The sequence below is a fragment of the Acinetobacter sp. 802_lipA genome, from assembly GCF_058242885.1.
The window spans coordinates 3,111,623-3,169,293 of the sequence record NZ_JBZAYP010000001.1; the positions used below are offsets into that span (position 1 = coordinate 3,111,623).

At 40.9% G+C, this 57,671-nt stretch carries 50 protein-coding genes and 1 pseudogene (2 of these 51 running past the window's edge); 22 read left to right on the top strand and 29 right to left on the bottom strand.

The features are described 5' to 3' along the window. A protein-coding gene (locus AC4CU3_RS15400; protein WP_004696401.1) for a hypothetical protein crosses the window boundary here: on the bottom strand, positions 1-70 show its start. The gene continues 281 nt to the left of window position 1, outside the view; only the first 70 of its 351 coding nucleotides appear in the window; it begins with the start codon at positions 68-70; its stop codon lies off the left edge, out of view. 253 nt (positions 71-323) lie between these two features. Here AC4CU3_RS15400 and mnmG point away from each other — a divergent pair, with 253 nt between their 5' ends. Continuing rightward, complete coding sequence (gene mnmG, locus AC4CU3_RS15405; RefSeq protein ID WP_236770566.1) at positions 324-2,204, top strand: tRNA uridine-5-carboxymethylaminomethyl(34) synthesis enzyme MnmG; 1,881 nt, start codon at positions 324-326, stop codon at positions 2,202-2,204. 44 nt (positions 2,205-2,248) lie between these two features. Here the strand turns inward: mnmG and AC4CU3_RS15410 are convergent, their stop codons facing one another. Both AC4CU3_RS15410 and AC4CU3_RS15415 read right to left on the bottom strand, forming a co-directional pair. Then, the gene (locus AC4CU3_RS15410; protein WP_490738376.1) at positions 2,249-4,324 is read right to left on the bottom strand and encodes a TPR end-of-group domain-containing protein; all 2,076 of its coding nucleotides are present in this window, start codon (positions 4,322-4,324) and stop codon (positions 2,249-2,251) included. A 491-nt stretch (positions 4,325-4,815) separates the two neighbouring features. Next, a complete protein-coding gene (locus AC4CU3_RS15415) occupies positions 4,816-5,817 on the bottom strand; it encodes a helix-turn-helix transcriptional regulator (RefSeq protein ID WP_126037086.1) in 1,002 nt (333 codons plus the stop codon). A 239-nt stretch (positions 5,818-6,056) separates the two neighbouring features. Between AC4CU3_RS15415 and AC4CU3_RS15420 the strand changes: the two genes are divergently transcribed. Genes AC4CU3_RS15420 through AC4CU3_RS15440 form a run of 5 tightly spaced genes read left to right on the top strand, consistent with a single transcriptional unit; the run spans position 6,057 to position 10,243 of the window. After that, on the top strand, positions 6,057-7,607 hold the full coding sequence (locus AC4CU3_RS15420; protein ID WP_126037084.1) for a circularly permuted type 2 ATP-grasp protein: 1,551 nt from the start codon (positions 6,057-6,059) through the stop codon (positions 7,605-7,607). Positions 7,608-7,632: 25 nt separating this feature from the next. Continuing rightward, positions 7,633-8,235, top strand: a complete 603-nt coding sequence (locus AC4CU3_RS15425) for an alpha-E domain-containing protein (RefSeq protein ID WP_004982053.1) — start codon at positions 7,633-7,635, stop codon at positions 8,233-8,235. Continuing rightward, the gene (locus tag AC4CU3_RS15430) at positions 8,232-9,011 is read left to right on the top strand and encodes a transglutaminase family protein (RefSeq protein WP_126037082.1); all 780 of its coding nucleotides are present in this window, start codon (positions 8,232-8,234) and stop codon (positions 9,009-9,011) included. Before AC4CU3_RS15425 ends, AC4CU3_RS15430 begins: the two co-directional genes overlap by 4 nt. Before the next feature lie 24 nt (positions 9,012-9,035). Next, complete coding sequence (locus AC4CU3_RS15435) at positions 9,036-9,770, top strand: proteasome-type protease (RefSeq protein WP_004696423.1); 735 nt, start codon at positions 9,036-9,038, stop codon at positions 9,768-9,770. A 47-nt stretch (positions 9,771-9,817) separates the two neighbouring features. Continuing rightward, on the top strand, positions 9,818-10,243 hold the full coding sequence (locus AC4CU3_RS15440; protein WP_279043072.1) for a BLUF domain-containing protein: 426 nt from the start codon (positions 9,818-9,820) through the stop codon (positions 10,241-10,243). 32 nt (positions 10,244-10,275) lie between these two features. On the opposite strand, the gene alr is transcribed toward AC4CU3_RS15440, so the two are convergent. From alr to AC4CU3_RS15475, 7 genes are all read right to left on the bottom strand, one after another. Further along, complete coding sequence (gene alr / locus AC4CU3_RS15445; protein ID WP_279043074.1) at positions 10,276-11,346, bottom strand: alanine racemase; 1,071 nt, start codon at positions 11,344-11,346, stop codon at positions 10,276-10,278. A gap of 47 nt (positions 11,347-11,393) precedes the next feature. Continuing rightward, a complete protein-coding gene (dnaB, locus tag AC4CU3_RS15450) occupies positions 11,394-12,839 on the bottom strand; it encodes a replicative DNA helicase (RefSeq protein WP_279043076.1) in 1,446 nt (481 codons plus the stop codon). Between the two features lie 272 nt (positions 12,840-13,111). Next, on the bottom strand, positions 13,112-13,558 hold the full coding sequence (gene rplI, locus AC4CU3_RS15455) for a 50S ribosomal protein L9 (protein ID WP_004696433.1): 447 nt from the start codon (positions 13,556-13,558) through the stop codon (positions 13,112-13,114). Between the two features lie 9 nt (positions 13,559-13,567). Further along, complete coding sequence (gene rpsR, locus AC4CU3_RS15460) at positions 13,568-13,795, bottom strand: 30S ribosomal protein S18 (protein WP_004278792.1); 228 nt, start codon at positions 13,793-13,795, stop codon at positions 13,568-13,570. A gap of 11 nt (positions 13,796-13,806) precedes the next feature. Beyond that, complete coding sequence (rpsF, locus tag AC4CU3_RS15465) at positions 13,807-14,193, bottom strand: 30S ribosomal protein S6 (protein WP_004696436.1); 387 nt, start codon at positions 14,191-14,193, stop codon at positions 13,807-13,809. A gap of 144 nt (positions 14,194-14,337) precedes the next feature. Then, positions 14,338-15,093 carry a DUF3142 domain-containing protein gene (locus AC4CU3_RS15470; protein WP_279043079.1) on the bottom strand — a complete coding sequence of 252 codons (756 nt, stop codon included), beginning with the start codon at positions 15,091-15,093 and terminating at the stop codon, positions 14,338-14,340. Between the two features lie 7 nt (positions 15,094-15,100). Further along, on the bottom strand, positions 15,101-17,188 hold the full coding sequence (locus AC4CU3_RS15475; protein WP_279043081.1) for a PA5441 family protein: 2,088 nt from the start codon (positions 17,186-17,188) through the stop codon (positions 15,101-15,103). Positions 17,189-17,251: 63 nt separating this feature from the next. Here AC4CU3_RS15475 and AC4CU3_RS15480 point away from each other — a divergent pair, with 63 nt between their 5' ends. Beyond that, on the top strand, positions 17,252-18,016 hold the full coding sequence (locus AC4CU3_RS15480; protein WP_078426309.1) for an IS5 family transposase: 765 nt from the start codon (positions 17,252-17,254) through the stop codon (positions 18,014-18,016). 163 nt (positions 18,017-18,179) lie between these two features. Here AC4CU3_RS15480 and cyoE read toward each other — a convergent pair whose 3' ends face one another. The 7 genes from cyoE to ppsA form a co-directional block, all read right to left on the bottom strand. After that, positions 18,180-19,058, bottom strand: a complete 879-nt coding sequence (gene cyoE, locus AC4CU3_RS15485; RefSeq protein WP_004982036.1) for a heme o synthase — start codon at positions 19,056-19,058, stop codon at positions 18,180-18,182. Positions 19,059-19,068: 10 nt separating this feature from the next. Then, entirely contained in the window at positions 19,069-19,398 is a 330-nt protein-coding gene (locus AC4CU3_RS15490; RefSeq protein ID WP_026056475.1) for a cytochrome o ubiquinol oxidase subunit IV, read from the bottom strand. Continuing rightward, on the bottom strand, positions 19,395-20,015 hold the full coding sequence (gene cyoC, locus AC4CU3_RS15495; RefSeq protein WP_004696446.1) for a cytochrome o ubiquinol oxidase subunit III: 621 nt from the start codon (positions 20,013-20,015) through the stop codon (positions 19,395-19,397). Before cyoC ends, AC4CU3_RS15490 begins: the two co-directional genes overlap by 4 nt. Positions 20,016-20,019: 4 nt before the next feature. Then, positions 20,020-22,008 carry a cytochrome o ubiquinol oxidase subunit I gene (gene cyoB, locus AC4CU3_RS15500; RefSeq protein ID WP_004982033.1) on the bottom strand — a complete coding sequence of 663 codons (1,989 nt, stop codon included), beginning with the start codon at positions 22,006-22,008 and terminating at the stop codon, positions 20,020-20,022. 3 nt (positions 22,009-22,011) lie between these two features. Beyond that, positions 22,012-23,085 carry a ubiquinol oxidase subunit II gene (cyoA, locus tag AC4CU3_RS15505; protein ID WP_125280496.1) on the bottom strand — a complete coding sequence of 358 codons (1,074 nt, stop codon included), beginning with the start codon at positions 23,083-23,085 and terminating at the stop codon, positions 22,012-22,014. Between the two features lie 300 nt (positions 23,086-23,385). After that, positions 23,386-24,153, bottom strand: coding sequence for an RDD family protein (locus AC4CU3_RS15510; protein WP_236770226.1), 768 nt, complete (start codon positions 24,151-24,153; stop codon positions 23,386-23,388). 343 nt (positions 24,154-24,496) lie between these two features. Then, positions 24,497-26,875 carry a phosphoenolpyruvate synthase gene (gene ppsA / locus AC4CU3_RS15515; protein ID WP_062033001.1) on the bottom strand — a complete coding sequence of 793 codons (2,379 nt, stop codon included), beginning with the start codon at positions 26,873-26,875 and terminating at the stop codon, positions 24,497-24,499. Positions 26,876-27,031: 156 nt separating this feature from the next. Between ppsA and ppsR the strand changes: the two genes are divergently transcribed. Together ppsR and AC4CU3_RS15525 are read left to right on the top strand one after the other, a co-directional pair. Continuing rightward, entirely contained in the window at positions 27,032-27,868 is an 837-nt protein-coding gene (gene ppsR / locus AC4CU3_RS15520) for a posphoenolpyruvate synthetase regulatory kinase/phosphorylase PpsR (RefSeq protein ID WP_236770227.1), read from the top strand. Between the two features lie 132 nt (positions 27,869-28,000). Next, positions 28,001-28,633: a hypothetical protein gene (locus AC4CU3_RS15525; RefSeq protein ID WP_236770228.1), complete on the top strand. Its 633-nt coding sequence runs from the start codon at positions 28,001-28,003 to the stop codon at positions 28,631-28,633. A gap of 76 nt (positions 28,634-28,709) precedes the next feature. Here the strand turns inward: AC4CU3_RS15525 and AC4CU3_RS15530 are convergent, their stop codons facing one another. The 4 genes from AC4CU3_RS15530 to AC4CU3_RS15545 form a co-directional block, all read right to left on the bottom strand. Beyond that, positions 28,710-29,273, bottom strand: a complete 564-nt coding sequence (locus AC4CU3_RS15530; protein ID WP_010327032.1) for an NAD(P)/FAD-dependent oxidoreductase — start codon at positions 29,271-29,273, stop codon at positions 28,710-28,712. Between the two features lie 242 nt (positions 29,274-29,515). Continuing rightward, positions 29,516-30,517: an LLM class flavin-dependent oxidoreductase gene (locus AC4CU3_RS15535; protein WP_236770229.1), complete on the bottom strand. Its 1,002-nt coding sequence runs from the start codon at positions 30,515-30,517 to the stop codon at positions 29,516-29,518. A 288-nt stretch (positions 30,518-30,805) separates the two neighbouring features. Next, a complete protein-coding gene (locus AC4CU3_RS15540) occupies positions 30,806-31,333 on the bottom strand; it encodes a YMGG-like glycine zipper-containing protein (RefSeq protein ID WP_010327030.1) in 528 nt (175 codons plus the stop codon). 224 nt (positions 31,334-31,557) lie between these two features. Then, positions 31,558-31,983 carry a glycine zipper domain-containing protein gene (locus tag AC4CU3_RS15545; RefSeq protein ID WP_004696467.1) on the bottom strand — a complete coding sequence of 142 codons (426 nt, stop codon included), beginning with the start codon at positions 31,981-31,983 and terminating at the stop codon, positions 31,558-31,560. Positions 31,984-32,444: 461 nt separating this feature from the next. Between AC4CU3_RS15545 and prfA the strand changes: the two genes are divergently transcribed. Next, positions 32,445-33,533, top strand: coding sequence for a peptide chain release factor 1 (gene prfA / locus AC4CU3_RS15550; RefSeq protein ID WP_004982013.1), 1,089 nt, complete (start codon positions 32,445-32,447; stop codon positions 33,531-33,533). Beyond that, on the top strand, positions 33,533-34,351 hold the full coding sequence (gene prmC / locus AC4CU3_RS15555) for a peptide chain release factor N(5)-glutamine methyltransferase (protein WP_148825823.1): 819 nt from the start codon (positions 33,533-33,535) through the stop codon (positions 34,349-34,351). Before prfA ends, prmC begins: the two co-directional genes overlap by 1 nt. A gap of 56 nt (positions 34,352-34,407) precedes the next feature. On the opposite strand, the gene AC4CU3_RS15560 is transcribed toward prmC, so the two are convergent. After that, positions 34,408-35,229, bottom strand: coding sequence for an ABC transporter permease (locus tag AC4CU3_RS15560; RefSeq protein ID WP_236770230.1), 822 nt, complete (start codon positions 35,227-35,229; stop codon positions 34,408-34,410). Continuing rightward, a pseudogene (locus tag AC4CU3_RS15565) lies at positions 35,229-36,197 on the bottom strand (aliphatic sulfonate ABC transporter substrate-binding protein). Before AC4CU3_RS15565 ends, AC4CU3_RS15560 begins: the two are co-directional and overlap by 1 nt. Before the next feature lie 247 nt (positions 36,198-36,444). Here AC4CU3_RS15565 and AC4CU3_RS15570 point away from each other — a divergent pair. Continuing rightward, positions 36,445-37,589 (top strand): IS3 family transposase gene (locus AC4CU3_RS15570; protein WP_126624276.1). Its coding sequence is split into 2 segments (ribosomal slippage): positions 36,445-36,709 and positions 36,709-37,589, totalling 1,146 coding nucleotides; the frame shifts between segments, so codons are not numbered across the junction. 180 nt (positions 37,590-37,769) lie between these two features. Here the strand turns inward: AC4CU3_RS15570 and AC4CU3_RS15575 are convergent. The 4 genes from AC4CU3_RS15575 to AC4CU3_RS15590 all read right to left on the bottom strand — a co-directional run bounded on the left by AC4CU3_RS15575 (position 37,770) and on the right by AC4CU3_RS15590 (position 42,249). Further along, a complete protein-coding gene (locus AC4CU3_RS15575) occupies positions 37,770-38,123 on the bottom strand; it encodes a hypothetical protein (protein ID WP_029575052.1) in 354 nt (117 codons plus the stop codon). 479 nt (positions 38,124-38,602) lie between these two features. Beyond that, positions 38,603-39,562 (bottom strand): hypothetical protein, encoded by a 960-nt coding sequence (locus AC4CU3_RS15580; RefSeq protein WP_236770321.1) that lies wholly within the window; start codon positions 39,560-39,562, stop codon positions 38,603-38,605. A gap of 9 nt (positions 39,563-39,571) precedes the next feature. Next, on the bottom strand, positions 39,572-40,894 hold the full coding sequence (locus AC4CU3_RS15585) for a sphingomyelin phosphodiesterase (protein WP_279043092.1): 1,323 nt from the start codon (positions 40,892-40,894) through the stop codon (positions 39,572-39,574). A 329-nt stretch (positions 40,895-41,223) separates the two neighbouring features. Beyond that, complete coding sequence (locus tag AC4CU3_RS15590; protein WP_058869854.1) at positions 41,224-42,249, bottom strand: AraC family transcriptional regulator; 1,026 nt, start codon at positions 42,247-42,249, stop codon at positions 41,224-41,226. A 134-nt stretch (positions 42,250-42,383) separates the two neighbouring features. Here AC4CU3_RS15590 and AC4CU3_RS15595 point away from each other — a divergent pair, with 134 nt between their 5' ends. From AC4CU3_RS15595 to AC4CU3_RS15630, 8 genes are all read left to right on the top strand, one after another. Beyond that, the gene (locus AC4CU3_RS15595) at positions 42,384-43,154 is read left to right on the top strand and encodes an SDR family NAD(P)-dependent oxidoreductase (RefSeq protein WP_058869853.1); all 771 of its coding nucleotides are present in this window, start codon (positions 42,384-42,386) and stop codon (positions 43,152-43,154) included. A gap of 262 nt (positions 43,155-43,416) precedes the next feature. Next, a complete protein-coding gene (locus tag AC4CU3_RS15600; protein ID WP_279043095.1) occupies positions 43,417-44,553 on the top strand; it encodes an acyl-CoA dehydrogenase family protein in 1,137 nt (378 codons plus the stop codon). A 258-nt stretch (positions 44,554-44,811) separates the two neighbouring features. Further along, positions 44,812-46,458, top strand: coding sequence for an AMP-binding protein (locus AC4CU3_RS15605; protein WP_279043097.1), 1,647 nt, complete (start codon positions 44,812-44,814; stop codon positions 46,456-46,458). Between the two features lie 295 nt (positions 46,459-46,753). Continuing rightward, positions 46,754-47,524: a HesA/MoeB/ThiF family protein gene (locus AC4CU3_RS15610; protein WP_279043099.1), complete on the top strand. Its 771-nt coding sequence runs from the start codon at positions 46,754-46,756 to the stop codon at positions 47,522-47,524. A 57-nt stretch (positions 47,525-47,581) separates the two neighbouring features. Beyond that, complete coding sequence (locus tag AC4CU3_RS15615) at positions 47,582-48,880, top strand: ABC1 kinase family protein (protein WP_279043101.1); 1,299 nt, start codon at positions 47,582-47,584, stop codon at positions 48,878-48,880. A gap of 145 nt (positions 48,881-49,025) precedes the next feature. Further along, a complete protein-coding gene (gene folB / locus AC4CU3_RS15620; protein WP_010327015.1) occupies positions 49,026-49,406 on the top strand; it encodes a dihydroneopterin aldolase in 381 nt (126 codons plus the stop codon). Further along, positions 49,363-49,806: a 2-amino-4-hydroxy-6-hydroxymethyldihydropteridine diphosphokinase gene (locus tag AC4CU3_RS15625; protein WP_279043103.1), complete on the top strand. Its 444-nt coding sequence runs from the start codon at positions 49,363-49,365 to the stop codon at positions 49,804-49,806. The genes folB and AC4CU3_RS15625 overlap by 44 nt, the downstream gene beginning before the upstream one ends. Positions 49,807-49,879: 73 nt before the next feature. After that, a complete protein-coding gene (locus tag AC4CU3_RS15630; RefSeq protein WP_279043104.1) occupies positions 49,880-50,413 on the top strand; it encodes a COG3650 family protein in 534 nt (177 codons plus the stop codon). Between the two features lie 70 nt (positions 50,414-50,483). Here AC4CU3_RS15630 and coq7 read toward each other — a convergent pair whose 3' ends face one another. Further along, complete coding sequence (coq7, locus tag AC4CU3_RS15635; protein ID WP_004696505.1) at positions 50,484-51,119, bottom strand: 2-polyprenyl-3-methyl-6-methoxy-1,4-benzoquinone monooxygenase; 636 nt, start codon at positions 51,117-51,119, stop codon at positions 50,484-50,486. Between the two features lie 4 nt (positions 51,120-51,123). Then, positions 51,124-52,443 (bottom strand): MFS transporter, encoded by a 1,320-nt coding sequence (locus AC4CU3_RS15640; protein ID WP_279043106.1) that lies wholly within the window; start codon positions 52,441-52,443, stop codon positions 51,124-51,126. A 176-nt stretch (positions 52,444-52,619) separates the two neighbouring features. Between AC4CU3_RS15640 and AC4CU3_RS15645 the strand changes: the two genes are divergently transcribed. Both AC4CU3_RS15645 and AC4CU3_RS15650 read left to right on the top strand, forming a co-directional pair. Continuing rightward, a complete protein-coding gene (locus AC4CU3_RS15645) occupies positions 52,620-55,373 on the top strand; it encodes a BamA/TamA family outer membrane protein (RefSeq protein WP_279043108.1) in 2,754 nt (917 codons plus the stop codon). A gap of 25 nt (positions 55,374-55,398) precedes the next feature. Further along, positions 55,399-57,671, top strand: the 5' portion of a protein-coding gene (locus AC4CU3_RS15650; protein ID WP_279043110.1) for a translocation/assembly module TamB domain-containing protein. It continues 2,245 nt past the right edge of the window; only the first 2,273 of its 4,518 coding nucleotides appear in the window; it begins with the start codon at positions 55,399-55,401; its stop codon lies beyond the right edge, outside the window.

The window sequence follows — 57,671 nt, forward strand, 5'->3', positions numbered from 1 at the left end:
CGTTGGCTGATACAAAAGGCGAAAAAAATAAACCGCAGAGAATGGATGAAAAAAGAATTTTCTTATTCATAATGCTTACCTTTGGTTGTTGTTTGATCAACCTATAGGATAAAAAATGATCAAATTAATACAAGGCTTTTCAGGTAACAAAACGCATCCTTTGTTGAGTTTTTGCTACTGCTCTGCAAGTAAAATTACATAAATCTAGCGCTGGCGCAGTAAGCACAGCACCGCATATACAATAAATTCCACGGAATCTGTCAACTTACAATCGAAAATTTGCTATAATCTTTCGTTATCATTTTTTAATCTCCTTTACCACTATGCATTATCCTAAAGTTTACGATGTCATTGTTATCGGCGGCGGTCACGCAGGTACAGAAGCAGCATTGGCTGCGGCACGTATGGGGCGACAGACTTTACTCTTAACTCATAATATTGAGACTTTAGGGCAGATGAGCTGTAATCCAGCAATTGGTGGTATTGGTAAATCGCATTTGGTGCGTGAAATTGATGCCTTGGGCGGTGCAATGGCATTGGCTGCCGATAAAGGCGGTATTCAGTTCCGTATCCTAAACTCACGTAAAGGTGCAGCCGTTCGTGCAACACGTGCACAGGCAGACCGTATTCGCTATAAAGCCGCGATTCGTGACACTTTAGAAAACCAAGCAAATCTCGATATTTTCCAACAAGCCGCAGACGACTTGATTGTTGAGGGTGATACTGTAAAGGGCGTTGTAACTCAAACAGGTATCCGCTTTGATGCGAAAACAGTCGTGCTCACCGCAGGAACGTTCTTGGGTGGTGTAATCCACGTAGGGCTTGAAAAATCAAGCGGTGGCCGTGCAGGTGATCCACCTTCAATTTCACTGGCGCACCGTTTACGTGAATTGAATTTGCCTGTGGGTCGTTTAAAGACAGGTACGCCACCACGTATTGATGCGCGTTCAGTTGATTTTTCTGTGATGATTCCACAGCCGGGTGACTTCCCATCACCGACGATGTCATTCATGGGTGATGCATCTATGCACCCTGAACAAGTGAATTGTTATATCACACACACCAATGAAAAAACCCATGACATCATCCGCGGCGGTTTAGACCGTTCACCGATGTACACTGGTGTCATTGAAGGCGTGGGCCCACGTTACTGCCCATCCATTGAAGACAAAATTCACCGCTTTGCCGATAAAGACTCACACCAAGTGTTCTTAGAGCCTGAAGGTTTAGATACACATGAGCTTTATCCAAATGGTATTTCAACTTCACTTCCGTTTGATGTGCAGTTTGAGCTGGTTCGTTCAATTCGCGGGATGGAAAATGCGCACATTTTACGTCCGGGCTATGCTATTGAATACGATTATTTCAACCCGCAAGCGTTGAAGTTTACTTTAGAAACCAAAGCTATTAATAACTTGTACTTTGCTGGTCAAATCAATGGTACGACAGGGTATGAAGAAGCGGGTGCGCAAGGTCTACTAGCAGGCTTAAATGCTGCGCGTCGTGCGTGGGATCAAGAGCAATGGACACCAAAACGTGATGAAGCCTATATGGGTGTATTGGTTGATGACTTGATCACGCTAGGCACGAAAGAACCGTACCGTATGTTTACTTCACGTGCCGAATATCGTTTGATGTTGCGTGAAGACAATGCGGATCAACGCTTAACACCAGTGGGTCGTGAAATGGGCTTGGTGGATGATGTGCGTTGGGCAGCTTACTGTGAAAAAATGGAAGCCGTTGAACAAGAAACTGGTCGCTTACAACACCTTTGGGCTGCACCAAATAACCCGATGGGTAAAAAGTTTGTCGAAATGACAGGTGCGGATTTATCGAAAGAGTGTTCTGCAATTGATTTGTTAAAACGTCCGAATATTTCATTTGCTCAAATTGCGGAACTCACAGGTTCTGAAGTCTCTACACAAGTGGGCGATCAAATTGAAATCGCGGTGAAATATGCAGGTTATATTAACCGTCAGCATGAAGACGTTGCGCAAATGAAGCGTTTGGAAGAAACCAAAATTCCTGCTGATTTTAATTATGATGTTGTTTCAGGCTTATCTCGTGAAATTACTTTAAAATTGAAAGATGTGCGTCCTGAGACATTAGCTCAAGCAAATCGTATTCCGGGGGTAACACCTGCAGCAGTGCAATTAATCATGATTACGATCCGTAAGAATGCACAAGCGAAAAAATCTGCTTAATATTTTGAAGTGATAAAAAAACCCGCTCAGTGCGGGTTTTTTATTTATGCTACTTTTTCAGCTTCTTCTTTTGCTTTTAAGCGCTCTAATAGTTCAGTGAACCATGGTTCGTTTCGGACATTATCTAAATCTGTATCTTCCTTTAGATATTTGAGTGAGTTTTTAGGCAAGGTATCATGTTTTTCCGCATGTAGTAGATTGAATTTGGATTTTTCGCTATCTCTTATCAAGGCATAGTAGCAAGCTAAATTGTAAGTTTTATTGGGTTGGATTTTTAAAGCACTTTCATGTTGTACGAAAGCTTTTTCAAACAGAGATTCATCTTGTTTAATTTTGGCAAGATCAGAGCCGTAATTTCCAAGGTGATCCGCATGGTCCGGCTGGATTATCAAAGCACTTTCATATTGTACGAAAGCTTTTTCAAACAGAGATTCATCTTGTTTAATTTTGGCAAGATCAGAAAGAGCAGAGCCGTAATTTCCAAGGTGATCCGCATGGTCCGGCTGGATTATCAAAGCACTTTCATATTGTACGAAAGCTTTTTCAAACAGAGATTCATCTTGTTTAATTTTTGCAAGCTCAGAAAGAGCGGTGCCGTAATTTCCACGGTGATCCGGATCGTCAGGCTGGATTTTTAAAGCATTTTCATATTGTACGAAAGCTTTTTCAAACAGAGATTCATCTTGTTTAATTTTACCTAAGCCTAGAAGAGCATTGCCGTAATTTCCACGGTGATCCGGATCGTCAGGCTGGATTTTTAAAGCATTTTCATATTGTACTAAAGCTTTTTCAAAAAGAGATTTATCTTCTCTGATTCGAGCTAATTTACTGAGCGCAATAGCGTAGTGACCGATAATTGTATCATCTTTAATTTTAGGGTTGATAGTAAAACAATTTTCAAAAAAATCTTTTGCTTTTATTAAAGCATCAATTTTATTGCTACTAATTAATTTAGTCCCAACGTCAGCATATGCTTGATAAAAGTCAGGTTTTAATGAAATTGCTTTATCAAAGTGGATTTGAAATTGACTTTCATCCTTTGTTAAAAATATTAGTGCTTTGCCTAAATACGCTGAAGCAACAATTTTAGAGATAGGCTTAATCTTTAGGTCGAGATTTTTGACCTGATTAATAATGGTTTCAAATTTTTTGGCATGTAAAAGTTCAGCGAGCTTTATAGTTGTAATCGCAGGTTTCGTTTTATCGGCAATCTCTAGGGTCTTTTTCGTGTCTTCTAACACATCAATTTCACTTTCTGATGTATTTAAAGGAAAATTATTTACATACTCGCAAATTTCTTTCAGGTGTTTGATAGGGTCTTTAAAAAGTTCTGTTGGAAAACATTTAAGTTCAATTGCGAGTTCTAATAAAAACTTATCGGCATCTTGTTCACCAATAAAATTACGATGATTTGGATTCACTTCAATAAATTTTTTTACATTGGAATTCGGCTCTTTTCCATAATCAATCCAATATAAACGGTGCTGACCGATAAAGTTTTCTTCAACTAATTGAAAAAAGGCATCTGCTCCACCGCTATAGCCAATGAATAAAGTTGGTGATGTATTAATTGTATTTTTAATATAGTTTTTTAATTTGTTAGCTTGAGATGAGGTATCAGCATCTGAGTTCGCTAGTTGAAATCCGCTCCATTGACCATGTAGATGAACAATAGATTGATTAGGAATAGCTGTAAAGTATTCTTCAGATAGCACTTTTAAGTCATAAATAGGTGGAAAGAAATTATCTAAACTGCAAGCACGATTTAGAATATTGTCAAAATTAAAAGTAAGTACTTTTCCTAAATAACCATTTTTTAAAAGGCTACCCAAAGCAATGTGTGCCCAATTAATTTTGGCTTTAGTGATGTGTTTTTCGATTAGAGTTTTTTGCTCATGTGGAGTGAGCTTACTCATACATAGACCATAATCTTTTTTTTCTTGGTCTGACAGGCTTTTGAGATTACCTTTGTGTTTCCTGTTGATTTCAGCAATCAGTTCGCTTGCTAAAGGCATGCCTGCGCTCTTGGAGCAACCAGCACCTGTAAATACAATTACTGGTGTTCCTTGTTTTTTGCTGTCTTTTATTGTTTTTGCAATATCTTTAACTGTGAAGCTCATTTTATAACTTATTAAAAAATATATATTTTTATTATATGAAATTTAAATCAAATTAACACTGATTTTCTCTTAGTAAAAGCCCGCGAAATGCGGACTTTTTATCGTTTAATTTTAAACTATTGGTTTTGACTATGGTTTGATCATAAGGCTGGCTTTTTGTTTTGGCAGATAAACAAAGCAAAATAGTTGTTTAAGATAAAAACAGATAAAAATAGCCAATCATGTTATTTCACAAAAGTATCGCCATCTTTTAAATTGATTTTACGTTCTTAACATGAGGTCAACACCATGACGATGAAATCGATCCGTTTTAACAGTGGAGAACTTGCATGCCAATGCTAGTTTGTATCAATCACCAAAAACAGCGCACTTATCTTGGTTTAGGGGAGGCATTAAACCAAGATGAGCAATGAAAACGACAAACCCAAGCAATTCAAATATCTAATACCAAAAAGACTGTAAAGCCCCTAATATTTGGGGCTTTTTTTATTTTAGTCGGTGATGGTCTGATTAACTGCATCACGAACTTCTTTGGGTTCAATGTGACTAATTTTATGCCCAAAACTACGTAACCACCACACCAGTTGATTGGTAAAAGGGACGGTCGCATGAACCAAGATTTGCCCATTTCCAAGCGGTTCTAAAACCTGATTGGTACTGAGTTTGGTTTCTTCCAAATACAGTGCATCTATTTCAGTCATAGTCAGGGTAAGTGCAACGGTTTCTGTAGGTTTTGAAAAGTCTACACGGAAACCTAATGCACCCGATTCGATATATTCATCGATATCAAAATTGACGGGATGTAAGGCACGAGTGTTTAAAACTGTCGCAGATTTGAAACGGTGCAGTGCAAAGGTTTGAATATCAGTTTTGTCGTGGCGCGTACAAATTAGATAAATAATTGCACCTTTTTGAACCAATGCGAGTGGATTGAGCGTATAGGTTTTTGCTTCAGCCGTTTGGTTTAAACCTTGATAAACGCATTCCAGTTGTTTGTCTTGGAGCAGTCCTTCATAGATGGCTTGCTGTGCTGTTTTCTCCACAATTGGGGGAATCAGCGGTTGTGTCGCAGGCACAATGCGTACGCGGTTAATCCATTGGCGCACATTGTTTTGGGTCGATAGGCTACGACGTGCTAAGTCAAACCATGGATTCATTTCTTCAATTAAGCTGGGTGGAAGAAGATGTTTAAGGTGTTCTTCAACCATCATAAATGTCACCGCTTGAGAGCTGGTCATGTGCGGTAAGCTTTGAATCGGGGCATCAGAACGCCAACGCCAGCCTTGAGGCACAGCCCCATTGTTTTCAATCGGAAAGCGTTGAGAGATTTGGTTTAAATCACGTTGAATGGTCCGTAAAGTAATATCGATGCCTTCACGTTGTAAAATCTCTTGCAGCTCTCGAGTGCCCATCCATTTTCCAGAGGAAAGGCGAGACAAAATTTGCCATTGGCGATAGAGACTATTGGACGTTTCTTTTTCTTGTATAGACATAGTTTAATAAAATATAGGAGTCGAAATTACTTACTTGAATGTGAACACAATAAGAAAACTCATTCGTTTAAGCAAGCTTTGCTTGAAATTTTTCAGTTATATTTTTTGACACAACTTAATGCGAAATAGAATTGAAGCAATGCGTTTTTTATCGATTAATAAACAAAGCATCTTTAGAAATCCATGGCATAGATATTGCTACGTATGGGTTACATATCGATAACAATTGAGAGGTTTGTATGTTTAAAGAAGATAAAGATACAAATGTAAATACGATGTTGGACGGATATAAGCTTAACTCTCCTGTATTAAATCCGATTCACTCTCATGATCGTCTATCGAGCCAGTCTGTTGGATTGTTTCATCAAATGACCTCGAATTTCTTTAATGAAATGACAGATGACCAAGCGATGTCGGGTGAGGCTTGTGCGCGTATTGAGCACTGGTTGTCACAGCATAGTGTAGAAGAACTCGAAGAACTAAACCAAATTGCCAAACAGCATTTTTTATATGAAGGTATTACGTTTACTGTATATGGTGAATCTGAGGGCATTGAGCGCACCATTCCTTATGATTTAATTCCACGTGTGATCGCTAAACAACAATGGAATAAAATCTCACTTGGCTCTGCTCAACGTGTGCGAGCTTTAAATCTATTTTTACATGATATTTACCATCAACAAGACATTCTTAAAGCGAAAATTATTCCAGAACTGCAAGTGTTGACGCATGAGGCTTATCAACCAAATATGTATGAGCACCGTTTAAAAGGTCAGATTTATAGCCAAATTAGTGGAATTGATATTATCCGTGATGGGCAGGGTGAGTTTTATGTGCTCGAAGATAATTTAAGAACGCCATCAGGCGTGTCTTATATGCTTGAAAGTCGTAAGATTAGTGAAAAACTCATGCCAGATTTGATGCAGAAGAACCATATTTTAGGCATAGAACAATACCCACAATTACTTAAGCAAATCTTGGCTGAAAATGCGTATGTCGATCAGCCTTTCATCGTGGTGTTGACACCGGGACGTTTTAATAGTGCCTATTATGAACATGCTTTTTTAGCCCGTGAAATGGATGTGCCTTTGGTGACATCGCGCGATTTGTTTGTGGAGCATGATAAAGTCTATGTCAAAACCATTCGTGGCCGTCAACGAGTAGATGTGATTTACCGCCGTTTGGATGATGCATACCTTGACCCACTGTGCTTTATGCCGAATAGCACTTTAGGTGTCGCAGGGTTGATGTCGGCTTATTTGAGTCATAACGTGGTTATTGCGAATGCACCAGGCACAGGGGTTGCGGATGATAAGTCGATTTATCCTTATGTTGATAAAATGATTCAGTTTTATTTAGGTGAAAAACCTATCTTAAAAAATGTTCCGACATATCAATGCCGTAACAAGCAAGATTTGGCTTATGTACTGGAGAACCTTGAGCGGTTAGTGGTCAAAGAGGCGCAAGGTTCGGGTGGGTATGGTATGCTGATTGGACCGCAAGCCTGTAAAAGCCAAATTGAGCAATTTAGAGATAAGCTCATGGCGACGCCGCATTTATATATTGCCCAGCCTACTTTAGAGCTTTCTGTCAGTCCAACCATGACTGAATCGGGTGTGTCTGAGCGTCATATTGACCTTAGACCGTTTGTGCTCAGTTCACCGTATCGTACCGAAATTGTCCCTGGCGGTTTAACACGTGTTGCGATGAAAGAAGGTTCGTTAGTGGTCAACTCATCCCAAGGAGGAGGAATTAAAGACACTTGGGTCGTGGAAAACTTACATTCATAAAATAAACAAATATGAGGGTAGAACTATGATTTTATTAAGTACCAATGCTGAAAATATTTTTTGGTTAGGGCGTTATTTAACACGTACTCAATATTTGTGTGCTCAGTTTCCTTTTACCCAAGACCAGCCTGCAATGGATTATGCGCATGCATTTTGTTTGCCTGCTTTTGATGCGTGCTCACTGAATGAGCTGATTTTAAACCCAAACAACCCTGCTTCATTTAACCAGCAATTTCAAAGCGCCAAGAGTAATGTTCAAGACTTGCGTGGGATTCTATCTGCAAAGGCCTATGCAGAACTGAATCAATTTATCAAAAATGCCACTGAAAACACCGCCTATATTTGTGATGTGGTTGGAGAGTGTCAGGATGTACTTGAGTCTGAAGCCAGTGATGTCTTTTTATTCTTTAGTTTGGGGCAAATGATTGAGCAGCTTGACCGTCAAATTCGCCTGAAACAAGATGCACAAAATACTTTAGTTGAAATAGAAAACATCGTCATGTTGTTAAAAGAAATGGGCTGGCTAAATCTGGCACAGGCTTGGCTAGAGCTCAAATCGCAACCTGATGCGATGAATTTTTATCATTTTAGTGATTATATTCAACAATTGTTTGAGGTTGATGTATGAAACTTATGATCAATCACCAAACGCATTATCAATATAGTGAATTGGCACTGAATAGTATTCAATATATCAAAATGACACCCACGAATAATTCACACCAAAAGGTATGTCATTGGCATGTGAGTGTGCCAGGAGAGCGTGAAGAAAAACGGGATGCCTTCCAAAATATTTGGATTACCAGTTCGCAACGTGAAGCGTATCAACAGCTGACCATAATGGCACAGGGCATTGTTGAAATTAATAGCTTGGCAGAACATGGCATCCAAGATCGTCTGAATCCCAATTTATTTTTACAACCGACGCCCAATACTCAGTGCAATGCCGAAATGAAGGCATTTGCACATCAGTATGTGCCTGAGCTGAATCGGGAAAATTTGATGAAACTGTCAGAAGCAGTTTTAGCGCATATTCCTTATGTACCTGCTGAAACCTCGGTACTCACTTCGGCAATCGATGCATTCAATGGGCAGCAAGGCGTATGTCAGGACCATAGTCATGTTTTTATTGCCATGTGTAAGCATCTTGGCTTACCGGTACGTTATGTATCGGGGTATTTGCATGTGCCTGAAACTTCACACCTCGCCAGTCACGCGTGGGCCGAGGTGTATATTGATGATGCATGGTATTGTTTTGATACCAGTAATCAATTGTTCAAACCACAGTCACATATCTATGTAGCTATTGGGCGTGATTATTGGGATGTGGCTCCCGTTCGTGGCGTACGTGAAAAAGGTGGGGTGGAATCGATGCATTCCATGGTACAAGTTTTAAGTTGTTAAGGTTTAGCTGAAAAAGGATGTTCTATGACCTATTGTTGTGCACTTCGTCTGCAAGATGGTTTGGTTTTTATAAGTGATACACGTACGAACGCAGGTGTAGACCATATATCCGTGTTTAGGAAACTATATACCTTTGGTGTGGAGGGTGAACGCTTTATTGCGATTCAAACCTCAGGAAACTTAGCAACGACCCAAGCGGTGATTGGGCATTTAAAAAATCATCTGGAGTTAAGCCAAGAACCCAATTTATATAGTGTCAATACCATGTTCGAAGCGGCTGAGTTGGTCGGGCATACTTTGAAAAAAGTCTTGGCGGATATGGCACCAGACACGCAAGAACAAAGTAATTACTACTGCAGCTTATTGGTCGGTGGGCAAATTAAAGGGGCAGAAATGCAACTTTATAATATTTATCCGCAGGGGAATTTTATTTGTGCGACCAAAGATACGCCGTATTTTCAAATTGGTGAAAGTAAATATGGCAAGCCGATTCTAGATCGTGCATTACGGTATGACATGCCCTTAGATGAAGCGGTGAAGTGTAGTTTAATTTCTTTTGATTCAACTTTACGTTCCAATGTTTCTGTAGGTTTGCCCTTAGATGCTTTGGTGTACACAAGAGATAGTTTACATATTCCAGTGGGTAAGCGGATTGACGAAGAGGATCCGTATTTTTCAAGTATCAGTAAGCAATGGTCGGATACCTTAAGAAAAGGATTACAAGAATTGGCAAAGCCGACGGATGACTATTTAGTATAAATGTGTTAGATGCTAAAAATAATGAAATCAATCAATTGGGGAAGTCTATGCGGCAAATTTGCTATGCAAGTACTTCAACTTCGGATCAGGTGCAGCTTCTTCAAGATGTTCGGGACACTTTAAGCGAAGCACGTGATTTTAATGCAATACATAATATTTCAGGCGTTCTTTATTATGCAGATCAGCATTATTTCCAGTGCTTAGAAGGGGATGACGCTACTTTAGAACTATTAATGTCGAAATTATTGAAAGACCATAGACATAAAGATATCAAAGTCTTTGAGGCGAAAACCATTCACGCGGCACATTTTAAAGCTTGGGGCATGAAGTATGTGCAACGTATGAGTAGTGTACATACCAAAATGCGTGAAATGGGTTTTGCAAAATTTGAACCACAGAGCATGAATCAACAACAAATTGATCAGCTATTGCAAGACCTTTACGATGCCCAGCCCGATGAGAGTTTGTGTTGAAAAAAGCCCAAGTAGAACTTGGGCTTTTTTTGTTAGATTTGCTTACGTATAGGGCGATTGCTTAACCGGCAAAGTAGCTCATAACCAATGGTTCCATTGGCTTCCGCAACATCGTCAACTAAGCGGTTTTCACCCCAGAGCTCAACTTTGGTGCCCAGTCCAGCGTTTAAACCCGTCACATCGATCGCAATCATATCCATTGCTACTCGGCCCACAACAGCTACTGCCTGACCATTTATAGCAACATAGTTTTGTTTTGGAAAAGCACGTGGGTAGCCATCGCCATAACCAATCGAAACAATGGCTAGTTCAGTTTCTTGGTTTGCGACAAAATGCGAGCCATAGCCGACACCTTCACCTGCTTGAATGGTATTTAATGCAATAATTTCCGCCGTGAAGGTCATAACTGGCTTTAAGTCTAAGTCGTGTGCATTTTTATCGGCAAAAGGTGACGCACCGTAAAGCATGATGCCAGGACGAACAAAATCAAAATTAAGTTCAGGCCATTTAAAAATAGCAGCTGAGTTACAACATGAGGCTAGAATCGGTGAGCACGCTTCTTTGATGTGTAGAAATTGCGCACGTTGCTGCTCATTGAGTGGGTGATCCGCATCGGCATTGGCAAAGTGCATTGCCAGTACACATGTAAAGCCTTCTGTTTTTAAAGTGTTGATGACATCAATGATTTCAGCAACTTTAAAGCCTAAACGGTTCATACCGCTATTAAGTTTGACCCACACTTTGAGCTTTTGAGTGATATACGCTGCTTTGTGTGCGATCAACCAATCGACTTGTTGTTGCTGATGAACCACACACTCGATATTTTGCTCAATGACGGTTTGCATTTCATCGGCCGAGAAAACCCCTTCAATTAGGGTAATCGGTTGCTCAAAACCGAGTGCACGAATTTCCAGTGCTTCTTCTAAACAGGCGACGCCAAAGGCATCGGTTTCACTTAAGGCTGCTAAACAGTCTTTGACTCCGTGTCCATAAGCATTGGCTTTGACCATGCTGACGATTTTCGCGTTTGGGGCAAGTTGTTTGACACGGTTTAAATTATATTGCAGCGCTTGGCTATCAATATAAACTGTTGCTTGACGCACCCTAATTACTCCTACAGGGTCATGGAAAGGCGACGATGAGGCTTTAATTATTCCTCATCATCGTACTGAGCATAAAACTCAGGGGATAAGTTGCTAAAGCGGGTGTATTGGCCTTCAAAAGCAAGTCGAACGGTACCAATAGGGCCGTTACGTTGTTTACCAATAATAATTTCGGCAGTGCCCGCTTCTTTGGACTCTTTGTTATAGACTTCGTCACGGTAAATAAACATGATTAAGTCGGCGTCCTGCTCGATCGCACCGGATTCACGTAAGTCTGACATCACGGGACGTTTATTTGGACGATTTTCGAGGGAACGGTTAAGCTGAGACAATGCAATGACGGGACAACTCATTTCTTTGGCTAGTGCTTTTAAACTTCGTGAAATTTCACCAATTTCACCGACACGGTTATCCCCCATGCCTGGTACTTTCATTAGCTGTAAATAGTCGACCATAATACAACCCAGTTTTCCACCATGTTGCTTTGCAATCCGGCGCGCACGTGCACGTAATTCTGTAGGTGGAAGCGCAGAAGAATCATCAATATATAGATGCTTATCTTGAAGTTGTAGAATAGTACCCGTGACTTTAGACCATTCATCACCATCCATTTTACCTGAGCGTAAATGTCCTTGATGTACGCGCCCCCAAGAAGAAATTAAACGCATAGCAATTGAATCGGCGGGCATCTCCATGGAAAAAACAAGAGCGGGTAGGTTATTGTTAAATAAGACACTTTCAACTAAATTCATTGCAAGTGTAGTTTTACCCATTGATGGACGGGCAGCGACAATAATCATGTCACCCGCTTGCATGCCTGATGTTTTATTGTCGAGTTCAAGGAAACCTGTAGTTAAACCTGTGATGCTACCTTCCATTTGCGATAGCTCATCAAGTTTAGTGATTAGGTCTGCAGTCACACTCGCAATCGGTTTTGGGCCTTGTGCTTTGGCATTATTATTATGTTGTTCTGCAATCGAGAAAATATTAGTTTCTGCTAAATCTAAAATTTCACTGACACTACGACCTTTGGTGTCATAGGCATTTTGTAAAATTTCAGAGCTGACTTTAATCATGCTGCGTAAAGTCGAAAATTCTTTGATTTTAGTGGCATAAGTTTCCATGTTATAGAAACTAGACGGGGAGTCTGCCATCAATTGCATCAGGTACTCTTCACCACCAACCGCATCGAGTAGGTTTTGTGTGGTGAGCCAGTCATTGACTAAAACCGCATCATAGGGTGAGCTGTCTTTGGAGAGTTGCGCAATGGCGCGAAAAATATATTTATGACGCGTCGCATAAAAGTCATTTTCAGTCAGTACATCGCCAACTTGTTCAAAGGATTCAGCAACCGTCATTAAAGCGGCAAGTACGGCTTGTTCCAATGCTAAGTTATGCGGAGGTGTACGGAATTCTTTCAGTTGCCCTGACTCATTCGGTTTATTGTCTTGTTTCGATGAGCTCTTTTGAGCAGTGGCATTCGCCTGTGACATATAACGCCCTGATTTTTAATACAGTAAGAGGGATAACTTAAGATAAATTTCACTGTAAATTTGGAAAAAATTACAGCCATTTAACTCTATGCACTTTATCAAAAAATGCAGCTGCTGTGTGCTGAATTCAAGGCTTATGGATAAAACCCATAATATTCAAATTTGGCATTTTACGGGGCAGACTGATGATGTTTTAAGCTGAGGGATGAAACTACTTTTTCATAGAGATAAAAAAAGAGCATGCAAAAGCATGCTCTTTTTTTTGCAAGAAATTACTCAGATACGATAGTAACGAGAACTTCAGCAACAACATCATGGTGCAATTGGATTGCGATGTTGAATTCGCCAGTGTGACGAAGTGCACCGTTCGGTAAACGAACTTCTGCACGGTCAACTTCAAGACCAGCATTTGTTAACGCGTCAGCGATATCACGAGTACCGATAGAACCGAATAGTTTACCTTCGTCACCAGCTTTCGCAGTGATTACGATGTTAACTTCGTCTAATTGGCTAGCACGTGCTTGAGCAGCAGCTAAAACATCAGCTTCAGCTTTCTCAAGTTCAGCGCGACGAGCTTCAAAAGCAGCAGTGTTAGCTTCAGTAGCTGCTACTGCTTGACCTTGAGGGATAAGGTAGTTGCGGCCGTAACCAGCTTTAACTGAAACTTTATCGCCTAATTTACCAAGGTTTTTAATGCGTTGTAATAAGATAATATCCACAGCTCAACCTCACTTATGATTGTCAGTGTAAGGGATCAAAGACAAGTAGCGAGCTTGTTTAATAGCAAGCGCTAATTGACGTTGGTAACGAGCTTTAGTACCTGTAATACGGCTAGGAACAATCTTGCCGTTTTCAGTGATGTACTGTTTTAAAGTGTCGATATCTTTGTAGTCGATGTACGTAACGTTCTCAGCTGTAAAGCGGCAGAACTTGCGACGACGGTAAAAACGTGCCATTGATGTTCTCCTTATGCTTCAGCAGAGTCTTGAGCTTGTTGTGCTTCTTCACGTTGAGCTTTACGCGCACGTTTTTCTTCAGCACTCTTAGCCAATAGTGACTCTTCAGTGATAGCGTTCTCACGACGGATGATAAGGCTACGAATAATTGCATCGTTGTAACGGAACAATTCTTCTAACTCATCAAGAGTAGTTTGACCACACTCAACATTCATAAGAATGTAGTGAGCTTTGTGGATCTTGTTGATTGGGTAAGCCAATTGACGACGGCCCCAGTCTTCAAGACGGTGAATTTGACCTTCAGCTTCTTTGATGTGAGTTAGGTAGCGTTCTACCATACCAACGACTTGATCGCTTTGATCAGGGTGTACTAAAAGTACGATTTCGTAATGACGCATTGTCAGCTCCTTACGGTTTAAACAGCCCCTAACAAAAAAGTTGTTAGAAGCAAGGAGTCACAACCTAGGTTGTGTCGCATTAGATGCGAAGGGGGAATTCTAGAGACTTTGCTCGCCAAATTCAAGAACTTCTCTTAAAAAGCCCTAATTATTTTGAGGTTTTGAGCGTAAAAGGAAGACGACATAGCCTTTAAAGTTCGGATCATTTTCAAGCTTGGGCGGTCTATGCCACTCACCATATTGAACAATGCCAATTTTATAAGGCAGTTTTAGTGCTGAAACTTTTTTTAGATAAGCTGCATAGTTGGGTATGGTGGTTGAACCTTGATAGGTTTGAATGACCAACTCATCGATGGTGTTATTCAGGAGGTTTAAAGTCTCTTGGTTTGTCACATTGGTCCAGTCCATTAAACCCGTGATACTGAGTTGATAGTGCTGCGGTAATTGTTTTCTTAATTGACTTAAGAATAGGGCATATTGGTGGATATGTCTGGTTTTGGCATCGAAATCAATTTGTATGCCTTGAATATGATTCCCTGCATTTTCCCATTGCTGAACGCGTTTTAAAATTTGTGTAAGCTCTTGGCCTTGCCAGTCTAAATGATAATTACGAAAAACCAGCCACACCTTTTGCTGAGGAATTGTTAAGACGCTTACGCCTTGCGGTATGAGCTTAGAGTGATGTGTTTGGGAATCTAAACGGATTTCACCTTGTAAAATATAAAGTTCTTTAGCCGCATTTAGGTAAGGGGCAGATGAAATATTGCCCCAAATCCAAAATGCATCATAGTCTTCGGCATTTACCTGACCAGATGTTGAAGCTGACTGACTCGGCTGACAAGCCATGATGCTGAGCATACAGATCAGCGTCATAACAACGGAAAAAATCTGCTTCAACATATATGTCTTACCAGTAATACTTTAAAGATTGTGCCCAAGAGGTACTTGGATAGTCGCGTTTAATGTGGTCGAACCATTGTTTTCGGGTGGATTTTTCAACTTCTGCATCCTGACAGTCATTCATCCCGCTTGGTGAATAACACATGATTGAGCGATAAAGCGCATAAGCTTTTAAATCGGGTACAGAACTGGATTTGATGATGTCTTTATACACTTGACCACGGGCAAAAATTGCACCTTGAAAGCTGGAAGTTTCTTTTTCTAAAGCGGTGACATAGCTTATGTTGTAGCCTTGAGTCGAGCGTGCATATTCGCCCAAACAAAGTCGGAGCTTTAAATCTTGAGATGAATTTTCAAGTTTTTGAGTCAGGCTGAATAAATCGGGGCATTGAATCTGTGGCGTGATTTTTGTTCCTACCCAAATGAAATCACTGAAAGGCGGTTGGTTTTTATAATTTTTATATGTTTCTGAGTCATATTTATACTTCGCGACATCTTGTGGTAGCAGTACAAAGGCTTGATTAAACAGTTTAAAGTTCTGATGCACCAATGATTTTTGCAAAGTTTTATATAAGGCTAAATTTTTTTGATCTGTATTTGATGCTTTGCTCTGTACAATTTGCATTAAGCTTTTTTCATTGGCTTCATTTTCAATAAAGCTTTTTTGCAATGAAGCTTGCTTGATTTTAGCATCTGAACCGATGAATAGGTTCGCACTTTGCTGTTGGGCATAATGTGGATATAACATCAGCTCAAATAAGCCACGTTGTTCAACTTCTTTCGATTGACTAAGCCAACCTTCCCAATATTGTTGCGCATTTTGAGTTTGTCCGAGTTTCTCTAAAATACGACCTTTTAACAATATTTGACTGAGTTGAAGGTAACTCTTGATTGCATTAGAGGAATGTTCTGTCAAATATTTTAAAGCTTCGGCTGGTTTGTTCTGCACAAAGAATAAGTGATTGGCTTGTAGGTATTGGAACAGTTCTGGCTGACTCTTAAATAGTGTTTTTTGGTTGTTGAGTTCAGACCAGCTTAAGACTTTATCTTCTGCCGATGTTGCCTGACGCATTTGCATTAAATCTGAAATAGCCAGAAAGAAGGGATCTTTTAGATTTTTTGCATTGAATGAGCGGCTTTGAAATACATGGCGATCCATTTCAAAGACTAGATTATCGAGCTCTAAATTATAGTATTTGGAATCAGGATGATTGATTTGCCATGCGAGTTCGTTGGTCAGGAGTTCGGTATTTCCACTCAGCCAATAACAACGACGTAGTAAACCGCGTGCACTTGCCGCATATTTTCCCTCAGGAAAGCGTTTGAAGTAGGTAGTGATATGCTCATAGGTGTTTTTGAGTAAAGTCTGATCTACTTTATCGATTTTTAAGTCGCCATATTTACCGACACCCGACTGATAGCTGTCATTGAGGCTGCTACGGATCAACATATATTGCGATGTTTCTTTGATCCAAGGCTGATCAACCGTAGTTAATACTGAGTAAATTTTAGTAGCTGTGGAAAAGTTACTGTTGTAAAAGGCAATGGTTGCATTTAAATAAGACGCATACTGACGTGCTTGTATAGACCAGTTTGGATTGACTTGAATGAGTGCAAGATCACGGTCACAGGCCGAGATATTCTGTCTTTCTTGAATCAGTAAATCTTTTTCCGCTTTGCTGAGATTTTTGTCGGCTTTCACCTGCTGGGTAAATTGATCCGCACCATTGTCTAGGCTACTACAATGTTCTTGGTAAGGCGTCTTTTCATTGTTTGGTTTTAATCGGGCATTCGGTCGTTTATTGGTTACGCTTTCAAACAATGTTTTAGCCGCAAATGGTACGTTGCTATATTCAGTTTCCCAAAGCGGATTATTTGGCTGATTGAAATTCAATTTGGCCAAACCCATGTCGCTCAGAAGTAAGAGCATATTGGTTTGATTGTCATTGGCGGGTGTGAGTGCAGGCAAATTGTCACAAGCTGTATAGGCATTGGTTTGAATGTTGGTCGATGGATAGCAAGAAACATCGAAACCAGAAAAACTGTGCGTGCTATAAACAAGGCTAATAGGGAACAGACTAGGGCCTGTTGACATTTTCTGTTCAAAAAAATAGCGAGAAAGTAAAATTTAATCGCCAAACCAAATTTACTTCTCGCTATGCCTCGTACAATGCTGAATGATCAACACTGGTCTAAGTTACTTTCTATTTTCCGAAATTTTGATATCTATTTCAAATCTAATTTGAGAAATTTTGTCGAAGCAATACTTTATAGAATAAGAACAGGCTGCCCATGGCGTGATTTGCCTAAAGAATTTGGTTCGTATAACTCAATCTTTAAAAAATATAATCGTTGGTGTAAAAATGATAAGTTAATGAAAATATTTAAATTAATTTCTTCAAATGCTGATATGGAATGGGTTTTTATTGATGCTAGTCATGTTCGGGCACACCAACATTCTGCTGGAATAAAAGATCAGGATATTTCTAAAAGCATTGGTGGAAATAGTTCTAAAATACACTTAGCTGTTGATGCGGATGGCAATCCAATCGAAATTATTATCTCCGATGGAACGATACATGATGTCAAGATTGCTCCCAAAATGATTGAAAAACTTGATTTGAGTGAAACGGAAGTATGTTGTGCAGACAAAGGATATGACTCTGAATCATTAAGAGAACAAATATCTGTGAAAAAAACTAAAGCGAATATTCCAAGAAAATCAAATACTCAGTCAAATAATGATCATATGGATTGGTATTTATATAAAATCAGACACTTAGTTGAGAATGCATTTTGTAGGTTAAAGCAGTTCAGAGGAATAGCAACACGATATGATAAGCTAAAGTGTAGCTATGAGGGGGCAGTTGCATTAGCTTGTATATTTATTTGGCTACCTTTATCGGGTAAATTCTATACTTGAAATGTCAACAGACCCTAATAAAAATAGATTTTTTAAAAAATTGTGATGGCATTTTCATTGCAGAGCATGAGTTATTGTTGTGTCTGCTATGGTAACAATTTAAAGACTAGACTTAAATATTGAATAAGTTGAAATAAAAAAGATAGAGAGAACTCTATCTTTTTTAAAACAGCGGCAAATGTGGCGCAGGTGAGACGTAGCTAAAACTAAAACTAAAACTTAATGCAGTAATTAAAATCACTGAATATAAGAAATAGCGTTTTGCCCAAACCTGATCATTTTCAGCTTTAAAACCAATGATTGATAAATATACCCAATAAGCACAGAGTGCGTTAAAGGTGATAAGAAAAAACATATTGGTATAGCCAAAACAATACAAACCATTTAACACCGCAGCAAACAGCAAGACATAAATCAAGCTTTCAACTTTCGTGCGGAAAATTGAACGTGCTACAGGTAAAATTGGAATGCCTGCATTTTTATAGTCGTCAAAGCGGTATACCGCAATTCCCCATGAATGAGGCATTTGCCAAAGTGCATATGCTAAGAAAAGCAACAATGCGGCAACATCAAATTCATTGGTCACAGCTGTATAGCCGATCACTGGTGGACTAGCACCAGAAATACTTCCAATCACAGTTTGGTGAATGGATGTGCGTTTGCTCCATAGACTATAAAAAATCACATAAACCACAAAACCAAGTACAGCAAAGCCAAAGGCATAAGCATTAACAAAGAACCAGAGCAGGGCGAAACCTAATATTCCGAGCGCAGCAGAAAATGCCAAAGCTACGGAAGGACTGATGGTTTTTTTAACTAATGCACGGTTCATCGTCCGTTCCATCTTTTGATCAATATCTTGATCAATGACGTTATTGACGACACAGCCAGAAGCAACAACCAGTGTTGTACCAAGTAGGGTGATGAGAAGAAGGAGGAAATCTACAGACCCCTGAGCGGCTAAAAAGAAGCCGCCCAGAGTGGTAACGAAGTTACCAAAGAGAATTCCTGGTTTAGTCAGGAATAAATACTTTTTCAACATGACGATCAGTTTAGATCATCATGTTGTAGTGTAAGTAGTTCATAATCCATACAGAGCCGACTAGAAGTACAGCAATACAAAGTACTGTATAGATAAATGCAATCACGTTCCAACGTTGCTCTGAAGATGAGTTCATGTGCAAGAAGTAAACTAATTGAACTAGAACCTGAGCAACCGCTGTAATTGCGATAACCGCCATAACAATACCGCGACCAAAACCACCAGCCATTACCATACCGAATGGAATTACGGTCAGGATAACTGAAAGGATAAAGCCGATCGTGTATTGCTTGGTGTTACCGTGTGAAGCACCAGCTGAGTTATGATCGTGACTCATTATAGAACTCCCATCAAGTAAACTACGCTGAATACACAGATCCAAACGATGTCAAGGAAGTGCCAGAACAAGCTTAGGCAAGCAAGACGACGAGTGTTTGGAAGAGTCAAACCATTTTTCTTGATCTGAATCATCAAAATGATCATCCATACCAAACCTGAAGTTACGTGAATACCGTGCGTACCTACTAAAGTAAAGAACGACGATAAAAACGCACTTACGCTTGGACCGTGGCCAGCATGAACTAAGTGATTAAACTCATATAGTTCCATGCCGATGAATGAAGCACCGAATAACCAAGTGATCGCTAACCAAGTTAAAACTTGGTTGACGTTCTTTTTGTATGCAGCAAGAACCGCAAAACCAAAAGTTACAGAAGAGATCAAGAGAGCGAAAGTTTCAGTTAAAACGAAACCTAAAGACTCACCGAATAATTCTTTTGCACTTGGTGTGCCCATAGGCACATGGCTACTTAAAACAGCGAATGCAATGAAGAGTGTACCGAATAGAATCAAGTCACTCATCAAATAAGTCCAAAAACCAAAGACGGTGATGTCAGTATCATCGTGGTGATGATGCTCATCGTGTCCGTGGTTTTCGTGATGAAGTACGTCAGCCATTGTCTTAGTCCTTCTTCAAATGTTTTTCAAGAATCGCGTAACGTTCATTTTCAATACGCTCAACTTCAGCAGCAGGAACATAGTAGTCCACTTTCTTCGTAAACGAAGATGCGATGAAGCTGATAATAGCAGCGATGAACATCACAACAACTAACCACCAGATATGCCAGATTAAACCAAAGCCCATAACAGTAATGAACATGGCAATCACAACACCAGCAGCACGATTCGTTGGCATATGAATGTCTTCGTATGAAGTAGGTTTCGCATACGCTACGCCATTCTCTTTGTCATTCCAGAACGTATCAATACCATTGATTGTTGGAAGGTGAGCAAAGTTGTAGAACGGAGCAGGAGAAGAGGTCGCCCATTCAAGTGTACGACCATCCCATGGATCGCCTGTAAGGTCGAGGTTGTCGTTGCGTTGTAAGTAACCAACAACAATCTGCATAACGAAACATGCAATACCAATCGCGACTAACACAGAACCGAAGAATGCAATAGCAATGTACGGATCCCATTCAGGGTTGTCATATGTATTCAAACGACGAGTCATACCCATGAAACCAAGGATATAAAGTGGCATGAATGCAAAGTAGAAACCGAAGAACCAGAACCAGAACGCAGCTTTACCCCATGCTTCATTGAGCTTCCAACCAAACATTTTCGGCCAGTAGAAAATGATGCCGGCAAACATACCAAACACCACACCACCGATAATTACGTTATGGAAGTGAGCAATCAAGAACAATGAGTTGTGTACAAGGAAGTCCGCAGGTGGAACCGCCATTAATACACCAGTTAAACCGCCAATACCGAATGTTACAAGGAAGCCAAGCGTCCATAACATAGGAGTAGTGAAGGTGATACGACCCTTATACATTGTGAATAACCAAGAGAAGATTTTCACACCAGTAGGAATCGCAATAACCATGGTCATGATACCGAAGAACGCATTCACGTTCGCACCAGCACCCATGGTGAAGAAGTGGTGAAGCCATACTACGAACGCAAGTACTGTGATCGCAATTGTTGCATACACCATTGATTTGTAACCGAACAACGTTTTACGAGAGAACGTTGATACAACTTCAGAGTAAATACCAAATGCTGGTAATACTAAGATGTAAACTTCTGGGTGACCCCATGTCCAAATCAAGTTTACATACAACATTGGGCTACCACCCATGTCATTTGTAAAGAAGTGGAAACCGAAGTAACGGTCAAGCGTTAACATCGCAATTGTTGCTGTTAACACTGGGAATGAAGCAATGATCAATACAGCTGTACACAAAGATGTCCAAGTAAAGATCGGCATGTCCATAAGTGACATACCAGGCGCGCGCATTTTAATGATGGTAACGAAGAAGTTAACACCCGTTAATAGCGTACCTAAACCTGAAATCTGAAGTGCCCAGATATAGTAGTCCACACCCACGCCTGGAGAGTATTCGATACCTGAAAGAGGAGGATAAGCCATCCAACCTGTTGCAGCGAATTCACCAATTGCAAGAGATGCCATCATTAAGCCTGCAGCACCAGCAAATAACCAGAAGCTTAGAGAGTTTAATAATGGGAAGGCAACGTCACGTGCACCAATTTGAAGTGGTACAGAGATGTTCATTAAGCCAACAACTAGACCCATTGCTACGAAGAAGATCATGATTACACCGTGTGCGGTGAAGATCTGATCGTAGTGTTCTGGGTGTAAATAACCTTCACCGCCACCTTTTGCAAGGAACAGTTGAAGACGCATCATAATCGCATCGGCGAAACCACGCAAAAGCATGATGATCGATACGAAAAGATACATGATACCAATTTTTTTATGGTCGACTGATGTGAACCATTCGTTCCACAAGTAGCCCCATTTTTTAAAGTAGGTAATACCAGCAACAACTGCGATACCACCTAAGATCATCATTGCAACTGTGACCAGTACAATTGGATCGTGCGGAATAACGTCCGGACCTAACTTACCTAAGAAGCTCATGTCTTATTCCCCTACAACTGATGAAGCAGGTTCAACAGCGGCATGTGCTTCAGATGAAGCAGCCCCGTGAGCACCCGCAGTCGCTGAGTGATCAGCACCGTGATAGTTGCTCATATATTTGCTGATGACTGACTTAAACAAGCCTTCCTCTACAGAAGAGTAGTAAGTCACAGGGTGTGGCTTAGTTGGATAAGGCTTCATTGCCTCAGCAGCAGCCTTCTCTTCAGGAGTTTTTGCTTTTGAAATCAAAACTTCAATTTGGTGTTTACCACGGTTACCGTCACGTAAAGACTCAAATTCAGCTTGATCTAAAATTGTTTTTTGTACAGCTTTAGGATTAATGCTTGTACCGTTACCTGCTTTAACTGCAGCAACCCATTCAGCGAATTGAGCGTCAGTTACAGAGTGAGTACGGAAGCGCATTTGCGAGAAGCCGTAGCCTGAATAGTTCGAAGAGAAACCGCGGTAGCCTTCAGCAGGGCTAGTTCCATCTGCTAACAAATTCAAGTGCGTTTGCATGCCTGCCATTGCATAAATTTGACCACCTAACGCAGGGATGAAGAACGAGTTCATCGTGAAGTTAGAGGTAATTTTAAGTGCAACTGGAGTTTTTTCAGGGAAACGAATTTCGTTAACCGTCGCAATGTTAAGATCAGGGTAAATGAAGATCCATTTAAACTGTTCTGCAATGACTTGAATATTTACAGGTGCTTTATCAGATTCGAGTGGGCGGTAAGGGTCATACTTGTGTGAACCCCACCAAGTTAACCAAGCCAGAATACCAATAATAATGACAGGAATACCCCAAACCACAATTTCAATTGCAGTAGAGTGTGCCCATGTAGGTTTATAGTCTGCATCTTTATTCGACGCGCGATATTTCCAACCAAACCATAATGCCATTACGACTGATGGAATAACCACCAATAGCATTAAATAGATCGCAGTCATCATTAAGTCAGATTGACCTTGTGCAACTGGACCTTTTGAGTTTAGAAGTACCATATCACCACCACACCCAGTTAAGAGCGCGGCGATCGCAGATAAAGACAATACAGCTAAAATCGTTTGTCTCATTTTACAACCTCGGTGAAGAGTCCCATTCCCTAATAAAATTGGGATAGCGAATAAAGTGTCGCATGATTGAAAAGTTTCTTTTTAAGTCTAAAAACACTTCTCAATCATAAGACACCGCTACGTTGTAGGGCATTATGCCTCATATCGACAAACTAAGCTATACGTAAAGATGCTTTAAATGACTGTTATAAAAACCGATTTTTCACTCGGAATTTTATAATTTATTTATGGATTTATTTTGAATATCAATAAACTGCGGAAAACTGAGGTGCGCCAAACCTCAGCTTAAATATGGTCAAATTACTGCTTAATGACCTTGGTTTTCGCCAGCTTATCGTGCAAAGTTTGACGCTTTGAAGTTAAACCAAAGACGTGATCGATGATGGTAATAAACGGCATGAACAGCATATTGAGCACAATAAAGACAACACTGCGCAATGTGAATACACGCAAAAGGCTGACTTTTTCGTTGGTTTCTACGTCTACAATTTTAATTTTGGTAATTTTTTTGCCAATACTTTGACCACTTTTTGCTAAGAAAAAGGCCTGGATACCGAGCATAATCAGCAGGTAAATTCCCATGGTGGTCCATGCTTCAGTAGGAATCAAACTGAACAGTTGTGCTTGTAGTTCACTGGCCTGAGTTGCTGTAGTGGCCGCTTGCATTTTTTGCTGAATTTCAGTGAGTTCACCAAATTTGTCTGCTTGTAAAAAGAACGAGGGAATCGCAGCGGCAGGGAGCCAAAGAAGTAAATCAATGACTTTGGCTAAGACGCGTGTGCCTATTGATGCCAGTTCAGGTTGAGCAACTTTCGCCGCAGTACGGTTTGGTTGTGAAAATTGATTTGGCGTATGCATTGGCTCAGGAATAGGGGGCTGAGGTTGATAACCTACAGGTTCATAAGCCAGTTTTCCTTGGGTGAGTTCACCTAAAGCTTTCCATTCAGGCATACCCTGATGCCAAACTAAATCTGTCAATAAAACTTGTTGGCTTGCGAGCATCTGATTCAACTGCTCTAAGGTATATGGACCGGCTTGTTGATTATTTCGTGCCAAGTAAATCTGCATATAAACTTAATCTCAAAATATAAATTGGGATATTTAAATAATAAATGTATTTGTTTTCAGATTAAAAACAAATAAAAAATCTATGATAAAACATGCGGATAGTCTAGAGAATTTCAAGCTGAAATTAACCAAAACTACACAAAATGCAGGACAGTGTAGCAAGGATTATGCTGCTTCTTCTAGCTTTATCGCAATGCGATCTCTTCTCAATCAAAATGTTGCTGCATGAGTGCCAAACTTAGTCTAAGTTTTTGTATCAATATGCTTGTTTTAGTACGGATACGTTGAAAGAGTGGACATAAAAAAGACCCATGAAAGGGTCTTTTTTTATCACATCAAAAAGTTAAGCTTTTTGAACTTTTTCTTCTGCAAGGAAGAACCAAGTGTCTAATACTGAGTCAGGGTTAAGTGATACAGATTCGATACCTTGTTCCATAAGCCATTGCGCAAGATCTGGGTGATCTGATGGGCCTTGACCACAAATACCCACATATTTACCTGCTTTACGGCATGCATGAATTGCCATAGAAAGAAGTGCTTTTACTGCTGGATCACGCTCATCAAATAGGTGAGATACAATACCTGAGTCACGGTCTAGACCAAGCGTTAACTGAGTTAAGTCGTTTGAGCCAATAGAGAAGCCATCGAAGTGTTCAAGGAACTGTTCAGCCAATAATGCGTTCGTTGGTAACTCACACATCATGATCACTTTCAGACCATTTTCACCACGTTTCAAACCATTTAACGCCAATAATTCAATTACACGTTTCGCTTCATGTACAGTACGTACGAAAGGAATCATGATTTGAATATTGGTTAAGCCCATTTCGTCACGTGCTTTTTTCAACGCGCGGCATTCTAATTCGAAGCAGTCACGGAAGTTGTCAGAGACATAACGGCTGGCACCACGGAAACCCAACATTGGGTTTTCTTCTTCAGGCTCGTATAATTTACCACCGATCAAGTTTGCATATTCATTTGACTTAAAGTCAGACATACGAACAATCACAGGTTTGTCTGCAAATGCTGCAGCAAGGGTAGAAATACCTTCAACCAGTTTTTCAACATAGAATTCGATTGGAGATGCATAACCCGCAGTACGTGCCATGACCGCAGCACGTGTTTCACGTGGCAAGCTGTCAATGTTCAACAATGCTTTAGGGTGAACACCGATCATACGGTTAATGATGAACTCAAGACGCGCAAGACCAATCCCTTCATTTGGAATTTGTGCAAAGTCAAATGCGCGGTCAGGGTTACCGACGTTCATCATTACTTTGAACGGAAGCTCTGGCATCGATTCGATTGAATTGGTTTGAATCTCGAAATCTAAAGAACCTTCGTAGATGAAACCTGTATCACCTTCCGCACATGAAACAGTCACTTCCTGACCGTCTACTAGAACTTCAGTTGCATTACCACAACCAACGATTGCTGGAACACCCAATTCACGTGCAATAATCGCTGCGTGGCAAGTACGACCACCACGGTTAGTCACAATTGCAGCCGCACGTTTCATTACTGGTTCCCAGTCTGGGTCAGTCATGTCAGATACAAGTACGTCACCGTCTTGTACTTTGTCCATTTCTTTAATAGACGTAACAATACGGACTTTACCAGAACCAATACGTTGACCGATTGAACGACCTTCACAAATCACAGTGCCTTTTTGTTTTAAAAGATAGCGCTCCATAGTGCCGACGTTTTCACGGCTCTTCACAGTTTCAGGGCGCGCTTGAACGATATAAATTTGACCGTCATCGCCATCTTTTGCCCACTCGATGTCCATTGGAGAACCATAGTGGTTTTCAATGATCAGCGCTTGTTTTGCAAGTTCTTGTAGTTCGTGGTCGTTTAATGCGAATTGTTGACGCTCTTGTTTTTCAACATCAACCACAACAACTGATTTACCTGCAGAAGCTTCTTCGCCATAAATCATTTTTTGGTGTTTAGAACCCAGATTACGACGGAGGACAGCGTGCTTGCCTGCATTTAAAAGGGGTTTAGAGAGGTAGAATTCGTCAGGGTTTACTGCACCTTGAACAACCATTTCCCCCAAACCATAAGATGCAGTGATGAAAACTACGTCACGGAAACCTGATTCAGTGTCGAGTGTAAACATTACACCCGCTGCACCAGTTTCAGAGCGGACCATACGCTGAACACCAGCAGATAAAGCCACAACATCATGCGCAAAATTTTGGTGTACGCGGTAAGAAATTGCACGGTCGTTATACAGTGATGCAAATACTTCTTTGATCGCGATCAATACGTTGTCGATACCGCGAATGTTTAAGAAGGTTTCTTGTTGACCTGCAAAAGAAGCATCTGGTAAATCTTCTGCTGTCGCTGAAGAACGAACGGCAACCGCGATATCTGGGTTGCCGTTTGAAAGCTCTGCAAATGCTTTACGAACTTCTTGTTCGAGTTCTGCCGTAAGTGGGGTATCTACAATCCATTGGCGAATTTTCGCGCCTGTTTCAGCAAGAGCATTTACATCATCAACATTGAGGACTTTTAACTCTGCATTGATTTTAGCGTTTAGGCCACTTTGCTCGAGAAATTCACGATATGCTTGAGCTGTAGTAGCAAAGCCACCTGGTACAGATACACCTGCATTTGATAGGTGGCTGATCATTTCACCTAAAGATGAGTTTTTCCCACCTACAAGTTCAACGTCGTGTTTCCCTAATTTTTCTAGACCAATTACGCGCGCTTCCAAAGTTGTTACTCCACTTTTGCAGTATTTAATCACTATCTTGGCATCAGATTATAACAAATCTACTTAGCTTTTTGATTTTACTAAGCGACAGTCATGTAAGATCGGTTTACTATAAAGATTATATAGCACTAAGACAAATTTTTGAGGAGAATTTTAATGTCAGGAAGTAAACAATTTAAGCGGAGTGTTTTTTTTGTATCTGATGGTACTGCAATTACTGCTGAAACCCTTGGGCACTCGCTATTGGCGCAGTTTCCAAATGTTGACTTTGACATTCATATTATTCCTTATATTAGCTCTGAAGAAGCTGCTACAAATGTGGTTGCTGAGATCAATTTAATGGCACAACAAGACGGACAAAAGCCACTGGTTTTTGACACTTTAGTTGACCCGTACGTGCGTGACATTATTAATACTGCAAATGCTATAAATCTTGATGTATTTGAAGGGCTTATTAGTAAATTGTCTGAGGAGCTGGGAACACCGCCTACAACTTTAGTCGGACAGACCCATGCGGTGACTGATTCGGAGTCTTATAAAGCACGTATTGATGCGGTGCATTTTGCTTTAGATAACGATGACGGTGCACGTACACGCCACTATGACAAGGCCGATCTGATTCTGATTGGGGTGTCACGTTCGGGTAAAACACCGACGTCAATTTATTTGTCATTACAGTTTGGTATTCGTGTTGCAAACTATCCATTGACTGAAGAAGACTTGGATGACAACCGTTTACCTGCGGTACTTCGCGCGCATAAACAGAAGCTTTTTGGTTTGATGATTGATGCTGAACGTCTTGTTGCTATTCGCTCTGAACGTAAAGCCAATAGCCGTTATGCAAGCTTCAGCCAGTGCCAAATGGAGCTTCGCGCAATTGAAGGGATTTATATCTCTGAAGGGATTAAATACTTAAATGTCTCGGAAATGTCGATTGAAGAAATTTCAACTCGTGTACTCCAAATGACGGGTTTAAAACGTCGCATTGGTTGATATTGTCATTACATTATAAAGCGTCATATTGATGATGCTTTATAATATTGATCAATATAAAAATACAGATTAGATCAAATGAAAATAATATCAAAATGCCTATTAGGTGTATTTTGTTGTGCTCATTTTAATATGGCTTTATATGCGCGAAATATATCAATTCAACAGGCTGAGCAGGCGATTGATCAAAAATATGCAGCGCTAGATTTTTATGCGGTGAATCAACAGATCGAAAATGATGTGATTGATTTAATCCGTGAAAATGCAGAAAGTTATGCTTATTCTTTCCCCAAATTGACTGAAAATCTTAGACTAAAGATTAATGCCTCACCGGACCAACTGCTTAAATTCTATACCTTTGATGTAGGCGGTGGCGGTACTATGGGTGAATTTTCATCCTATGTGCAGATGAAATCGAGCAATTCCACTAAACTTCAGCCTTTAGAAACAGGCTATATTTTAAAGATTGATCAAGTGAAATGGGGTGCACAGCCGATTTATCTGATTCAAAGTTATTACAAAGGCGATAGTTGTCACGGTCTCTATCAAATTCAAGCCTTTAAAATGCATGCCCAAGCTTTGACAGCAACACCAGTTTTTCAGACCAAAAAACAGCAGTTAAGTTCAATTGAAGTAGATTATGACTGTCATTGTGACGAAGAGCAGCGCGGTTCATATATTCGTGTTTCAAAAGACTTAAACAAGATTGATATCACTTTATTGGATCAAAACAGTCGACCGACTGGAAAGTACTTACGTTATTAGTGTTCAAATACAGGCTATCGGTATACAAGTGTGACGAAATAAACAACGGGTAAGTAGGGAAACTTACCCTATATGGTTAATGGCTATAGGTGGTAATGATCACATCGACTGGATATTCAGCACCATCTAAACTTTGAATATCATGTTCTCGAATTTTGACTATTGGCCAAGTGATTAGCTTACAGTTGTCGCGCTGTAAGGCATGATAATAATGATCGGACTTAAAAAATTTAAGTTTATCGGCAGCGGAGTTAGGTTTGAGTTGGTGTCTAAGCCATGGGTCTTGAACTTGGGTTTCTAAGAAGCGTAAAGCCAGTAGGCATTTGATACGTGTGTTAAATAGGCGTCGGTTCTTAATAACCAGTGGATGTTGAATTAAGCGCTGAATTCCACGCTCTGTTTTTGGCAAGATAAATTGTGGCGCATTTTGAAAAACATAGACCGATTGAGCGACCTGACAAATCGATTCAAGGGCAGTTACTGTATGCTGGTTGGTACCAATAATTGCGACACGTTGTTCAGTAAAAGCATGTTGTTTAATTTCTGATGCGGTAATCAATTGCCCTTTAAAATGCTGAAAATATTCGGGATGGTTTTGAAATAAACCAGATACGTTGTCTGTTGAATGCAAATTGACCATGCTTGATCCTTAATTGTTTTTTATCGTCTTTCCTTAATTTATTATTTTTAGTGCTTTTGCTCTAAAAAGGCAAAGTGATAAATTGTCTGAGCAGTCACGCTAACTTTAGTCTAGACATAGCAGCAGTTTTTGCAGAGTTTTGAAGATTTTTTAGGTATCGGCTGAGATTTTAGTTATTCATTTATGCACGTCGCCTTATGGGTATGTATTAATACGCATAAGGCGATTAACTTCATTTGTACTTAGCTATTTTTGATCTGCATGAGACGTTCAAAATTTTCTAAACGTTTGTCCGTGTCATAGATGTCACAGGTGAAAATGAACTCATCGACATCATATTCTAAAAGAAGCTGTTTCAAGCCTTCTTTCACCGTGCCATTGGAGCCGATTTGCGCCATGGCATAAAAACTGTCTACTGACATTTTTTCCGCAGGTGACCAGAGACCGTCCATGCTGGCAATTGGTGCTTTTAACTTTAAACTTTGACCGCGCATGAGACCTAAAACCCGTTGATAGGCACTGGTCGCTAGATATTCAGCTTCGGCATCGGTTTCAGCAACGACCGTCGGGACACCCATAGACACATAAGGTTTGGATAAGTACTCAGAGGGTTCAAAGTTTTCACGATAGAGCTGAATCGCTTGTTTTAGCATGCGCGGTGCAAAGTGTGATGCAAAAGAGTAGGGAAGACCGAGTCTTGCTGCCAGTTGTGCACTAAATAAGCTTGAACCAAGTAGCCATACAGGCACATGTGTCCCTTGCCCCGGAGTTGCAATGATACGCTGATTTGGCTCAGCGTCCTTAAAGTAATGCAGAATTTCTAAGACATCTTGTGGGAATTGATCTTCAGTTTCTTGACGGCCACGGCGAAGTGCGCGCATGGTCACTTGGTCTGTACCTGGTGCTCGACCTAAACCTAATTCAATCCGGTTTGGATAGAGTGTTGCAAGTGTACCGAATTGCTCCGCTACGATCAGTGGGGCATGGTTTGGGAGCATGATACCGCCAGAACCCACTTTTAAGGTTGAGGTATTCGCGAGTAAATAGCCAAGTAGCACCGCAGTTGCAGAGCTGGCAATACCATCCATATTATGATGTTCTGCAAGCCAAAGACGGCTATAGCCTAAATGCTCAGCTTGTTGAGCCAATTTTAAGCTATGTTGTAGAGTGAGTTGTACAGTTTGATCTTCGCGGACAGGAGCTAATTCTAAAATAGAAAATTGAGTCTCGGACAACGTGCGCATTCTAGTTCTCAGTTTCGTTTCATATATCGAAATAATACGATATAACTGCTATTTTGTATATCGATTTTATTCGATATTATAGTTGTTTTATATAAGGTGTTGATTTAAAAATGAAACTAAATATCTATTCAATATCGTTGAACCGCACTAGCCACATATGCATTTAAAAACAAAAAAAGGGGATTACTGTATTTAACATAACAATGTAGTATTTTTTTGAGTGTAGTTGTCAGATAAATAAAAAGCACCCGAAGGTGCTCTTTTATTTGAAAATGTTTTATGCGGTGCTTAACGTTTCCCGTTTTTGTACCAGCCCAAGTGACGGCCATTGTCACCACGGTAGTTGCGACCATTATATTTATAATTGCTATTACGGTAGCCACGGCTGTCATAACGACGATCATAACGGTCGTCGTAACGGCGGTCATATTCGTCATCATAACGACGGTCTTCAGAGACTTTTTTACCTAGAACTGCGCCACCCGCTGAACCTAGACCTGCGCCAATATATCCACCATTGGTACCGCCCATGTTTTTACCTACGGTATAACCACCTGCACCACCGAGTGCTCCACCAATGATTGCACCATTACGGTCACGTTTGTTGGCTGAAGCAGCTGCACCTGCACCACCACCAATGGCAGAACCAATCATGGCGCCTGTTTGTCCACCCATTTGGTTACCAATCGCGGCACCGACAACACCACCTAATGCAGATGTTAGTGCAGTATTGGTTGTATTACCTGCATATGTTGTGGTCATCGTTAATGCAGAAGCTGCAATTACGGTGCTCATTAAAATTGATTTAATTTTCATTTTTAAACTCCTAAGAGCATGTCTATTTTGTCTTGATTTCACTTTAGCGAAACAAGTTGGAAGAATAATGAAGAGAAACTTTATCGAAACCGTTGCTTTGGTAAGTGCTGTGTAACGACTCTTCGTATTTTCTACCAGTTTGGCTGATGTGTTGTTGCGTCTAAATCTGTGCCATAAAAAAGCACCCGAAGGTGCTTTCAATGACATCTTTACGATGCAGCTAATTAATGGTGTTTATGTTTTTTCTTCCATTTTTTACCATGGTAAGAGTCATACTGTTTATCTTTTGAGATTTTGTTGCCGAGTGCTGCACCGCCCGCTGCACCTAATGCAGAACCCACATAGCCACCATTGGTGCCGCCCATGCTTTTACCTACGGTATAGCCCGCACCACCACCGATGGCACCACCAATAGCAGATTCAGTACGGTGACGTTTGTCACTTGCAACTGCTGCACCACCCGCGCCACCTAATGCTGCGCCAATAGTTGCACCAGTTGTGCCGCCCATGTTTTTACCAATTGCTGTCCCTGCAACACTACCTAAAGCACTGGCTGCTGCAACGCGAGTTGTGCTGTCTGCATATGCAGTTGCAGTAAACATAGATGCCGTTGCTAATGTTGCTGACATTAAGAGTGTATTAAGTTTCATGTGTTTCTCCATGTCCAACATTGGTTGAACTGTCTTACTTTTTTCGATGTGGCTAATGTAACAAAAAGATTCCAGTTAATTGTGGAGAGTTAAAACTAAATTGAAACCCATTGGTTTCTTGTTTGTATCAGTTTTATTACAAATGTGAATAAGCAGACTGAAATTTATCCAAAATCATGCAAATGTGGATAAACCTAGGAGTGATGCAGTTCACACTCTGAATTTTGAGCTGAAATGGCCTATTAAAAAGGTGTATATGAAATAAACTGTTTTACATTTTTTAAGCGTTAGTAAGGGCATAAACATGCTTTAAAAGTGTATCAATCTACTAAGGCGTATAAAGTAAACATCGCTCAGGATTGAATAAAGATGTTCTTTGCGTGATAGAGCCGTTAAACTAAGCGCAAATTTTTTGGTGCTGTGAAACTGTATTGCAGCCTTTATATTGAGATATTTTCCTAATGAAAGAATCGTTACGTTTACGATTAGATCAACTTTCTGACCGTCACGAAGAATTAACAGCATTACTTGCAGATGTAGAAGTCATTTCGGATAACAAACGCTTTCGTCAGTTGTCACGTGAACATAGTGATTTAAGTGAAATCACAGAAGTTTGGACCAAGTACAAACAAGCTGAAGCTGATATTGAAACGGCTGAAGCGATGCTGTCAGATCCTGATTTTAAGGAAATGGCTGTTGAAGAAATTAAAGAAAATAAAGCCATTATTGCGTCTTTAGAAGCTGATTTAAATATTTTAATGATTCCGAAAGATCCAAATGATGCGAACTCTGCATATTTGGAAATTCGAGCGGGAACAGGTGGTGATGAAGCCGCTATTTTCTCAGGTGACTTATATCGCATGTACACCAAGTACGCTGAATCACAAGGCTGGCGTATTGAAGTGTTGTCTGAAAATGAAGGCGAACACGGTGGTTATAAAGAAATCATTTGTTTGGTGAATGGTGAAGGCGTTTACGGTCGCTTGAAGTTTGAAAGTGGCGCGCACCGTGTACAACGTGTACCTGCAACGGAGTCTCAGGGTCGTGTACATACTTCGGCGTGTACCGTTGCGATTTTGCCTGAAATTGATGTCGATACAACAGTCGAGATTAATGCATCAGACTTACGTATTGATACCTACCGTGCCTCAGGTGCGGGTGGTCAGCACATCAACAAAACCGATTCGGCTGTGCGTATTACCCACATTCCAACAGGAACAGTGGTGGAATGTCAGGAAGAGCGTTCGCAGCATAAAAACAAAGCCAAAGCGATGGCTTTACTTGCTTCACGTTTGGAAAATGCAAAACGTGCAGCAGCTGATGCAGCAACTTCTGAAATGCGCCGTGACTTGGTCGGCTCGGGTGATCGTTCAGAACGTATCCGTACCTATAACTACCCGCAAGGTCGTATGACCGATCACCGTATTAACTTAACTTTATACAAGTTAGACGCGGTTATGGAAGGCGATTTAACTGAACTATTAGATAGCTTACATCGTGAATATCAAGCAGATCAGCTTGCGATGCTTGCACAGCAGAATGGTGGATAATGAATATTGCCCAAGCTTTAGCTTTACGTGGTGAAGCCGAGAGTTACGAACGTCAAGAGAACGCATGGTTGCTGGAACACATTACCAAAATTGATTCTTTTGATTTGGTTATGAAAAAAGATCAAGTGCTGACCGATGAGCAAGAGCAAGCCTATGTTGCTGCCTTGGCACGAATCGAAGCAGGTGAACCTTTGGCCTATGTGACAGGTTCACAGCCGTTTTGGACGCTCGATTTGATTGTCACTCCTGACACCTTAGTGCCACGTCCAGATACCGAAGTATTGGTAGAAACTGTACTACGTTTAGACTTACCTGAAGATGCCCGCATTGTCGATTTAGGCACGGGGACGGGTGCGGTTGCGCTTTCATTGGCCAGTGAACGGGACACATGGGACATCACGGCTACCGATATTTATGAGCCAACTTTAGCCGTTGCACAGCAAAATGCAGAAAAGCATGACTTAAATGATGTGACTTTTGTGTGTGGCAGTTGGTTTGCACCGCTAAATCGAAAGTTTTTTGATGTGATTGTATCGAACCCGCCGTACATCGATGCTGATGATGCTCACATGCAAGTCTTAGCAACTGAGCCTGAACGTGCCCTAGTTGCGGCAGATCATGGTTTGGCTGATTTAAAAGTCATTATCCAGCAAGGTAAAAAGCATTTAACCCTCGATGGTTGGGTGGTACTTGAGCATGGTTATGATCAAGGTGACGCTGTACAGAAAATCTTTAAAGAAGCGGGCTATAAACAAGTGCGTACGGTGAAAGATTATGGTGGAAATGACCGCGTCACCTTAGGGCAGTGGACACAATAATTTCTTTGTTCCCTCCAAAATAAAAGCGCATTCGATGCGCTTTTATTTTTTCTACCTTATGTTCCAAATACGTCACGCCAACGCAGTAGCCAAGTCTCGAGGGCTTTCATGATGCTATCACTGAATTTTCCGAGCACGGCTAAAAGAATAATCGCTAAGATCACAATATCAGGACGTGAAGTTTCTCGGCCATCACTCAGTAAGTAGCCTATGCCTTGTGTTGCTGCAATGAGTTCTGCGGCAATCATAAACATCCATGCCAAACTTAAACTGTTGCGCAGTCCCGTTAAAATTCCCGGAGATGCTGCAGGCAAAATAATCTGTTGCACTTGTTGCCAGTACTTCAGTCGATAGACTTGTGCGACTTCGATGAGCTTGCGATCAACACCTTTAACAGCCGCGACCGTGTTGGTATAGGTCGGAAAAAATGCGCCAATTGCAATTAGAGTAATTTTCGATGCTTCATCAATTCCCAACCACAGTAAAAGTAGAGGAATCCACGCTAAGCTCGGGATGGATTTGATCGCTGAAAAACTAGGTTCTAAAAATGCTTCAACCTGTTTATTGAGTCCCACCAAAATCGCAAATATTAAAGCTAGGGCACTCCCAATAAAAAAGCCTAAAAACACTCGCCATGTACTGGTCCATACATGCATCCATAAATCGGCCTGCCATAAATCTAGAAAGGTTTGCCATAGACTACTGGGTGCAGGCAATAAATAAGGTTCAATAAAACCAGCACGGACTAGATATTCACAAGCAATCAGTAAGAGCGCTGGAAGGGTGATCGCTTTGAGAACACTCTTCAATTTCAACTGAAATGAGGAACTCTTTTTCACTACAATAGGGCTGAAAGAGCTCGCGACTGACTTGGTCATTATTTGCTTACAACCTTTTGTGCATATTGTGGTTTAAACAACTGAGTCACGACTTGATTAACATTGCTGCCTTTACGAACTAAGTCTTCTTCATTCAAAATGCCGCCAGACTTTTGTAATGCAGCAATCTGTTTGGCTGACGGAATGTTTTGATCAAAGTTGGTACGGCTTAGTTGTAATTTTGCGACATTCAACGGCAGTTTGGACTCGCGTGCCAGTAACTCCGCCAATTTCTCTGGATTAGCTTTGGCCCATTTACGTGCTTGCTCATAAGCTTTAATCACGGCTTCAATGGCTTCAATGGCTTCGGGACTTTGCTGAGTAAAAGACTCTTTGACACTGAGCACGCTATAAATGTTAAACCCAATATTTCGATACAACAGTTTTGCGCCAGACTGCACTTGTGCCGATGCCATCAAGGGATCTAAGCCTGCCCAAGCATCGACTTAACCACGTTCTAAAGCTGTTTTGCCATCTGGATGTTGTAAATGAACCAGTTGTACATCACGTTTATTTAGACCCACTGTATCCAGCGCTTGTAAGGTAAATAGAAATGGATCTGTGCCTTTGGTTGCGGCAATTTTTTTTCCTTTTAAGTCTTTTAGGCTTTTAATTTGGGAGTTTTTAGCAACCACCAAAGCAGTCCATTCAGGTTGGCTCTGGATATAAACGGTATTGATTGGACTGCCGTTGGCACGACTGAGTACGGCTGCAAGTCCAGCGGTTGAAGCAAAATCGACACTGCCGCTATTTAAAAATTCCAGTGAACGGTTACTGCCTTGGCTAAATACCCATTTAATTTCAGTTTTAGGTAAGGCTTTTTCTAACAATTTCTGCTCTTTCACCACAAGACTGGTTGGTGCGTAGTAGGCATAATCGAGTTTAAGTGTGTTTGGAATAGCGGCATTGGCATACGAGCCGATCAGACCTAAAATCAGTGAAGTGCTCAGTAGTTTAAAGTTTTTCATGTTGCATCATTTAAATAAGTTCATTTGTGAGTTCTTTTAACCTTATGTATGCGAAAAATAAAAAAAGAAAAATGGATAACAAAATATTAAATTGAAATAAGTAGATAATCTTGATTTAAGTATCTGAATTTTAATAACTTGATTGAACTTTGTGTGGTTTTTGGAGTATAGAGAGGTGGATCAGGAAATTTGAACAACACTTATAAGTGATATTTTGCTCCCCAAATGATGTTATAAACATCAATATATGGAGTATTTTATGGCACGTAGACCAAGAAGAAATCATTCAAATGATTTTAAAGCTAAGGTAGCACTTGCTGCGATTAAAGCAGAAAAAACACTTGCTGAATTGAGTGCTGAATTTGATGTTCATCAAAACCAAATTATCGACTGGAAAAATCAACTGATTTCAGCTTCCTCGCAAGCTTTCGATCAATCAAAAGCTCCAACAGAACCACCCATCGATCTAAAAAAACTACATGCAAAAATCGGTGAGCAGGCATTAGAAATTGATTTTTTAGAAGGTGTGTTGAAGAAACTGGGCCGCTTCAACCACAAAAGTTAATCGATGACTCACTTCAGATTTCAGTATCTAAGCAAGCTCAGCTGCTGAAAGTCTCCCGTGGTTGTTATTACTATCGCCCAAAACCTGTGAGTACATCAGATCTGAAGCTGATGCGGTGTATGGATGAGTTACATATGCAATACCCTTTTGCAGGTAGCCGTATGATGCGTGATTTGTTGAATCGTCAAGGACATCATATAGGACGACGTCATACACGTACTTTAATGAAGAAAATGGGCATTAATGCGTTATATTGCAAACCAAATTTAAGCCAGGCTAATCAAGCTCACCGCAAATATCCATATCTGCTCAAAGGATTGGCTATTCAGCGCAGTAATCAAGTGTGGTCTACGGATATAACGTATATCCCTATGGCAAAAGGCTTTGTTTATTTATGTGCTGTGATTGATTGGCATAGCCGCAAGGTACTTGCGCATAGAGTATCGATTAGTATGGAGGTTACATTTTGCATAGAAACATTAAATGAAGCTATTGAAAAATATGGTCGACCTGAAATATTTAATACAGACCAAGGCAGTCAGTTTACCAGTGATGCATTTATTGATGTATTGAAATCAAATGGCATTCAAATCAGTATGGATGGTAAAGGTCGATGGGTTGATAATGTGATGGTTGAACGATTATGGCGGAGCGTTAAATATGAAGAGGTGTATCTCAAAGCCTACAGCAATGTTTTGGATGCGAAGAAGCAATTAAACGCATATTTTGAATTTTATAATTTGAAACGACCTCATTCGAGTCTGGACAAAATGACTCCAGATGAGTTTTACTATGACCAGCTACCACAACAAAATAAGGTAGCTTAACTAGAGCAGAGTATCACTTATAAATAAGCTTTTAGTTGTTCAAACATGTGGGACCACCTCTTAGAATAACTTTAAAAAGCATAGAATAATTTCTTCTTATATGAAGATTGCATAACTAAATCATTCATTTTGAATGTAAAAAAGCGACTGTAATAGTCGCTTTTTTAAGGGCTTGCAAGCTTACATAGGATAGTCTTGTAAGCTGTCAAACACTTCAACTTGCTCTAAAGCATCAGTTTCAAGTGCAAGACAAAGTGTCACAATTTTCTTTAGATCAGCTAGATATTGTTCATCTTTAAACGATGCACCTAACTGTAGGGCTTGAATACGGTCAGCGCTAATATCCAACGCTTGAGCAGCTTCAATCGCATTAACTTCATTAAAAAATGCAGTAACAGCATGATTTAATTCAAGGTCTGATGCATTGAGAATACCTTGATCCAATTGCTCTTCAAATTGTGGGGTAGGAGACTGCAAAGCTTGAGTAAAGTTTTGCACCAGACGTTGATCGAGAACATCAATCATTTTAAGCATGTCATAACCTTTAAAAGAAATAAGGTGATTAAACAGGGGGAGTACAGCCGGAAAATAAGCATTAAAGAATGCTTTAAAATTGGTTGAAAAATAATCCATTTTGGAACTTTTTGCAAATAGATTCCGATAAATGAAAGATGGATTTGTTAAGTAAATGAAAAGCTTTAATTTATTAAATTGAGTGTCTATTTGCATTTCACACTACTGATCTAATGAACGTGTATAGGTTAAAAAGAAGCATTCCATGTGAAATATCGTGGAGTTTTAATAAAAAAGTTCTTTTATTTTTTCTTAAGGTATTAAATTATAATAACTTTATTAATATTATCGTTGCAATAGTCTTTATTTTACGCATCACTGATGCGAACTCAAAACATTGTAGAATTGCAATTTATAAGGACATGCTAAAGCAACATGAGGTATATCACCTTGCTTTAGCTGTCTTTGTTTGATGTGGAGAATGATGAATGTTTAAGCCACTAGTTAAAGTGCTTTTGCCTCAGTTGTTCTAGACGGAGTTGATATTGCTGCTGCCATGCACTTTCAGCTAAGTTTTGTTTTTGCTGGTTCATTTCTTGGTTGAGAGCAGCAAGTTCAGATTGATAACTGGCGATCTGTTGTTGTTGTCGAGCGACTTGTTGTTCGCGTTCAGCCAACTGCGCCGCTTCTTTGCCTGAAAAGTAACTGTTACGAATTTGTTGGGTAATTTCTTGTTGCTGTATTGGGTCGGTGACGCCAATTAAAGCCAATTTAAGGGCTTTATCATAACTACCACTTTGACCATCAATATTTTTGCTCGGGTTTTTATATTGTTGCTGTAGTTGTGAAAGTTCACTCAGCCGTTGTTGTAAGGTCATGTGTAGTGCGCGGCTCAAGAGCTCACCATAAGCAAACTGATAGCTGGCAAACTCTTTTTCTTCAGCAAAGCCGAGTTGTGTTTCTTGCTTACCTAAAGTCTGTTCGCGTAAGTTCCAAATCTCCTGATAACGCTGTTGCGGTGTCATTTGTGTGGACATGGTTTTAGCTTGCATTTCTTTTTCGTACAGTGGTAGGCGTTCTATCAATTGTTTTAAAGTCTGGGCAAACTGTTGATCTGGATATTCGGCCAGTACCTGTTTTAATAACGCCTGACAGTTGGTATCAGGGCAGTTTTGCTGTAACTGGTTTAAGAATTGTGTGATATTGCCCGGATTTTTTTGAAAATGTTGAATGATTTGTTGGATGGATTCTTGTTGCTGTTGTTGCTGCATTTTTGACTCGTCATTGTTTGCAGCGGCAAGCTTCTCTTGCAAACTGCTGGGTTGAGCAGTCTCTGTAAGGGACGGTGAGGATGCCTGAGTTTGACCCGATGTGGCATATGATGAGCCAAGGCCCAACCATATCACCACACCGATCACCAATACACTCAGCACCAAAGCGATAAGCCCAAAGCGCTTCATTGTTCTTCCTTATGGGTTGTATTGGAATTGACCCATTACTGGGAAGTGGTCAGATAAGTCCCAAGTCATAAATACGGGGTCGACAGCCGAGCGAAGAATGCGGACATCATTACGTGCTTGCATAGGCTGACGGTGGTTATTGGATGACACCACGTAGTCTAAATACTCTACGGTAGAGCCACCCGTAAGTCCTGCACCTGCGAGTTTATTCACACGTGGATCGAAGGTCGATTCGGTATATCCTGTGCTGACTGGTACTGTACCATTCAAGTTAATTTGCATTTGCGCATAATCTTGAGGCCACAGGAGTTTGTTGACATTAAAGTCACCGCCCATGAGCACTGCATCAAATGATGGAATATTTTGCTTATCGACCAAAGCGCGGATTTGCTTAAATTGTTGCTGGCGCATATCACGTGCCGCGTCGGTATCAAACGATGCGGTATGCGTGGAGGTCACATGATAGGCTTTGCCATTCTTGAGAATTTCAGCATAAATCACGCCTTTATCGGCAAAACAGTCAATCCCTGTACAGCTTGGGTAAATAAAATGATCCGTTTGTACAATCGGGTGGCGACTGGCAACCAATATACCGCTGTCATAAATGTTGTAGCCTGAACCGATTGGAATATAGGTTTGGTATGGATATTCCTGAGCTAATTTGGCCAACAGGGCGGTACGACCAGAAGCAAAGGTCTCTTGGAATAAAATCGCGTCGTAGCCTTTTAGGTTTTGTGGTAGTTGTTCTAAGCGTTCATCAATTTTACTTGCCACTAAAGGAAGGGCATAAATATTGTAGGTTAAAACTTTAAACTCATCGGCACTGCTGGCAACAGGTTCTGGCACGGTATTTTGATGGATGGTGTAGTGGAAGTCGTCATAACCACCAGTGTATTCAGCTTTAAAAGCAGTCTGCGCCGTTTTTCCTGCATAATTGGTGTTGAAACGCTGAATGTTACGGTCGTTGAACCATGGTGCAGAGAAATCACTGCCAGATGCAGAATGTTTAATATTACTTCCAGACCAAGTGCCAGTCATAGATTGTTTCAGGGTGACGCTTGAACCACCGCCTGTAATTACGGTATCAAAATTATAGGTTTGGCCTGACTTTAGCCCAGTATAACGGTTATAACGCAGTACACGTTTGGTTTCATAAGGGGCAATTTGAGTGGCTTCTTGAGCCCATTGACTCCCTTGAGTTAGGGTGCGTGTACCGTGATGATTAATATTGACGGAGACTGTTTCAGAGGTGGTATTGGTCACATAAACGTATGAGTCGGCTATTACTGGCTGACTGCACACTAATAATGATAACCATCCGATATTTTTCATTAAGTTTTTATTTAATTGGCTACTTATGTTTTCCCTCCATGATGTTTTTATTCAACATTGTGTCAAGAACAATATGACGAGATCACTATGGCAGTTAATTTTTTGAAGTCAGTGACAAAGTGCGACAGCACCCTGATTTTCCGATGAATGAGCATCAAAAAACAATTTAATTTATAAGCTCTGTTGACATTTCATTTGGCAAATAAAAACCCAAATCAGAACAATAGAATGTTACGGTTTTACTTGAACGAGAGAATTTTATTGGCTAGTGATTTGTGATGTAGAAAGAGTAAGAGTATCTCGTAGTTGCTTATACCAATCGACCTCAGTTAAGCGTCCTTATTTTGACGATAAGCACCGGGACTGACCCCAGTCCACTTTTTAAAAGCACGGTGGAACGCACTTGGATCATGAAAATTGAGTTCAGTGCTAATGTCTTGTAATGATACTTGGCTGTCACTGAGCAGCTCAATCGCCATATCACGGCGTATATCATTTTTCAGTTGCTGATAACTGAAACCTTCGCTTTTCAGTCGCCGCTGAATAGTCGCCTCAGACATATTGAAATGATGGGCAATTTCAGACAGTTCAAGCCATTGTATAGGTGGCTCTTGCATTAAGTAGCGACGAATTTGGGCACTGGTTGAATGTGGATTTTTATAACGGGTCAGTAAAATATGTGGGGTTTGCTGAATAAATTGATACCACGATTTACTGTCCTGTTTTATTGGCATTTTTAAATAATTGGCATCGAACTGAATATAGTTTTCAGCCATTTGATACTGGATATTTTCACAAAAACGAACTTTGTAGTCGATGTCATCTGTAGGCGCATCACATTTGAGTTGAATTTGATTCAAAATCACCCGTTGACCTACTAGCCAACACATAAGCGCATGAATCAGCATGATGTAAGTTGCGTAACTAAACATTCGCTTGGGCTGTTGCCGTTCATAAATCACAATATAGGCATAATGCTCTTGCACCATGAGTTGACTGCTAAAGTCATCTAGTACCAGATTCATAAACTGCAAAATATGCTGAATGGCTTGGTCGAGCTGGGTGGTGTGTAATAGTGATTTAGATAAAAACTGAAAACTGCCACGGCGCATAGCATGGCGATCCATTCCAAAAAACTCATCATTCATGACATTGGCCAGTTCAGTCCAGAGCTGTGCATATTGATTAACTGAGACCCGTGCTTTTGTCGCACTTAACAATTCGCTATTGATACCTGCATTTTTCAAAATATCTGCAACTGCGTATCCCTGCTTTTCTGCTTCAAACAATGCTTCGTGTACCAAAGCAATTGAAATGGAATCTTTCTGGGCATTTGCATGTTCCGATGCAGTCATAGTGGCTTCCATATTTTTATTGTGCATTGTCCAAAACCATCATGGAAGATGCAATATTTGGAAATTGTACTCAAGTGCTTCTGTGTTTACATTTCTTCTTAAGTCGTAGCATTCAATCATACAAGGAAAAATAAATGAAGATTCAAGGGAAGGTTTTTGTCGTCACGGGTGGAGCATCGGGTTTAGGCGCAGCAACAGCACGTCATTTGATTGAGCAAGGTGCGAAAGTCATTTTGGTGGATATGAACCAAGCTTTAGGTGAAGAGCTACAGCGTGAGTTGGGTGAAAATTCTCAGTTTAAAAGCCTCGATGTTACTGATGAGCAAGCTGCGCAAAGTTTCTTCCAAGAAGTCGAGGCGGAATATGCACAGTTGAATGGTTTGGTAAACTGTGCGGGTGTAGCACCTTCATCCAAAGTGTTGGGTCGTGATGGTATTCATGAGCTGGCGTTATTCCAAAAAGTATTAAACATCAATGTCTCAGGTACTTTTAATATGCTGCGTTTTGCTGCGCAGTTAATCGCGAAATATGAACTTCAAGCTGGTGAAGAAGAACGCGGAGTGATTGTGAATACAGCTTCGGTTGCAGCCTATGACGGACAAATTGGCCAGACCGCTTATGCGGCATCGAAAGGCGCGGTTGTCTCAATGACTTTGCCGCTGGCACGCGAGCTAGCACGTGAAAAAATTCGAGTGATGGCCATTGCTCCAGGCATTATGGAAACGCCAATGTTGAAGGCGATGCCGCAAAATGTACAAGATGCGCTAGGTGAAATGGTGCCATTTCCGAAGCGTTTGGCAAAACCGCAGGAGTTTGCTCAGCTGGTAGGCCATATTTTTGAAAATAGTTATTTGAATGGTGAAGTGATTCGTTTAGATGGCGCGATTCGTATGCAGCCTAAATAATTTATTTTGACTTGTGATCTTTGAGTTTATGACAGAGCCTTTGCGTCGATAAGTAAAGGCTTCTTATAACCCTCGGTTCGACCTACTTTTCTTTCGGAAAAAGTAGGCAAAACCATCTTCATTCGCAAAACCTGTTTTATTAAATTTACAGACTACTTTCTCGCAGAAACATTATCTTTTGAAAGGCTTTCAGGTTGCGAATGGGTCGCCGTGTATCAAATATTTATTAAATTTAATAACCTGAACAGAGAAGGGATACTCCATGCTTTTAAATGAAGAACAAAAAATGGTTCAGGATATGTTGCGTAGTTATTCGCAGGAAAAACTGAAGCCAACCGCGGCTGCACGTGATAAAACAGCGCAGTTTCCTGCGCAAGAACTTAAAGAGCTAGGTGAGTTGGGTGCTTTGGGTATGACTGTTTCACCTGAGTGGGGTGGTGCGGGTTTAGATTATATTTCACTGGTGGTGGCACTTGAGGAAATTGCAGCAGGTGATGGTGCGATTTCGACCATTGTCAGTGTGCAAAACTCACTGCCGTGCGGTATTACCCAGCGCTACGGAACTGATGCTCAAAAGCAGAAATATTTAAGCAAGCTTGCCACAGGTGAGTGGTTGGGTTGTTTTTGTCTCACTGAACCACAAGCAGGCTCAGATGCAGGTGCGTTGGAATGTAAGGCCGTTCGTGAGGGCGATGAGTGGGTGCTGAATGGAACCAAGCAATTCATTACCACAGGAAAGCATGCGCAAGTCGCTTTGGTTTTTGCAGTCACAGACAAAGCTGCGGGGAAGAAAGGTATTTCTTGCTTTTTAGTCCCAACCGATACCGAAGGCTATATTGTCTCTCGTATAGAAGAAAAGATGGGGCAGCACTGTTCGGATACGGCAACCATTGTTTTGGAGAACTGCCGAATTCCAGCAGATCATTTGCTAGGCGCGGAAGGTGAGGGCTACAAAATTGCGCTTTCGAATTTGGAGTCGGGACGTATTGGTATTGCAGCGCAATCAGTGGGTATGGCTCGTGCCGCTTTAGATGCAGCAGTTGAATATGCCAATGAACGCAAAGCCTTCGGTGTTGAAATTGTACATCATCAGGCAGTTGCTTTTCGTTTAGCCGATATGGCGACGCAAATTGAAGCGGCACGTCAGTTAATTTTCCATGCAGCCGCTTTGAAGGATGCAGGTTTGCCATGTTTAAAAGAAGCTTCTATGGCCAAACTGTTTGCCTCAACTATGGCGGAGCGTGTTTGTTCTGATGCTATTCAAATTCATGGTGGTTATGGCTATGTCTCAGATTTTCCAGTTGAACGAATTTATCGGGACGTCCGTGTGAGCCAGATTTATGAAGGGGCGTCTGATATCCAGCGTCTTGTCATTGCACGTGAAGTTACCAAGGTTTAAGTCTACTCAGTTTTAGACCTTGGTCGATGTTCAAAGCCTGCATTTTCATTGAGGGATTTGGAAATTGTAGGTGCATTTAAAACATGGTTATCTAGGTGCAGCAGTTATTTACCATTATTAAGTCGAGCAGCTAAGCTGCTCTAGATTTTCAATAATATAGGACTGACAATGAGGTCAGTTCAACGCTTAAAACGATAAAGAACATGGACGGCCAAAGTGGATTTGGCCTTAAAAAATGGATAATGCGAGGTTGTCGTGATGAAGACATTAGAACAAGCCCATCAAGAATTTAACTATGAACAACTGATTCAAGAACAATTGGTCGGCCAACCCAATGCAGTGAATGCTTATATTGAGTGCTGTCAGCGCTATGTAGGGCAGCAAAAAACAGCACTCATTTGGGAAGGAAAAAATGGCGAGTCAGAGCAATGGAGTTTTGAACAGCTTGATGTTGCCTCAGCTCAGTTGGCAAATTATTTTAAAAGTATTGGCATTCAAGTAGGTGACTGTATCGCAGGGCTGTTACCGCGTACGCCTGAACTGCTGATTACGATTTTAGCAACATGGCGGATTGGTGCGATTTATCAGCCTTTGTTTACTGCTTTTGAGTCGAAGGCGATTGAACATCGAGTTTTAACTGCAAACACTAAATTGATTGTGACCAATGCAGAGCAACGTCCAAAGCTAAATCACGTTGAAGTCAAACATATTCTTACAGTGAATGCGGGAACAAACTTAGCTAGCAATGAAGCTGATTTTTGGCAGGAAGCAAAACAACAGTCCGATCAATGTGAAGCTGTTTTGCGTAGCTTTGATGATGATTTCCTGATGATGTTTACCTCAGGCACCACGGGTTTGGCCAAATCAGTACCTGTCCCCTTAAAAGCGGTTTTGGCTTTTAAGGGTTATATGCAACATGCAGTCGATTTAAGAGAAGACGATTCTTTCTGGAACTTAGCCGATCCGGGCTGGGCTTATGGGTTGTACTACGGCATTACTGGCCCGCTCAGCTTGGGGCATAGCATCATTATGGATGAGCGTACATTTAGTGTTGATCATGCAGTTGAAGTCATTAAAAAGTATCGCGTCAGTAACTTAACGGGTTCGCCTACAGCTTTTCGGATGTTCTTTGGTTTTAAAGAAAAGTTTGATCCTTCCATTAAAACCCACCTACGTGCTGTTAGTAGTGCGGGTGAGCCTTTGACCCCAGAAGTGATTCATTGGTTCAATAATGATCTGAATGTCAACATTTATGACCAATATGGACAAACTGAGTTGGGCATGGTGATTGCCAACCATCATGCACTGGAGCATGAGAAAAAAGTCGGGTCGGCAGGCTTTGCCAACCCCGGACACCGCTTTGCTGTACTTGATGCGAACCACCAAGAAGTGAAGTGCGGTGAAATTGGAACGCTGGCGATAGACTTTAGCCAGTCACCCCTGACATGGTTTAAAGGGTATGGTGGCAATAATCGTAAATCCTTTGTAGGACAGTATTATTTAACTGGTGATACGGTCAAGCTCAATGAAATTGGCGGTATTGACTTCGTTGGACGTGCTGACGATGTCATTACAACGTCAGGCTATCGAGTTGGACCTTTTGATGTCGAAAGTACTTTGCTTGAGTGTGTGGAAGTACTCGAGTCAGCTGTGATTGGTAAGCCTGATCCAGAGCGCACTGAAGTGGTGAAAGCTTTTGTGGTGCTAAAGCCACAGCACAAAGCCTCTAAAGAGTTGGATAGCAAACTCCAAGCCTATGTGCGTTCACGTTTATCTAAACATGCGTATCCGAAAGAAATTGAGTTTGTTGAAAGCTTGCCAAAAACGTCGAGTGGAAAAATTCAACGTAATTTGCTGAAACAGCAAGAAGTGGCAAAGATGCAAACTTTACAAGCTGCCATTTAATTTAAAAATAAAAGGGTCTTAAAGCTAAAGCCAGTCAGTTTTAAATAGGCTGGCTTTTTCTTTTAACCATTTATAGTGGTATGTGGCTTGTGGAATGCTGCTCGAAATATAGCTAGAGGTGTAAATAGCCTAAGAAAATTTAACTAGGCAACTATTATGATTCAATCTCCATTACTTAAAAATGAAAAAGTTGAGCTATCTAAAGCACATAGCATTTATTGAATTTGTGCATAGCTAACGTTGGTTTCATGGGTATAATTCGCCATCAACATTTTCTTTAGCAAAAGGCTGAATCATGGACGAGTTAGATGAAAGTCTAGAACTCAGTAATGCTGAAATGCACCTCTATAGTCGTCAGATTTTATTGGACGGTTGGGATATAGAGGCACAAGAAAAACTCAAGTTGGCCAATGTACTCATTATTGGCTGTGGCGGCATTGGTTGTATGACTGCGGAGTTATTGGCACGTGCTGGCGTAGGGAAAATCACCTTGATTGATGCTGATACCATCGAAGTGAGCAATCTCCAAAGACAGATTGCCTATGTAGAAAACAATGTCGGTTTTTATAAAGCAGAGGTTTTAGCCCAGCGTTTAAAGCAGATTAATCCCTATATTCAAGTCCATGCACATGCCGTAAAACTTGATACAGCCAATGCATCTAGCTTAATTTTAGGTCAAGATTTAGTTCTTGATGGTTGTGATAATTTTACGACACGGTATTTGGTCAATCAGCAGTGTAAAGCAGCCAATGTTCCACTCATCAGTGCATCTGCCATTGGTTTTCAAGGGCAGCTGTTTATGGTGGAAGGTGAGTCCGCTTGCTATGAATGTCTGTTCCCGAAAGAAGAACATGCGAGTGAAAGCCTACGCTGTGCAGATTCGGGAGTTCTCGCCACCACGCCAAACGTGTTGGCCAGTCTTCAAGCGCACCATGCACTCTTATATTTGGGTTTAAATGTAACCGCACTTAAACAACGCCTGTTGCTTTGGGATGGTCTAAGTATGAAACAACGTTTGCTTGCTTTCGAAAAAGATACAGATTGTCCAGTTTGTCAGGCAAGATAAGCCTGCAATTTTTTCATTCTTTGATACACTCAATACAATTTATTTTTGACCGATATTATGAAAAACAATATCTTTTTAGATGGACTGCGTTCTGTTGCCCGTGTTGGGGAAACAGCAGTCATTGCAGCACGTGCGGGTATTAAGTACGCCACTGAAAAACCAAGTAATGCCAAACTGATGCGTGAAACCTTTGAGTCTCTGGGTTCAACCTATATCAAGTTGGGTCAGTTTATTGCGAGTACACCTTCACTTTTTCCACGTGAATATGTTGAAGAGTTTCAAGGCTGTTTAGACCAAACCCCATCTTTACCATTTAGTTATGTACAAGGGGTTTTAGCGTCTGAGTTTGAAGGTCGAAACCTGTCTGAGATTTTTGCATCGATTGATGAAACGCCGTTAGCTTCAGCGTCTATTGCGCAAGTTCATGCCGCGAAGCTGGTGACGGGTGAAGATGTAGTGATTAAAGTACAAAAGCCAGGTGTAGAAACCATTCTCTATACCGACTTAAATGTTCTGCACTGGGCTACCAAGGTTTTAGAAAAAGCAGTGCCTAAAGTCAAATTTGCATCTCTTGCAGACATTGTAGAAGAAATCAAAACCCGCATGGTTCGAGAAGTCGATTTTATTGAAGAAGCCAGTAATCTGGATGACTTTGTGAACTATCTCAATATCACGCAAAACCATAAGGCGATGGCACCTAAGGTCTATCACCAATATTCGACTCGCCGTGTACTCACCATGCAGCGTCTTTACGGTGTGCCATTAACCGATTTCAATGTGGTGAAACAGCGCTGTAAAGATCCATCCCAAGTCCTGATTACCGCCATGAATACATGGTTTGGTAGTTTGATGATGTGTAATAGCTTCCATGCTGACTTACATGCTGGAAACCTAATGTTGCTTGATGATGGTCGTGTGGGTTTTATTGACTTTGGAATTGTGGGGCAGTTGAAACCTGAAGTGTGGACAGCTTGTATCGCCTTTATGGATGCCTTACAAAAAACGGATTATGTACTCATGGCGGAAAACATGCTGAAAATGGGCATGACCGCGGTACAGATTGATACACAAGTTTTGGCTGCCGATCTTGAGCGTTTATTCAGTGGTGTGTTATTGGCAGATCCGCAAGAATTGCTGAGTTCAAACCCAGCAGATTTGAATGACATCATGATGGATATGGTCGTAGTGGGCGAGCGTCACGGTATTCGCTTCCCGCGTGATTTTGCATTGTTATTTAAACAGATGCTGTATTTCGATCGTTTCATGCGCATCCTTGCACCGTATACCGACATCTATGCTGACCAGCGTTTGCAAATGGTGCAAACTATGGATCCAAATGTGTTGTTAAAAAACTAAGTTCTTTTGAAGCACACTCACCAAAAAATCCCTTTCAGTCCTTCTTTTAAAAGAGGGACTGAAAAATGCTTTCCTGTTTAGGGGATGAAAAACATAGTTTCGTAAGTCAGGGATTAAAATGTCAAAATCTGTTAAAGGTAATAATGTGGACGCAATTATCATTGAAGGCTTAAAGGTTGAAACAGTGGTTGGCTGCTTTAACTGGGAACGTCAGATTATTCAGCCTTTAATGTTGGATATGATTATTCAAACAGATTTGGAACAAGCTTCAAACTCAGATGACTTAGACCATACCTTAAATTATGCTGAAATTTGTGAAATTGCAGCAAAGGTCATTCAGGATGCTAAGCCTGAACTGATTGAACATGCGGCAAAATTGGTCATCAACGCACTTTTTTCTACCTTTCATGCGATTGAATCGATTAATATTACCATCCGTAAGCCTGCCATTATCGCGCAAGCAAATTCTGTAGGAATTCGTCTTGAACGCCACCGAAACGATTTTCGCCCTAGCTCTGGCGAGTAATAATAATCCAAAGCAACATTTTTTATATGCCTCTGAGCAACTTGCTAAAATTGGGCAACTGCAATTTTCGAACATTTATTTAATTCCATGCCGTGATGGAGTTGGGGCAGATTATTGGAATGCAGCCTGTTTGCTTAAATCATCTTTGTCTGTTGGCGATATTTCGGTATTGCTGAAAAATATGGAAGCAGCATCTGGGCGTGTCCGTCCATCACATCAGATTTCACTGGATGTCGATTTGATTGCATGGGGTGAAAACTTAGAACATATGCAGTTCAATCCCAAAAAATTGCCTTTGGCGCTAGACGTTAAAATTCCAATGTTCGATGTGTGGAAGGATGCTGCATTTCAGCATCCGAAGCATGCATTTCCAACAGTGAGCTGCTTGGAAGCCAAGTAACATATCGAAGTGTGATTGGCACTTGAACTGGCTTAACATACTTATAAAATATAATTCGTAGCGAGCTATTTTCATGAAAATACAAATTTTGAGTGCTCTTTCTTTAGCAGTGTTTCTAGCGGCCTGTCATTCAACCCCGTCCAAAATGACAACGACAACTACAACTGCTATGGATACAACGAGTGTATCTCAAACGACTGAAAAACAAGGGCTAAAACTAGCTGTACAGGCCTATACCCAAGATCAATCAGATTATCAAACTCGCTTATATGACTTAAACCAAGATGGTATCGATGACGCCGTGGTGCTATTAAGTGGGATGGAATGGTGTGGTTCAGGTGGCTGTACGTTGTTGGTCTTTAAAGGTCTTGAAAATGGAAGTTTTCAACCGCATAGCAAAATGACTGTGTCATCTACACCGATTTATGCCTTAAGTACCCAAACCCAAGGTTGGCGTGACTTGTCGGTTTATACGCGTGGTTTAGGCCAAGTCATACTGAAGTACAATGGGAAAAGCTATCCATCCAATCCATCCTTAGCGTCAAAATATACGGCGAATTTAAAGCAAGTAGGTAATACTTTATTACTGCCGATCGTTGTGGAATAACTCAGCATTAAGTCAATAAAAAAGCAGTGGCATAACCACTGCTTTTTTATTGGGTTCAAACCATTGTGGTTTAAATAAAATAACTGGTCTTGGTCATGAGTTTTGAAATAGCTGTCATGGTGATTTTGACAGGAATCGGTAAATCGACACCGCCAGCATTCAGTGCTGTATCACGATGGTGTAATTCATCTTCATTCATTTGCACAAGAATATTACGTGAACGGTCATCTTGAGCAGGGAGTTGGCTGATGTGATGTTGTAAGTGCAGGCTCACTTGGCGTTCAGTTTCTGCAACAAAACCTAAGCTATATTTATCGCCTGCAATGCCTGCGATTGCACCCATACCAAAGGATAAACCGTACCAAATAGGATTAAGCAGACTGGTATGGCTGTCTAGCTCTTTTAAGCGGTCTTCACACCATGCAAGATGGTCTTGTTCTTCAATTGCAGCTTGTTCCATTTCGCGGCGTACATTTGGCAGTTTTGCCGTTAAAGCTTGCCCATGATAAAGCGCTTGCGCACACACTTCGCCACTATGGTTGACCCGCATTAAACCTGCAACATGACGTGCTTCACTCACTGCGAGTTGGGTTTCTACCGCCTTGCCTGGGTTTTCACGTTGAGCAGACGTCGTGCCCGGAACTAAGCTACGCAGGGCTTGATCAAAAGAATTGATAAATTTATCGATGCCAGTGTAATGACGCATAACTTTAGTCCTCTAACTCAGGTTGTACAGTTTTTAGCATGGGTTTGAGTCGATATAACAACCACAGCGTAAAGCCCGCACTCAGTACAGCAGTAATGCTGAAAAGTATTTTAATATCAATCTTCAAAACACTTAAAATGATAATCGAAAATACAGCAGAAGACACCATAAACACCGCGTTTAATATGTTGTTTGCTGCAACAACACGTGCACGATGTGAACGTGGTGAATAGGCTTGCATCATGGCGTATAGCGGCACAATATAAAAACCGCCACTGATACCGAGCAAGGTCACCGCAAGCATGACATGGTAGTAAATTGCACCGTGGTTAAACATATCCGCGACATTCATCATCACGCCTGTACGTTCAGGTACAAAAGCCAGACTCAAAGCCAAGTAAAAAGCGAATAGGGTGAGCCCAACCGCACCGATAGGCACCATTTTAATATTCACTTCAGAGCCACCGATTCTACGACACAGCAGTGAGCCGACTCCAATCCCGACAGAAAAGAACGTGAGTAAAAGACTGACGACATTTTCTGATGCATGTAAGTTTTGTTGAGTCAACTGTGGAATTTGGGTGAGATAAGTTGCACCGTAAAACCAATACCATGAATTCCCCAGTAAAATCATAAAGATGAGGGGGAGGCTTTTGGCATATTTGAGTGTTTGAAAACTGGTTCTAAAGAAATTCCAATCAATTTTTAAGTCGGGTGAGCTGACTTGCTGTTTTAAGATAAATCGACTGGAGAGATAACCCAAAACGGCAATGATGACGACAGTCAGGCTGATCCAAATAAGATTGCCCTGAGAAACCGAAATGACTGCGCCACCCAAAATCATCCCGATTAAAATAGCAATGGATGTGCCCGACTGAAATAGTGCATTACCTGACATGAGTTCATTTGGCTTGAGAATCTCAGGTAAAATGGCGTATTTAATGGGGCCAAAGAAGGTGGAGTGTGTGCCCATCATAAATAGAGCCAAGAGCAGTAGCCATAAATTGCCTAATAAGAAACCCGCGGAACCGATGAGCATAATGACAATTTCTAGAACTTTGATGCCACGAATAAGTTGTGAACGCTCAAATTTATCGGCAATTTGTCCTGCGGTTGCAGAAAATATGAAGTAAGGCAAAATAAATAACAACGCGGCTAAATTATTTAAGGTACTGACATCCGCAGCTTGTTGGTTAATCCATCCATAAGTAATGACTAAAAGCAAAGCTTGTTTATAGACATTGTCGTTTAAAGCACCAAAAAATTGGGTAATAAACATGGGAAGAAAACGACGGGTACTTAATAGATGTTCATTGTTTTTCATGCTTTTTGCACTGCATTAAGTTTTATTAAGAAATGTGACTAATTGCTCAAACGTTCAATAAAATCATGTAAGATATTTAAAACCTGAAACTGGTTAAAATAATCAATAGATTTCAGTTCTTTTGTGACAATTCATTAGAGCAAATCCATAACGATTAAATAAATTTAGAGTTTTATATGCTTGCCAAAACACAATTTAAAAAGTCGACTCTTTCATTGAGTATGAATTCTTTCATACCGTGGCATCATAACAATAAATATTTGTGTCTGAGTATCTTTTTAACGCTTTTGTCACAAGCTACTTTGGCTGAAACGCCCGTTGCGATTGAACCAAGTAATGCACAAGTCGAGCCACAAACTTCTACGCAACTCACTGAAGACATTAAAAAAGAAGCGATTCGCCAAGGTATGGGCAGTGCGGACGAATTAAAAAAAGTTGAAAATTCTGTAGTTCAGCCCACGGTTCCAGACAGTATGCAAATGTTGCAACAGCAACAGACGGCTTTAAAAAATTTACCTGAATTTGCACCGATTGAGTTTGATGATCTTGAGGACTTGCCAACTGTACAAGTTGAACAAGGCATGGCCAATGATATTTATCAGGTGGCTGAGCAAGCGAAAGCAGAAGCTCAAGCTTACCGAAGTGGTCAAACGACAGAGTTGGTGGTGAGTGATGCAACTCAGCAGGAAATGGCGGAAATTAATCAAGCTCCAGTCAATGTTGATCAACTGATGCAAAGCATTCAAGCAGATAGTAAAATTTCAGTAGAAGCCAACACGGAAGGCAATACTTTAGATTTTGGCATGAGTGCTGAAGAGCAAATTGCCAAAGAACCTAATTTCTTTAAACGCATGCTTTATAAAATTCGACCACCAAGAGAATTAGATACTGCAAAGGTGCCGCGGATCAGTGCGGATGTCGAAATCATCAATGCGAAATATGAAGGTGAAATATCCGATAAAGCGTATCAGGCCGCTTTGGTTAATTTAAAAGAAAATATTAAAGGCAAAGTTTCTAGCTTTACCGAAGAGTCTTTTGAAGACTTTCCTTCGGCATTGCCACAGTTGCGTTCACTTTCCAACCAAGCCGCACAAGCTGTCGGTTTTTATAATGCTGAGTTTAAGTTTGAAAAAACCAGCAGTAACCGTGTGCGCATTCAAGTGGTACCGAATACCCCTGTGCGGATTGAAGAACAAAACATCGAGTTTAGTGGTGCAGGTCAGTACTTACCGCAGTTCCAAGTGATTAAAGTCTTACCTGAACAAGACGTTGGTGATGTATTGCACCACGGCTTATACGAGTCGACGAAAGCACGAATTAATGAAGCGGCTAGCAATAACGGTTTCTTTGATAGTTACTGGCGCTTACATGATGTGAAAGTTGAACAGCCGCAAAATACCGCAGACATTAACTTACGTTATGAAACAGGTGAACGCTATAAACTCGGCGGTGTTGAGTTTGTGATGAGCGACCCAAGTAAACCACTGCCTATTGATTTAGATGTTTTACAAAGTTTAGTGACTTGGGAGCCTGGGGCGGATTATACTTTTTGGCGTGTTAATGGTTTGGCTAATAATTTGACCAACTCACGTTACTTTAACTACAGCTTGGTAGATGCTGTTCGACCTGATCCTGTAGAAAGGGTTCGTGAGTTACCCCCTGATTTACAGCAGTTGGTCGATGACCAACAACTTTCTCGTCAGGATGTTCTGGTTCAAGAAAAACAGGAAGTTGTTTCAAGCCGTGAAGTGACGCAGTCTGTGGTAAGTGAAGCACAGTTTGCTGGTGTCAATGATGCCGAGCAAAATCAAGCACAATTAGAGCTTCGCAGCGCACAAGAAACCAAAAAAAGTGAAGAAGAACGTTTAAAACTTGAAGCTCGAGAAACAAAAGTGATCCCTGTCAAAGTCACTTTAAACGCGGACCAGTTAAATAGTGTAGAAGTCGGTGCTGGTTATGGTAGTGACTCAGGTGCACGCTTACGTACACAGTATCGCCGTGCGATTGTGAATCAACGTGGTCACTCTTTTGATGCCAACTTAGAACTTTCAGAAATTCGACAGGCTATTGATGGTCGCTATAATATTCCCTATAAGCATCCACTAAATGATTATATCAGTCTCGTAGGTGGCTATGAGCGTGAAGAACGAGATGACATCGGACAAGGCGTAAACTTACTCACGGAGTCTGCTGTTGCCGGGGCTGATCGTGTTATTAAAAACCCAATGGGAAATTGGCAACATACTTATGGTGTACGTTACCGTTTAGATCGATTGACGCAAAAGGGTTCAGCGAATGTAGATGATTTGCCGGATGCATTTATTGCAAATAATGACCCTGAGCAAGAGTCGCTTTTATTGGGTTATGAAATTTCTAGAATCGATAGCGATAAACGTGTAAACCCAAGTAAGGGAATTAAACAAACTTATAAAATTGAACTTGGAAGCGAAAGCCTACTTTCAGATGCAGATATGGCTATTGTAAATGCGGGTTGGCGTTTTATCTATTCCATGGGTGAAAATGATAATCACCAGTTTGTTGGGCGTGGTGATCTCGGTTATATCTTTACCTCAGACTTTAATAAAGTCCCTTATAACTTACGTTATTTCACGGGTGGAGACCAAGGCATTCGTGGTTTTGACTACAAAAGTTTGTCACCTGTGGTCGATGGTTTTAAAGTGGGTGGTCAGGCCTTGGCTGTCGGCTCCATGGAATACAATTACCAGTTTAAAGAAGGCTGGCGTGCAGCAGTATTCAGCGATTTTGGCAATGCTTATGATACAGATTTTAGCAATGACACCGAATACAGTGTTGGTCTTGGTGTGCGCTGGGCATCACCGATAGGCCCCATTCGGATTGATGTAGCTTCAGGTATTTCTGATGATAGCCATCCGATACGTGTGCATTTCTTTATTGGCTCATTATTATAATATTTAACACTTTTTTGGGAAGACTATGGCTGAAGTAGAACAGCAGCAAGAACCAACACCACCTACGCCGCTTGCCAAACAGCGACGTATTCTTAGAAGTGTCCTTTTGACGCTGTTGTTGACGCTCATCTTCTTGGTGATATCGCTTGCGGTCATGTTTTCTACAGATAAAGGCAGTAAGTTTTTACTCGACCAAGTTTTGCAACGTCAGCAGATTATCCAATATGAGTATGAAGGCGGTAATCTGTGGAAAGGCATTATCCTTAAAAATGTGGTGGTTACCTTAAAGCCTGTCGATGTCAAAATTGACCGTGCTGACGTGAGTTTGGGGTGGCGCGCCATCTTAGATAAAGAGATTCACCTACGTGAAGCCGATGTGCGCAATTTGCGCATCATTACCAAAGGTGAACCGAGTGATGAACCCTTTAAGTTCAGCGAAATTAAATTACCCTTTGTTTTACGTTTAGATACAGCAGATGTTGATCATTTAAATATCCGGACTGCATCCGATGCCCAAGTAGATTTTTATGATGTGCATTTAAATAATGCCCTCTGGTCGGGGACGGAACTTGAGTTTGAAGACTCTCGCATGGACATGGGCTATTTAGCAGTTCGTAATGCAACTGGGAAAATGAAATTCTCAGGGAAATATCCGCTTGAAGCGACCGCAATTGCAAACTTACCAGCACTGCGTGATAGTTTAAATGTGCATGATATTGCTGTACACGCAACGGGGACACTGGACACTATCCAAGCGGGTTTTGCAACGCGGACACCTGAACTGTTGACGGGTTGGGCCATTTTGCACCCTGTACGTAAGCATGTACCGATGCAAGGTCAGCTCAAATTTAATCATTACAACTTACCGCTGTTGACCGATTACAAACTCTATGCTGAAAAAGGCGTTGCTAAATTTTCAGGTGATATCGAACGTTTAAATATCGACTTAAATACAGATCTGAGTGGTAAAGACATTCCTAAAGGTCAATATACCGCTTTGATGCATACCGATTTGGTTCATCAACTTGACATTGATAACTTAAATGCTCAGTTGATGAAAGGCTCGGTCAATCTGGGTGGTGTGGTGAGTTGGAAAGATCATGTCACTTGGGATGTACAAGGTCGTTTAGATAAAATCAATCCTAAAGACGATGTACTGCCACAAGTGGTTTCTGACTTTCTACCGCCAAGTTTGGATGCAAAAATTGCATCACAAGGCACGCTTGAAAAAGGTTTACACTTAACCGCAGATCTAGACTTTGATCGTTATGAAGCATGGCATCTCAAACTAGACCAAAACCCAGAGAAAAATAACAAAGTTCAGCCAATGTTGATGGATGTCTCTTGGAAAAATATTGACCGCGCCGTGCCTTATATCGGCTGGTTAAGTAGTGCTTCAGGGGATGTAAAACTGGCGTTGGTTGAAGGTCAGCAAGATATTCATGTTGCCACTGTTGTGAGTCAACACGAAAAAGCGACGTTACCTGCGGGTAATTACCTCGCGCAGTTAAATTTTAAAAATAATAATTTAAATGTGCCGAGTTTTAGTTATGTAGCAGGTAAGGGAAGCTTAAGTGGTAATGCTGTGGTTGAGCTGCCAGATGAGAAACGTCAACTGAAGTGGAAAGCTGCTTTAAACGCGAAAGATTTTAACCCGCAAATGGTGGCAGAGGCTTCACCAGTTAATTTATTAAATGGAAAGCTACAAGCAAGTGGTTATGCCAAACCGAATCAACAGATCATTCAGCTACAAGGCATTGATCTGACTGGAAAGTTGGTGGGTAATAATGAAACGGTTCACTTAACTGGTCAGTCAACTGCGGCACTCCTGTTTAATGATGAAAAAGCGGGTGGTGCTTTCAAAGGCTATGCAGTGAACTACGATGGTGCTTTAAAAGCCAGTCAGTTTGAAGCCAGTCAGGGCACATTAAACCTAAAACTTTCAGGAACGCCTGAATTTATTAAAGTGACTGAGCTGAAACACAATGGTGTGGCAGGTCAAATTAATGCCAGCGGTTTGGTGCATTTTATTCACGGCATCACTTGGGATGTGAATGCAGCATTCATTCGTTTTAAACCGCAATATTTTGCATCTAGTGTTAAAGGCGAATTGTCTGGTGTAGTGAAAACCAAAGGCACATGGTCGGATGCTTTAAAACGCATTAACATTGAAAGCTTAAACCTAGCGGGTACACTGAACAATAAGCCAGTCCGTGGTACAGGTAATTTAGCTTTGGTGCTCAACTCCAGTGAAAAGGGCTTTTTACCGCAACAGTTTGAAGCGAATAATCTACTGTT

Excerpts from the sequence above, each read along its gene's own strand:
- mnmG (WP_236770566.1), top strand. The coding sequence starts at position 324 with ATGCATTATCCTAAAGTTTACGATGTCATTGTTATCGGCGGCGGTCAC.
- AC4CU3_RS15410 (WP_490738376.1), bottom strand. The coding sequence starts at position 4,324 with ATGAGCTTCACAGTTAAAGATATTGCAAAAACAATAAAAGACAGCAAA.
- AC4CU3_RS15415 (WP_126037086.1), bottom strand. The coding sequence starts at position 5,817 with ATGTCTATACAAGAAAAAGAAACGTCCAATAGTCTCTATCGCCAATGG.
- AC4CU3_RS15420 (WP_126037084.1), top strand. The coding sequence starts at position 6,057 with ATGTTTAAAGAAGATAAAGATACAAATGTAAATACGATGTTGGACGGA.
- AC4CU3_RS15425 (WP_004982053.1), top strand. The coding sequence starts at position 7,633 with ATGATTTTATTAAGTACCAATGCTGAAAATATTTTTTGGTTAGGGCGT.
- AC4CU3_RS15430 (WP_126037082.1), top strand. The coding sequence starts at position 8,232 with ATGAAACTTATGATCAATCACCAAACGCATTATCAATATAGTGAATTG.
- AC4CU3_RS15435 (WP_004696423.1), top strand. The coding sequence starts at position 9,036 with ATGACCTATTGTTGTGCACTTCGTCTGCAAGATGGTTTGGTTTTTATA.
- AC4CU3_RS15440 (WP_279043072.1), top strand. The coding sequence starts at position 9,818 with ATGCGGCAAATTTGCTATGCAAGTACTTCAACTTCGGATCAGGTGCAG.
- dnaB (WP_279043076.1), bottom strand. The coding sequence starts at position 12,839 with ATGTCACAGGCGAATGCCACTGCTCAAAAGAGCTCATCGAAACAAGAC.
- rpsR (WP_004278792.1), bottom strand. The coding sequence starts at position 13,795 with ATGGCACGTTTTTACCGTCGTCGCAAGTTCTGCCGCTTTACAGCTGAG.
- rpsF (WP_004696436.1), bottom strand. The coding sequence starts at position 14,193 with ATGCGTCATTACGAAATCGTACTTTTAGTACACCCTGATCAAAGCGAT.
- AC4CU3_RS15470 (WP_279043079.1), bottom strand. The coding sequence starts at position 15,093 with ATGTTGAAGCAGATTTTTTCCGTTGTTATGACGCTGATCTGTATGCTC.
- AC4CU3_RS15475 (WP_279043081.1), bottom strand. The coding sequence starts at position 17,188 with ATGTCAACAGGCCCTAGTCTGTTCCCTATTAGCCTTGTTTATAGCACG.
- AC4CU3_RS15480 (WP_078426309.1), top strand. The coding sequence starts at position 17,252 with ATGCCTCGTACAATGCTGAATGATCAACACTGGTCTAAGTTACTTTCT.
- cyoE (WP_004982036.1), bottom strand. The coding sequence starts at position 19,058 with ATGTTGAAAAAGTATTTATTCCTGACTAAACCAGGAATTCTCTTTGGT.
- cyoC (WP_004696446.1), bottom strand. The coding sequence starts at position 20,015 with ATGGCTGACGTACTTCATCACGAAAACCACGGACACGATGAGCATCAT.
- cyoB (WP_004982033.1), bottom strand. The coding sequence starts at position 22,008 with ATGAGCTTCTTAGGTAAGTTAGGTCCGGACGTTATTCCGCACGATCCA.
- cyoA (WP_125280496.1), bottom strand. The coding sequence starts at position 23,085 with ATGAGACAAACGATTTTAGCTGTATTGTCTTTATCTGCGATCGCCGCG.
- AC4CU3_RS15510 (WP_236770226.1), bottom strand. The coding sequence starts at position 24,153 with ATGCAGATTTACTTGGCACGAAATAATCAACAAGCCGGTCCATATACC.
- ppsR (WP_236770227.1), top strand. The coding sequence starts at position 27,032 with ATGTCAGGAAGTAAACAATTTAAGCGGAGTGTTTTTTTTGTATCTGAT.
- AC4CU3_RS15525 (WP_236770228.1), top strand. The coding sequence starts at position 28,001 with ATGGCTTTATATGCGCGAAATATATCAATTCAACAGGCTGAGCAGGCG.
- AC4CU3_RS15530 (WP_010327032.1), bottom strand. The coding sequence starts at position 29,273 with ATGGTCAATTTGCATTCAACAGACAACGTATCTGGTTTATTTCAAAAC.
- AC4CU3_RS15535 (WP_236770229.1), bottom strand. The coding sequence starts at position 30,517 with ATGCGCACGTTGTCCGAGACTCAATTTTCTATTTTAGAATTAGCTCCT.
- AC4CU3_RS15540 (WP_010327030.1), bottom strand. The coding sequence starts at position 31,333 with ATGAAAATTAAATCAATTTTAATGAGCACCGTAATTGCAGCTTCTGCA.
- AC4CU3_RS15545 (WP_004696467.1), bottom strand. The coding sequence starts at position 31,983 with ATGAAACTTAATACACTCTTAATGTCAGCAACATTAGCAACGGCATCT.
- prfA (WP_004982013.1), top strand. The coding sequence starts at position 32,445 with ATGAAAGAATCGTTACGTTTACGATTAGATCAACTTTCTGACCGTCAC.
- prmC (WP_148825823.1), top strand. The coding sequence starts at position 33,533 with ATGAATATTGCCCAAGCTTTAGCTTTACGTGGTGAAGCCGAGAGTTAC.
- AC4CU3_RS15560 (WP_236770230.1), bottom strand. The coding sequence starts at position 35,229 with ATGACCAAGTCAGTCGCGAGCTCTTTCAGCCCTATTGTAGTGAAAAAG.
- AC4CU3_RS15575 (WP_029575052.1), bottom strand. The coding sequence starts at position 38,123 with ATGCTTAAAATGATTGATGTTCTCGATCAACGTCTGGTGCAAAACTTT.
- AC4CU3_RS15580 (WP_236770321.1), bottom strand. The coding sequence starts at position 39,562 with ATGAAGCGCTTTGGGCTTATCGCTTTGGTGCTGAGTGTATTGGTGATC.
- AC4CU3_RS15585 (WP_279043092.1), bottom strand. The coding sequence starts at position 40,894 with ATGAAAAATATCGGATGGTTATCATTATTAGTGTGCAGTCAGCCAGTA.
- AC4CU3_RS15590 (WP_058869854.1), bottom strand. The coding sequence starts at position 42,249 with ATGACTGCATCGGAACATGCAAATGCCCAGAAAGATTCCATTTCAATT.
- AC4CU3_RS15595 (WP_058869853.1), top strand. The coding sequence starts at position 42,384 with ATGAAGATTCAAGGGAAGGTTTTTGTCGTCACGGGTGGAGCATCGGGT.
- AC4CU3_RS15600 (WP_279043095.1), top strand. The coding sequence starts at position 43,417 with ATGCTTTTAAATGAAGAACAAAAAATGGTTCAGGATATGTTGCGTAGT.
- AC4CU3_RS15605 (WP_279043097.1), top strand. The coding sequence starts at position 44,812 with ATGAAGACATTAGAACAAGCCCATCAAGAATTTAACTATGAACAACTG.
- AC4CU3_RS15610 (WP_279043099.1), top strand. The coding sequence starts at position 46,754 with ATGGACGAGTTAGATGAAAGTCTAGAACTCAGTAATGCTGAAATGCAC.
- AC4CU3_RS15615 (WP_279043101.1), top strand. The coding sequence starts at position 47,582 with ATGAAAAACAATATCTTTTTAGATGGACTGCGTTCTGTTGCCCGTGTT.
- AC4CU3_RS15630 (WP_279043104.1), top strand. The coding sequence starts at position 49,880 with ATGAAAATACAAATTTTGAGTGCTCTTTCTTTAGCAGTGTTTCTAGCG.
- coq7 (WP_004696505.1), bottom strand. The coding sequence starts at position 51,119 with ATGCGTCATTACACTGGCATCGATAAATTTATCAATTCTTTTGATCAA.
- AC4CU3_RS15640 (WP_279043106.1), bottom strand. The coding sequence starts at position 52,443 with ATGAAAAACAATGAACATCTATTAAGTACCCGTCGTTTTCTTCCCATG.
- AC4CU3_RS15645 (WP_279043108.1), top strand. The coding sequence starts at position 52,620 with ATGCTTGCCAAAACACAATTTAAAAAGTCGACTCTTTCATTGAGTATG.